Here is a 57,671-nt window from a genome sequence, read left to right on the forward strand (position 1 = left end):
CTATCAGCGGGCCGACGAAAATCAGTCCCCACATCAACCCTGCAAGCAGGGCATACAACACGCCGCTAATCATCTTTCCATCCACAGTAATACATGTTGTAGCCAGTGTAGGAGGCACAGATGCGTGCGTATTGTATGAGGTTGCGCATTAGCGCGGCGAAACCTGCTTCTGGTAACGCACGGGCGTAATGCCGTAGCGGCGGGTAAAGGCGCGGGTCAGGTGAGACTGATCGGTCAGCCCCGTTGCGGCGGCGACTTCGGCGGCAGGCATGCCGTGAGTGAGAAACGCCTTTGCGCGCCACAGGCGAATCGCCATCAGCATCTGGTGTGGCGTAACGTGGAAATGGGCTTTGAACTGGCGCTGGAAATGGTACGGACTGAGCGAAACGACGCTCGCCAGCTCGTCCAGGGTGAGCGCGCGCATATAGTTGTCGTGCAGATAGTCGCGAACGCGCTCGAAGCGGTGCGCGCCCTCCCGGGCTACCGGCGCATGACGGGCCAGCGGCTGGAACGTCTCAATCAGATCCAGCAGCAATCCTTTCTGCGCCAGCGGATCGTCCGTGTGCCACAGGCCATAAATCAACTGGCCTATCTGTTGCGAACGCAGCGGATCGTGACGCGTGACGTCGCTAAACCACCAGTGGCGCAGGCCGGTGACTTCTTCCAGCAGGTCGGGTTCGATATAGATCATCCGGTAGCGCCAGCCGCCTTCGGTGGCGGATTCTCCGGTGTGGATCTCGTCCGGGTTCATGGTCACGACGGATTTTTCCGCGGCAAGATGCTGGGTACCGCGATAGCGGAAGCGTTCGGCGCCGGTTTCAATGGTGCCGATGCCAAACGCTTCGTGAGTGTGCGGCTCGAAGGCGTAGTCAGAGATATGGGCGTGATAAAGCTCCAGACCCGGCAGCTGCGCCAGATGGCGAAAGCGCGCGCTGTCTCTCTCATCAGTAAACTGTTCCGGTACGCCTTGCACGGTGAGCCTCCTCGTGGGTCATCGCCTCATTATCAGAGATGACCCGAAGTGATGCCACCAAAAATAACCAATTCTTAACAATTACAGAATCGCTTTGATGCTCTCCGCCAGCGGCGTGGTCGGGCGACCGATCAGTTTGCTCAGGGTACGGCTGTCGTCAAACAGGCCGCCTTTGGACGCGCCGGTGTCGGAATCCGCCAGCATATCCGCCAGCCCGGCAGGCAGGCCAGCGCCCTTCAGCGCGGCGGCGAAGTCCGCTTCGCTCAGGTTCTGATACGCCACCGGCTTGCCGCTCAGTCTGCTCAGCTCCGCCGTCAGTTCGCTCAGCGTCCAGGCACTGTCGCCCGCCAGTTCATACACCTTGCCGGCATGACCCTCTTCAGAAACCACTTTTGCTGCCGCCGCCGCGTAATCCGCCCGGGTCGCCGAGGCAATTTTGCCTTCACCTGCGGCACCAATAAATACGCCGTGTTCCAGGGCAGGCGGCACGCTCGCAAGATAGTTTTCGGTATACCAGCCGTTGCGCAGCAGGGTGTAAGGTACGCCGGATTCAGCCAGCGCTTTCTCGGTTTCTACGTGTTCAACGTGCAGACCCAGCGGGGAGGTATCCGCATGCAGCAGGCTGGTGTAGGCGATAAGTTTCACCCCAGCGGCTTTGGCGGCGTTAATCACGTTCTGATGCTGTGCGGCGCGCTGGCCCACTTCGCTGGAGGAGATAAGCAGCAGCTTATCCACGCCGTTCAGGGCGGTGGTGAACGCGGCCTGGTCGGTATAGTCCGCCTGACGTACCACCATTCCCCGCTGGCTTAAGGCGTCGGCTTTTGCCGGGTTACGCACAATAGCCACGATCTGGCTGGCCGGAACGGTTTTCAGCAGTTCTTCAATAACGAGTTGGCCAAGCTGGCCGGTTGCGCCGGTAATCGCGATCATGATGAATCTCCTTCGTGTTTGTCTGGTGTTGTGGCACACTATCACCATCACTAACTTTTAGTAAGTACGTACAAAAAGGTAAGTATGAAAACAACGGTACCGACGCTCAGCGAGCAAATGCGCGATGGCAACCTCTTTGCGGAACAGTGTCCGTCAAGGGAGGTGCTCAAACACGTTACCAGCCGCTGGGGAGTGCTGATCCTGGTGGCATTGCGTCAGGGCACGCATCGCTTCAGCGACCTGCGCCGCAAGATGGGCGGCGTCAGCGAGAAAATGCTGGCCCAGTCGCTCCAGGCGCTGGAGCAGGACGGGTTTGTTAACCGCGTTTCTTATCCGGTTGTGCCGCCGCACGTGGAGTATAGTCTGACCCCGATGGGTATCGAGGTCAGCGAGAAAGTCGCCGCGCTGGCGGACTGGATTGAGGTGAAGACGCCGCAGGTGATGGCGAATCGGGATGAGCGTGCGGCGTAAAAGCCGGGAGGCGCGCAAACCCAGAGCCCGTAGGCCGGGTAAGGCGAAGCCGCCACCCGGCAATTACACTACTTGCTCAAATCCACCTGATAAATCGCGAACCCGATATCATCCGTCGCGACCTTTTTCATCGGATACTGCGCGTTATCCCTGATAAACGCGGCGGCTTTATCGGACGGCGATGTCTCAAAGCGAATATCCAGCGTCGTGTCGCTGTGGATTGGCGCCAGACGCCAGTTGTTGTCCACCGCCGGATGAATTTCACCCGCCTTTTTCGTCTCTGCGCTAATCCACGCCGCCAGCACCGAGCGGTTCTCGTCCGGCGAGGCAAAGGCGATGTGGCTGTCACCCGTACCGGCAAACTTACCGCCGTAAGCGCGGTAGTTGTTGGTCACCACCAGGAAGGTAGCATTCGGGTCAATGGCCTTGCCGTTGAAGGTCAGGTTTTTAATGCGCTCCGCCTGCGGATTAATGGCCTGGCATTCGCCGTCATATTTCGCGGGCTGGGTAACATCAATCTGATACTTCACGCCGTCGATCACGTCGAAGTTGTAGGTGCGAAAACCGTCCCAGTTAATCAGCGACTGCGGCTTGCTGCTGTGCGGATCGATCTGATTGAACTGCCCGGCAGAGCACTCCAGCCACTCCTTCACCTCTTTTCCCGTGGCTTTCACCACCACGAGGGTGTTGGGATAGAGGTAGAGATCCGCGGCATTACGGAAGGTCAGCTGGCCTTTTTCCACCTCAACGTAGCTGGCCGGATCGTTCTTACGTCCGCCCACTTTGAATGGCGCCGCGGCAGACAGTACCGGCAGATTGGCCAGGTCCGGATCGCCCTGAATATAGTCCTCGACGTAGGCTTTCTGGGCCATGTTGACTACCTGCACGGTCGGATCGTCCTGTACCAGCGCCAGGAAGCTATACATGTTGTCGGCGGATTTACCGATCGGCTTGCTGACAAATTCACGCGTGGCGTCGTGATCGTGCTTCAGGACGTCGACCAGCGCTTTGTCTTCATTCGCGAGTGATTTTTTGGCCACCGCGTCGTAGATCGGGCGCGCTTCCGCCTTCGACTGGGTGACTTTCCAGCTTCCGCTGTCGTTGTTCAACACCAGATCCACCACCCCGAGGTGATCGCCCCACATCCCCGGCATCACCGCTGGCACGCCGTTGAGCGTGCCTTTTTCAATATCTGCGCCTTTGATGCTGGCGAAGTCTTTACCCGGGAAGACGGCGTGGGCGTGGCCGAACAGGATCGCATCGACGCCCGGTACCTGGCTGAGGTAATACACCGAGTTCTCAGCCATCGCCCGATACGGATCTGCCGACAGGCCTGAGTGGGCCACCACCACCACCACGTCCGCGCCTTTCGCACGCATTTCCGGCACGTATTTGCGCGCCGTTTCGGTAATGTCGTTGACGGTCACTTTCCCGTCGAGGTTGGCTTTATCCCACGTCATGATTTGCGGCGGTACAAAGCCGATATAGCCGATTTTCAGCGTCTGTTTTTTACCGTCCTTGTCGACCACTTCGGTCTCTTTAATCACGTAAGGGGTAAAAAGCGGCTTCTCCGTCTTAGCGTCGATGATATTGGCGTTAACGTACGGGAACGTTGCCCCTGCCAGCGCGTCGTGCAGGTATTTCAGGCCGTAGTTAAATTCGTGATTACCGAGGTTGCCGACGGCATAGTCCAGCGTATTCATTGCCTTATAAACAGGATGGATCTCGCCTTTCTTCAGCCCCTTCGCCGCCATGTAGTCGCCGAGCGGGCTGCCCTGAATGAGATCGCCGTTGTCCACCAGCACGCTGTTTTTTACTTCACCGCGGGCGGCGTTGATTAAACTTGCCGTACGTACCAGTCCGAATTTTTCGACAGGCGTATCTTTGTAGTAATCGAAGTCCATCATGTTGCCGTGCAGATCGGTCGTTTCCAGAATACGGAGATCCACCGTCGCTGCCTGAACGCTGGCCGCAATCAGCGTTGCCAGGAGCGTTGCGCTAAACTTAATCATCTGAGGAGTCCTTTTTTCGATCCAAGCCACAAAAGAATATGTATGTAGTATTTGTTGCTTACAGAAGTGTGAATGCTGCCAGAAAAAAGAGCGCTGAAACCAGAATTGCTTCACAGATAGCGGAATTGTTCACATTACGATATAACTAAAACAATAAGTTATGCCCACTGCGTTAACGAAGAGGTGGAGAATGTTAGATAAAATTTGTCAGCTCGCACGGGATGCGGGTGATGCCATTATGCAGGTGTACGACGGTGCAAAACCGATGGACGTTGTCAGCAAAGCGGACGACTCCCCGGTGACGGCGGCGGATATCGCGGCGCATGCGGTGATCCTGAAAGGCTTGCAGGCCCTGACGCCGGATATTCCGGTCCTTTCTGAAGAAGCGCCCCAGAGCTGGGACGAACGTCAGCACTGGCAGCGTTACTGGCTGGTCGATCCGCTGGACGGTACGAAAGAGTTCATCAAGCGTAACGGTGAGTTCACCGTCAACATCGCCCTGATTGAAAAAGGAAAGGCGGTGCTCGGCGTGGTCTACGCCCCGGTGATGAAGGTGATGTACAGCGCGGCGGAAGGCAAAGCCTGGAAGGAAGAGTGCAGCGTACGTAAGCAGATCCAGGTGCGCGATGCCCGTCCTCCGCTGGTGGTGATCAGCCGCTCGCACAGCGACAGCGAGCTGGAAGAGTACCTGCAACAGCTGGGCGAACACCAGACGACGTCGATCGGATCGTCGCTGAAGTTCTGCCTGGTGGCAGAAGGGCAGGCGCAGCTGTACCCCCGTTTCGGGCCGACTAACGTCTGGGATACCGCCGCAGGCCACGCCGTTGCCGCAGCGGCGGGCGCGCATGTGCATGACTGGCAGGGTAAGCCGCTGGACTATACCCCGCGCGAGTCATTCCTGAACCCGGGCTTCCGGGTGTCACTCTACTGATCCAGCAGCTTGTGCAGCAGGGCAACCACCTGCTGCACCTCATCCTGCGTCAGCGCCCCGTCTTTAACCCACTGCACGCGGCCCGCTTTATCCAGCACGATAATCGCTGAGCTCTCCTCTTCCAGCTGCCACGCCTTACGCGTCACGCCGTTGCTGTCGACAATAAACTGCGACCACGGATAGAGCTTCTTATTGCTCTCGAGGCTTGAGCGCACAAACATCCCGGAGCCGGGAATCGCATCGTCGGTATTCACGATGGTGGTGGTCTGGTAGCGATCGTGCGGGAGTTTTGCGGTCTTGATCGCCTCCACAAGGGTCGCGTTTTTCTCTTTTGCGGATGTACGTCCGGCAATATGTTGTACAACTCTCACTTTGCCTGCGAGCTGCGCGCTATTCCAGGCTTTATAGCTAAACTTATCATTGTCGAGAATCAATTCTCCCCGGTCAGCAATACCGACTGGCGGAACGCGTTCTCCTTTTTCAATGTTGTGTGCGGAAGCCATCAGCGGCAGCAACAGGCAAGCTGCTGCCAGGAGGTTACGTAGGGTCATGGTGTTTCCTTATTGTGAGCAGGTGATCCGACCACTTGGTCATGCGCTTTTAATCATAAGTGCGATCAATGGGCTTTTCCCGCAATCCCGATGCCAGTTTGCGGGCGAACGCACATATCCACGCAAAAACGACGGCATATACTGCTCTGCATCACGCTTTGCAAAGATTATTCTGAATAATTGTAATCAAACGGTAAATAAACTTATGCACACTGGGTAAGTACGAGGTTCTGGTCTATAGTCATTGGGCATCAAAATTTGCGCTCAGGACAGTCGGGCCGATTGTGGCACCGCAAGGGCGTATGATTCGCAGGAGATACAAGAATGAAAATTTTCCAACGCTACAACCCGCTTCAGGTGGCGAAGTACGTGAAGATCCTGTTCCGTGGACGGTTGTATATCAAGGATGTTGGCGCTTTTGAGTTCGATAAGGGCAAAATCCTTATCCCAAAAGTGAAGGACAAACAGCACCTGTCTGTGATGTCCGAAGTCAACCGTCAGGTTATGCGTCTGCAAACTGAGATGGCTTAACCAACGTGCTATGCAGTAGTCGTTAAAAAGACGGCTCCCGATGGGAGCCGTTGATGTTTGTGGGGCAGGCGAAGGATTACGCCGACACCTTCTCTTCCGCATCTGGCAGTTTCGGCACCAGCACGGTCGGTTTACTATCAATGCGCGTCACCAGCAGCTGGTCGATGCGGTAGTTATCAATATCCACCACTTCAAACTTGAAGCCGGAGAACTTCACCGAGTCGGTACGTTTCGGGATCTTACGCAGCATAAACATCATAAAGCCGCCGATGGTCTCGTAGTTTCCGGACTGCGGGAACTCGTCGATATCCAGCACGCGCATCACGTCCTCAATCGGCGTACCGCCGTCAATCAGCCATGAGTTCTCGTCACGCTGCACAATTTGCTCTTCCAGCCCCTGGCCGACCAGGTCGCCCATCAGCGTCGTCATGACGTCGTTGAGGGTGATAATGCCCACCACCAGCGCATATTCGTTCATGATCACCGCGAAGTCTTCACCCGCAGTTTTGAAGCTTTCCAGCGCTTCGGAGAGCGTCAGGGTGTCCGGCACAATCAGGGTATTGCGGATCTGCACGCCGCTGTTCAGCGCCAGGCTCTGGTTTGCCAGCACGCGGTTCAGCAGGTCTTTGGAGTCCACATAGCCGATGATATGGTCGATATCTTCGTTACAGACCAGGAATTTGGAGTGCGGATGCTGCGCCACTTTGGTCTTCAGGCTCTGCTCATCTTCATGCAGATCGAACCAGATGATGTTCTCACGGCCGGTCATGGAAGAGGGAACGGTACGGGATTCCAGTTCGAAAACGTTCTCAATCAGCTCGTGTTCCTGCTTGCGCAGCACGCCTGCCAGCGCCCCGGCTTCAACCACGGCGTAAATATCATCGGATGTGATGTCGTCTTTACGCACCATCGGCAGCTTGAAGATGCGGAAAATGACGTTCGCCAGGCCGTTAAAGAACCACACCAGCGGGCGGAAGACGTACAGACAGAAGCGCATCGGGTTGATGATACGCAAAGCCACAGCTTCTGGCGCAATCATACCGATGCGTTTCGGGGTCAGGTCCGCGAATAGAATGAACAAACCGGTGACCAGCGAGAAGGAGAGGATGAAGCTCAACTGCTCGGCCAGCTCTACGGACATGTACTTTACAAAGAGGCTATAAAACGCCGGAGAAAATGCTGCATCGCCCACGATACCGCCAAGAATGGCGACCGCGTTCAGGCCAATCTGCACCACGGTAAAGAACATGCCGGGATTTTCCTGCATTTTCAAAATGCGTGATGCGTTGATGTTGCCCTCGTCGGCAAGCAGCTTCAGTTTGATTTTACGGGAGGCAGCCAGCGAGATCTCCGATATCGAGAAAAATGCACTGACGGCAATAAGACAAAGTATTACTAAAATACTGTTTAACATAGTTTATCTGGCTTCTCGCCAGATCCTCAGAAGGGGAGTTGATACCATTCGTGTGAAGACACATTGAAGTCAGCTCGTAGCGTTGAGCCGATTATTTCAGCGGTAGTATAGCGTAAAGGCGTGTAAATCTGCCAGAGGTCACGTTTTCGACAAATAAGGTGGGCCTGCGGCGGGGAGTGTGGTTGAGTTATGCGCCACGCGGCTCGCGTGGCGCTAGTGCAGTAATCAGGCGTGCTGTGGAGGCAGGCAAACGCCGATGCCGCCAATCCCGCAGTAGCCGTACGGATTTTTATGCAGATACTGCTGGTGATCGTCTTCGGCATAGTAGAACGGTTTCGCGGTAGCGATTTCGGTCGTCACCTGGCGTTTATCGCCAGCGGCCTGCATCGCTTCCTGGAAACGCGTCAGGCTGGCGTGGGCCGCAGCCTCCTGCTCTGGGGTGAGCGGATAAATAGCCGAACGGTATTGGGTGCCGTGATCGTTACCCTGACGCATGCCCTGCGCCGGATCATGGTTTTCCCAGAACACCTGGAGCAGCTGTTCATAGCTGATAACGCTCGGGTCATACACCACACGGACCGCCTCGGCATGCCCGGTTTCGCCGGAACAGACTTCGCGGTAGGTTGGGTTAGGCGTATACCCTCCGGTATAGCCCGCAGCGGTACTGTAAACGCCCGGCAGCTGCCAGAACAGGCGCTCTACGCCCCAGAAGCAGCCCATGGCAAACAGGGCGATCTCCATTCCATCAGGAACATTTGTCATTGAATGGTTGTTTACGGCGTGTAATGTCGCCACTGGCATAGGGGTGTTGCGTCCCGGTAACGCATCGGCTTGTGATACCAGATGCTTTTTATCGAATAAACTCACGGTGGGGCCTCCCGGGTAGCGTTGTTTCGGTTAAGGTTGTCACGAAGCGTTTAATTGAACACAATAAATGCGATGAATGAGTCTAGATTTAATCATAAGAAATATTTGGGTGTTGCACCCTTTTTCAACCCGTAATTTGGGTTTTTGGCCAGCAGGCCGTATTTTGCCGCGGAGCGGCACTGCATTTGCTTCCAGGGTGGAAACAGGGATATTCAGGAGAAAACGTGACAAAGATCCGCCAGTTATGTTTAGTCAGTTTAATGCTGACAAGCGGGATTGCCAGCGCGGCGAATGTCCGTTTGCAGGTTGAGGGGTTATCCGGGGCGCTGGAAAAAAACGTGCGTGCGCAGCTTTCTACCATCCAGAGCGATGAAGTGACGCCGGATCGGCGTTTTCGCGCGCGCGTGGATGACGCCATTCGCGAAGGCTTAAAGGCGTTGGGGTACTACGAACCCACCATCGATTTCGACTTACGCCCGCCGCCGGCGAAGGGGCGTCAGGTATTGATTGCCCGCGTTTCGCCGGGCGAACCCGTCCTGATTGGTGGCACGAACGTGGTGCTGCGCGGCGGTGCGCGCACGGATCGGGACTACCTGGATCTGCTTAGCAACCGCCCGAAAGTGGGCACCGTGCTCAATCACGGGGATTACGATCGCTTTAAAAAGTCGTTGACCAACGTTTCCCTGCGTAAAGGCTATTTCGACAGCAAATTCAACAAAAGCCAGCTGGGCGTTGCGCTTGAGCGACGTCAGGCATTCTGGGATATCGACTACGACAGCGGCGAACGCTATCGGTTTGGCGATGTAACCTTCGAAGGATCGCAGATCCGTGACGAGTATCTGCAAAACCTGGTGCCGTTCAAAAAGGGCGACTACTACCAGTCCAGCGACCTCGGCGAGCTGAACCGTCGTTTGTCCGCTACCGGCTGGTTTAACTCCGTGGTGGTGGCGCCTGAATTTGAAAAATCCCGTAAAACGAAGGTATTACCGCTGCATGGCGTGGTCTCTCCGCGCACCGAGAACACCATTGAGACCGGTGTCGGCTACTCCACGGACGTCGGCCCGCGCGTGAAGGCGTCGTGGAGAAAACCGTGGATGAACTCCTACGGCCACAGCCTGACTACCAGCGTCAGCCTCTCTGCGCCTGAACAGCAACTGGACTTCAGCTACAAAATGCCGCTGCTGAAAAACCCGCTTGAGCAATATTACCTGGTGCAGGGCGGCTTTAAGCGCACCGATTTGAACGATACCGAGCAGGACTCGACAACGCTTGCGGTCTCACGCTTCTGGGATCTCTCCAGCGGCTGGCAGCGCGCCATTAACCTGCGCTGGAGCCTCGATCACTTTACCCAGGCCAACGTCACCAACACCACCATGCTGCTTTATCCGGGTGTGATGATTAGCCGCACACGCTCGCGCGGCGGCCTGATGCCAACCTGGGGCGATTCCCAGCGCTACTCCATCGATTATTCCAACACCGCCTGGGGATCCGACGTGGACTTCTCCGTCTTTCAGGCGCAAAACGTCTGGATCCGCACGCTGTATGACAAACACCGCTTTGTGATGCGCGGCAATCTCGGCTGGATTGAGACGGGTGATTTCGAGCGCGTTCCGCCGGACCTGCGCTTCTTCGCCGGGGGCGACCGCAGCATTCGCGGGTATAAGTACAAATCGATCTCACCTGAAAACGAAAAAGGCCAGCTGACCGGGGCCTCTAAGCTGGCGACCGGCTCGCTGGAGTACCAGTACAACGTCAGCGGCAAATGGTGGGGCGCCATGTTTGTCGACAGCGGTGAAGCGGTAAACGACATCCGCCGCAGCGATTTCAAAACCGGCGCGGGCGTAGGCGTGCGCTGGCAGTCACCGGTCGGGCCGATCAAGCTCGATTTCGCCGTTCCGGTGGGTGACAAAGAAGAACACGGTTTACAGTTTTACATCGGTCTGGGGCCTGAATTATGAGTTTATGGAAGAAGATAAGCCTCGGAGTGCTGATTTTTATCGTATTGCTGCTGGGCACGGTGGCGTTTCTGGTGGGCACCACCACGGGCCTGCATCTGCTGTTTAACGCCGCGAACCGCTGGGTGCCGGGGCTGGAAATCGGCCAGGTGACGGGCGGCTGGCGCGATCTGCGCCTGAAAAATATCCGCTATGAACAGCCCGGCGTGGCGGTGAACGCGGGCGAGTTTCATCTGGCGGTGAAGCTGGGCTGCCTGCGGGACAGCAGGCTGTGCGTAAACGATCTGTCGTTAAAAGACGTAAACGTGGCGATAGATTCCAAAAAAATGCCGAAGTCTGAGCCCGTCGAGGAAGAGGATAGCGGCCCGCTTAACCTCTCCACGCCGTACCCGATTGCGCTCTACCGGGTTGCGCTGGATAACGTCAACGTCAAAATCGACGATACGACGGTATCGGTGATGGATTTCACCTCCGGTCTGCGCTGGCAGGAGAAAAACCTCACCCTGACCCCAACCTCCCTGCAAGGGCTGCTGATTGCGCTGCCGAAGGTGGCCGACGTGGCGCAGGAAGAGATCGTCGAGCCGAAGATCCAGAACCCGCAGCCGGAAGAAAAACCGCTGGGTGAAACGCTGAAAGATCTCTTCTCGAAACCGGTGCTGCCGGAGATGACCGACGTGCATCTGCCGCTGAACCTCAATATCGAAGAGTTTAAGGGCGAGCAGCTGCGTCTGACGGGTGACACCGATCTGACGGTCTACAACATGCTGCTTAAAGTCAGCAGCATCGACGGCAACATGAAGCTCGACGCGCTGGATATCGACTCCAGTCAGGGCTCGGTGAACGCCTCAGGCAACGCGCAGCTGCGCGACAACTGGCCGGTAGATATTACGCTGAACAGCGCCCTGAACATCGATCCGCTGAAGGGCGAAAAGGTGAAGGTGAAGGTCGGCGGTGCGTTACGCGAGAAGCTTGAGTTCGGCGTGAACCTGTCCGGCCCGGTGGATATGGTGCTGCGTGGGCAAACCCAGCTGGCAGAAGCCGGTTTACCGCTCAACCTTGAGATTGTCAGCAAGCAGCTTTACTGGCCATTCACCGGCGAAAAGCAGTTCCAGGCCGACGATCTGAAGCTGAAGCTGAGTGGCAAAATGACCGACTACACGCTGTCGTTCCGCACGGCAGTGAAGGGGCAGGGGGTACCGCCCGCCGATATCACCCTGGATGCGAAGGGTAACGAGTTGCAGGTAAACCTCGACAAGCTGACCGTGGCAGCGCTGGAAGGAAAAACCGAGCTGACCGCGCTGCTCGACTGGCAGCAGGCGATCAGCTGGCGCGGCGAGCTGAAGCTGACCGGGATCAACACCGCCAAAGAGGTACCGGACTGGCCGTCAAAACTCGACGGCCTGATCAAAACTCGCGGCAGCCTGTACGGCGGCACCTGGCAGATGGACGTGCCGGAAATCAAGCTGACCGGCAACGTGAAGCAGAACAAAGTCAACGTAGAGGGCTCGGTTAAGGGCAACAGCTATCTCCAGTGGGTGATCCCGGGCCTGCACGTGGCGCTGGGCCGCAACACGGCGGATATCAAAGGCGAGCTGGGGGTGAAAGACCTCGATCTGGATGCCACCATCGACGCGCCAAACCTTGATAACGCCCTGCCGGGCCTTGGCGGTACGGCGAAAGGGTTAGTGAAGGTTCGCGGTACGGTGGAAGCGCCGCAGCTGCTGGCCGACATTACCGCTAACAATCTGCGCTGGCAGGAACTCTCCATTGCCCGCGTGCGCGTCGAAGGGGACGTAAAATCCACCGATCAGATCGGCGGTAGCCTCGACCTGCGCGTGGAGCGTATTTCTCAGCCGGACGTGAACATCAGCCTGGTGACGCTGGCGGCGAAAGGTAACGAGAAGCAGCACGATCTCCAGCTGCGCGTGCAGGGCGAGCCGGTCTCCGGGCAGCTGCACCTGACCGGCAGCTTTGACCGCAACGCGACGCGCTGGAAAGGGCAGCTGGACAACACCCGCTTCAGCACGCCGGTTGGCCCGCTGGTGCTGTCCCGATCCATCGCGCTGGACTACCGCAACGCAGAGCAGAAAATCAGCATTGGGCCGCACTGCTGGACCAACCCGAACGCCGAGCTGTGCGTGCCGCAGACCATTGATGCGGGCGCGGAAGGACGCGCGCAGATCAACCTCAACCGTTTTGACCTGGCCATGCTGAAACCGTTTATGCCGGAAACCACCCAGGCGAGCGGGGTCTTTAGCGGTAAAGCGGACGTCGCGTGGGACACTACCAAAGAGGGCCTGCCGCAGGGCAGCGTGAGTCTCTCCGGGCGTAACGTGAAGGTCACGCAGGAGGTCAATGACGCGCCGCTGCCGGTGGCGTTCGACACCCTGAATCTGAATGCCGACCTGCGTAACAACCGCGCGGAGCTGGGGTGGCTTATTCGTCTGACCAACAACGGTCAGCTTGACGGTCAGGTACAAATTACCGATCCGCAAGGGCGGCGCAACCTCGGCGGCAACGTCAATATTCGCAACTTCAACCTGGCGATGGTGAATCCGATTTTCTCGCGAGGTGAAAAAGCGGCGGGTATGCTCAGCGCCAACCTGCGCCTGGCGGGAGATGCGCAAAGCCCGCAGCTGTTTGGCCAGATGCGGCTAAGCGGCGTGGACATCGACGGTAACTTTATGCCGTTCGATATGCAGCCAAGCCAGCTTGCGATGAACTTTAACGGCCAAAGCTCAACCCTCAGTGGTTCAGTGCTGACGCAGCAGGGACAAATCAACCTGAGCGGCGATGCAGACTGGAGCCAGCTTGATAACTGGCGCGCCCGTATTGCGGCCAAAGGCAGCAGGGTGCGTATCACGGTACCGCCGATGGTGCGGCTGGACGTATCGCCAGACGTGGTCTTTGAGGCAACGCCAAGCCTCTTCACGCTGGATGGCCGCGTCGATGTCCCGTGGGCGCGCATCGTGGTTCACGAGGTGCCGGAAAGCGCGGTTGGCGTCTCCAGTGATGAAGTTATGCTCAATGAAAATCTGAAACCTGTTGAACAGAAGAGCGCTGGCATACCGATCAATAGTAATCTTATCGTGCACGTGGGGAATAACGTGCGTTTGGACGCGTTTGGGCTGAAGGCGAGACTCACGGGTGACCTGAAAGTGGCGCAGGATCAGCAGGGGCTGGGCCTGAATGGACAAATCAATATTCCTGAAGGGCGCTTCCATGCCTACGGTCAGGATTTGATTGTGCGTAAAGGTGAGCTGCTGTTCTCCGGTCCACCGGATCAGCCGGTCCTGAATATCGAAGCGATCCGTAACCCGGAAGCCACCGAAGATGATGTGATTGCGGGCGTGCGCGTGACGGGCTCCGCCGACGAACCTAAGGCAGAGATCTTCTCTGACCCGGCCATGTCGCAACAGGAAGCGCTCTCTTACCTGCTGCGCGGACAGGGTCTGGATAGCCAGCAGGGCGATGGTGCGGCAATGACGTCAATGTTAGTCGGTCTGGGGGTTGCACAAAGTGGTCAGGTTGTGGGTAAAATCGGCGAGACGTTTGGCGTAAGCAATCTGGCGCTGGACACTCAGGGCGTGGGTGACTCTTCGCAGGTAGTGGTCAGCGGCTATGTACTGCCGGGTCTACAGGTAAAATATGGCGTGGGGATCTTTGACTCACTGGCTACACTCACGTTACGTTACCGCCTGATGCCTAAGCTATATCTGGAAGCAGTGTCCGGCGTAGACCAGGCACTAGATCTGCTCTATCAGTTTGAGTTTTAGCAATGCGAATATTTGTTTACGGCAGTTTACGAACCAAGCAAGGCAACAGCCACTGGATGACCAACGCCCAGTTGCTGGGAAATTACACAATCGAAAACTATCAGCTGTACAGTCTGGGCCACTATCCAGGCGCGGTTCCGGGGAACGGAACGGTACAGGGTGAAGTTTATCGTATTGATAATGCTACGCTGGCCGAACTTGATGCCTTGCGCACCAGGGGCGGTGAATACGCTCGCCAGTTGATCCAGACGCCTTACGGCAGTGCATGGATGTATGTGTACCAACGTTCGGTCGACGGGTTAACGCTGATTGAAAGCGGTAACTGGTTAGACAGAGACCAGTTCTGAAAAACGACAACGCCACCGTAAGGTGGCGTTGTTTTTTGTGGCTGTAATATCAATGACTTGCACTGTACAGTGTAGGCCCGTGCAAGCGTAGCGCCGCCGGGCGATACTTCCCAATCGCACGGGTTGCCGGAATCGAAAGGCACAAAAAAGCCCCGACGCGCGGGGCTTAGTATCAGCAGTAAGAATTACTTCTTAGCTGCACGTTCGAAAGAGGCGATGATTTCTGCTTTCGCCGCTTCTGCGTTATCCCAGCCTTCAACTTTAACCCATTTGCCTTTTTCGAGATCTTTGTAGTGCTCGAAGAAGTGGGCGATCTGCGCTTTCAGCAGCTCTGGCAGGTCGTTCACATCTTTAATGTGATCGTATTCTTTGCTCAGTTTGGTGTGCGGTACGGCAACCAGTTTCGCATCTTCACCCGCTTCGTCGGTCATTTTCAGCACGCCAACAGGACGGCAGCGAATGACGGAGCCTGGCTGCAATGGGTATGGCGTTGGGACCAGTACGTCAACCGGATCACCGTCCAGAGACAGGGTGTGGTTGATGTAGCCGTAGTTGCACGGATAGAACATGGCGGTGGACATGAAACGGTCAACGAACAGCGCGCCGGTGTCTTTGTCGATTTCGTATTTGATTGGATCTGCGTTGGCCGGGATTTCGATAACCACGTAGATGTCTTCTGGCAGTTCTTTACCCGCAGGGACGTTGAGTAAGCTCATGTCGGTGTCCTTCAAAATGGATGGTAAACAAGTGGCAAGTATTATAGCCAACTGGCGCTGAAAGTCTTCGCCTGTTTTCGTCTTATCTCTCCCGCGCCTTCACTTTTCAGACCGTTTCCATGACAGGATAATCCATAAACTCAGCCGCATTTTAAATGTGGAAATGAAAGCGATTACAAACTTGTGATTAACGTTTTATTCACTTTTCTGAAGTGTGACGTAACGCAATCCGTAACATATTCCATTGGCTATAGTTCATCCGCAGAACATCTTTTAACCAACAATAACCTACCCTACGAGGACGTTCATATGTGGAAGCGCTTACTTCTTGTTACAGCAGTTTCGGCAGCCATGTCGTCTATGGCGATGGCCGCACCGTTAACCGTTGGATTTTCGCAGGTCGGATCTGAATCCGGCTGGCGCGCCGCTGAAACGAACGTGGCGAAAAGTGAGGCTGAAAAGCGCGGTATTACGCTGAAAATCGCCGATGGTCAGCAAAAGCAAGAGAACCAGATTAAAGCGGTGCGTTCATTTATCGCCCAGGGCGTGGATGCCATCTTTATCGCCCCGGTTGTCGCGACGGGCTGGGAGCCGGTGCTGAAGGAAGCCAAAGATGCTGAAATTCCTGTCTTCCTGCTCGACCGTTCCATCGACGTAAAAGACAAATCTCTCTATATGACCACCGTCACCGCCGATAACGTGCTGGAAGGCAAACTGATTGGTGACTGGCTGGTGAAGCAGGTGGATGGCAAGCCGTGTAACGTGGTTGAGTTGCAGGGAACGGTTGGTGCGAGCGTCGCGATCGACCGCAAGAAAGGGTTCGCGCAGGCCATCGCCAGCGCGCCAAACATTAAGATCGTCCGTTCTCAGTCCGGCGACTTCACCCGCAGCAAGGGTAAAGAGGTCATGGAAAGCTTCATTAAGGCAGAAAATAACGGCAAAAATATCTGCATGGTTTACTCCCACAACGACGACATGGCGATCGGCGCCATTCAGGCCATCAAAGAAGCGGGCCTGAAGCCGGGCAAAGATATCCTTACCGGCTCGATCGACGGCGTGCCGGACATCTACAAAGCGATGATTGACGGCGAAGCGAACGCCAGCGTTGAGCTGACGCCAAACATGGCGGGCCCGGCATTCGACGCGCTGGAGAAATTCAAGAAAGACGGCACGGTGCCTGAAAAAGTAACGGTCACCAAATCCACGCTCTACCTGCCGGACACGGCGAAAGAAGAGTTAGAGAAGAAGAAAAATATGGGCTACTGATCAGTGACATTGCCGGGTGGCGCTGCGCTTACCCGGCCTGCGATACGCTCATTTGTAGGCCGGATAAGCGTAGCGTCATCCGGCTTAATGCAGGGGGAATCATGACCACCGAACAACACCAGGAAATCCTCCGCACCGAGGGCCTGAGTAAATTTTTCCCAGGCGTTAAGGCGCTGGATAACGTTGATTTCAGCCTGCGGCGAGGGGAGATCATGGCGTTGCTCGGCGAAAACGGCGCGGGGAAGTCGACGCTGATTAAAACCCTGACGGGGGTATATCACGCCGATCGCGGCACTATCTGGCTGGAAGGTAATGCGATTTCGCCAAAGAATACCGCGCATGCCCAGCAGCTGGGGATCGGCACGGTCTACCAGGAAGTGAACCTGCTGCCAAACATGTCGGTAGCGGACAACCTGTTTATAGGCCGCGAGCCCAGACGTTTTGGCCTGCTGCGCCGCAAAGAGATGGAAGCGCGCGCCACGAAGCTGATGGCATCTTATGGTTTCTCTCTCGACGTGCGCGAACCGCTGAACCGCTTTTCCGTGGCGATGCAGCAGATCGTCGCGATCTGTCGCGCTATCGATCTCTCGGCGAAAGTGCTGATCCTCGATGAACCCACCGCCAGCCTCGATACCCAGGAAGTGGAGATGCTTTTTACCCTGATGCGCCAGCTGCGCGATCAGGGCGTGAGCCTGATCTTTGTTACGCACTTCCTCGATCAGGTTTACGAGGTAAGCGATCGCATTACGGTGCTGCGCAACGGCGGCTTTGTCGGCTGCCGGGAAACCCGCGAGCTGCCGCAGATTGAGCTGGTCAAAATGATGCTGGGCCGCGAGCTGGAGACCAACGCACTCCAGCGCGCGGGCCGCACGCTGCTGAGCGAAAAACCGATCGCCGCCTTTCACGACTACGGCAAAAAAGGAACCATCGCGCCGTTTAACCTGGAGGTGCGCCCCGGCGAAATTGTGGGTCTGGCGGGTCTGTTAGGCTCCGGACGCACCGAAACCGCCGAAGTGATCTTCGGGATCAGGCCCGCCGACAGCGGAACGGCGCTGATCAAAGGCAAACCGCAAACGCTACGCTCGCCGCATCAGGCGTCGTGCCTCGGGGTGGGTTTCTGCCCGGAAGACAGGAAAACGGACGGAATTATTGCCGCCGCCTCGGTGCGGGAAAACATCATTCTGGCGCTACAGGCCCAGCGCGGCTGGCTGCGTCCGATACCGCGTAAAGAGCAAAACGCCATTGCCGAGCGCTTTATCCGCCAGCTCGGTATACGTACCCCGAGCGCCGAACAGCCCATTGAGTTTCTCTCCGGCGGCAACCAGCAGAAGGTGCTGCTCTCTCGCTGGCTGCTGACCAAACCGCAGTTCCTGATCCTCGACGAGCCCACGCGCGGCATCGACGTGGGCGCGCACGCCGAAATCATCCGGCTTATCGAAACGCTGTGTGCCGACGGTCTGGCGCTGCTGGTGATCTCGTCTGAGCTGGAGGAGCTGGTTGGCTATGCCGATCGCGTCATTATCATGCGCGATCGCAGGCAGGTGGCTGAGATCCCGCTGGATAAGCTGTCCGTTCCGGCGATCATGAATGCCATCGCGGCGTAAGGAGTCAAATGTGATGTCCCGTTCTCTTTCGCAAACTGGCGAAGCGAAGCGCTGCTTCAGCTGGCCGACCGGCACGCCGCAAATCGTGGCGCTGCTGCTGGTGCTGCTGGTGGATAGCCTGGTAGCCCCGCATTTTTTCCAGATCGTCGTGCAGGATGGCCGCCTGTTTGGAAGCCCGATCGACATCTTAAACCGTGCCGCGCCCGTAGCGCTGCTGGCGATTGGCATGACGCTGGTGATTGCCACCGGCGGGATCGACCTCTCCGTCGGTGCGGTAATGGCGATTGCGGGCGCCACCGCCGCCTCGATGACCGTTGCCGGGCACAGCCTGCCGGTGGTTCTGCTCGCCGCGCTGGGGTCCGGCGTATTAGCCGGGCTGTGGAACGGCATTCTGGTCGCGGTACTCAAGATCCAGCCGTTTGTCGCGACGTTGATTTTGATGGTGGCCGGGCGCGGCGTGGCGCAGCTTATTACCTCCGGTCAAATCGTCACCTTTAGCTCCCCGAGCCTGGCGTGGATCGGCAGCGGTAACGTCCTGTACTTCCCGACGCCGGTGATCGTTGCCCTCGTGACGCTGGTTATCTTTTGGCTTTTCACCCGCAAAACGGCGCTCGGGATGTTCATCGAAGCGGTGGGGATTAACATTCGGGCCGCGAAAAACGCCGGCGTGAATACCCGGCTGATGGTGATGCTGACCTACGTCCTGAGCGGCGTCTGCGCCGCGATTGCCGGGGTGATCGTGGCCGCCGATATTCGTGGGGCGGATGCCAACAACGCCGGACTCTGGCTGGAGCTGGACGCGATCCTCGCGGTGGTGATCGGCGGCGGATCGCTGATGGGCGGACGGTTTAACCTGCTGCTCTCGGTGGTGGGGGCGCTGATTATTCAGTGTATGAATACCGGTATTTTGCTCTCCGGCTTCCAGCCGGAGCTCAATCAGGTCGTCAAAGCGGTCGTGGTGCTTATCGTGCTTATCGTGCAGTCGCCGCGCTTTATCACTCTCATTAAGGGGATCCGCGGTCATGATAAAACGTAATTTGCCGTTAACGATCACGCTGGGCGTGTTCGTGCTGGGCTACCTCTACTGCCTGACCCAGTTCCCGGGGTTCGCCTCCACGCGGGTGATTTGCAACATTCTGACCGATAACGCGTTTCTCGGGATTATTGCCGTCGGCATGACCTTTGTGATCCTCTCCGGCGGGATCGACCTCTCCGTTGGGTCGGTGATCGCCTTTACCGGCGTGTTCCTTGCCAAGGCCATTGGCTACTGGGGCATTTCGCCGCTGCTGGCGTTCCCGCTGGTGCTGGCCATGGGCTGCGCGTTCGGCGCCTTTATGGGGCTTTTAATCGACGCGCTGAAAATCCCGGCGTTTATCATCACCCTTGCCGGGATGTTCTTCCTGCGCGGCGTGAGCTATCTGGTGTCGGAGGAGTCGATTCCGATTAACCATCCGATCTACGACACGCTCTCCAGCCTGGCGTGGAAAATTCCCGGCGGAGGGCGCCTGAGCGCGATGGGGCTGCTGATGCTGGGCGTGGTGGTGATCGGGATCTTCCTCGCCCACCGTACCCGGTTTGGTAATCAGGTGTATGCCATTGGCGGCAGCGCCACGTCCGCGAACCTGATGGGGATTTCCACGCGCAGCACCACTATCCGCATCTACATGCTTTCGACCGGCCTTGCCACGCTCGCGGGGATTGTGTTTTCGGTGTACACCCAGGCAGGTTATGCGCTGGCGGGGGTGGGGGTTGAGCTGGACGCCATTGCCTCGGTGGTCATCGGCGGCACGCTGCTCAGCGGCGGCGTGGGGACGGTGCTCGGCACGCTATTTGGCGTGGCGATCCAGGGGCTGATTCAGACCTACATCAACTTCGACGGCACGCTTAGCTCCTGGTGGACTAAAATCGCCATCGGCATTCTGCTGTTTATTTTTATCGCGCTCCAGCGCGGCCTGACGGTGCTGTGGGAGAACCGCCTAAGCTCGCCTGTTACCCGTGTAAATACCTCTGTAACAGGGCGATAACATGCTGAAATTGCTTAAAGTCTAAACATTTTCCGGTAGCGGCCGATACTCTTTTTTTATGCCCAGAAATATCTCGCTACCGGAAATAACATCATGCTTAAAACGCTATCGATTCGTACCGGCTTGCTCTCTTTACTGGCCGTTATGACCCTTCTGCTGCTGATTGTCAGCGGCATCGGCATTTATGCCCTTACACAAAGCTCCGCTTCTCTCCAGCGCATCAATCACCTTCAGGGTGAACAGATGGTGCAGCTGAATGCCGGCTACACGCTGATCCTGCGCGCGCGTAACGAGGCAGGTCAGGCCGTCCGCATGATGGAGGTCGGCCTGCTGGACGATGCGGCCAAGGCGGTCAAAACCATTAACCAGGAAGTGACGCTGGCACAGAAAACGCTGAAGGGCGTGATCGGCGGTGGCGTGGCGGATGAACAGGGACAAAAGCTGCTGGATAAGGTCGCCGCGAGCCTGGCGGTGTACAACCAGCAGGGCATCACCCCGATGCTGAACGCCCTGAACGAGCAAAGCGCGGACGGCTATTATGATCTGCTGGAAAGCAAGCTGGTGCCGGTGGCGAAGCAGTTTGATAATGATATGCAGGCGTTCCAGGCGTGGAGCGAGGCGCGCGGCAAAGCGGAAGTGAGCGCCGTGCAGGCGAGTAAAACCCGCGTGCTGATCCTGATTATCGTCGCGGCGCTGCTGACGGCAGGCATTATCGTGCTGGCCTGGCTGGTGCTGCGCCATATGCTGCTCAAGCCGCTTTCAGCCTCAATTGCCCAGCTGGAGCACGTGGCGGCAGGGGATTTAACCTACGCCCTGAACGCGCCTGCGAGCCAGGAATTTAACCGCCTCAACGCGGCCATCGAAGAGATGCGTCAGTCGCTGATGGGCTCCGTCCTGCGCGTGCGCGACGCCAGCTCGCAGATTGATACCGGCAGCCGCGAGCTGACGGCCGGGAACCTGAACCTTGCCCAGCGCACGGAATCCACCGCCACGTCGCTGGAGCAGACGGCCGCCAGTATGGAAGAGATCACCGCCACGGTGAAACGTAACGCCGAAAACGCCGGGCAGGCGCACCAGCTGGCGCAGTCGGTCTCCGACACCGCCGATCGCGGCAGCGAAATGGTGTGCTACGTCATTGAGAAGATGCGCGATATCTCCGGCAGCGCGGCGCGCATCGCCGATATCCTGAGCGTTATCGATGGGATCGCCTTCCAGACCAATATTCTGGCGCTGAACGCGTCCGTAGAAGCGGCGCGTGCGGGCGAGCAGGGACGGGGTTTTGCGGTCGTGGCGGGTGAGGTGCGCAATCTCGCCAGCCGCAGTGCCGATGCCGCGAAGGAGATCCGCTCGCTTATCAGCGATTCGCAAACCCACGTGAACGAGGGCAGCGAGCTGGCGCAACAGGCCGGTGAGACGATGGACGAGATCGCCACCGAAGTGCTGCGTATGACCAAACTGATGCGAGAAATTGCAACGGCGTCTCAGGAGCAGAGCCGCGGCATTGAGCAGGTGAATATCGCCGTTAATCAGATGGATGAAACGGCGCAACAAAACGCGGCGCTGGTTCAACAATCCTCTGCGGCAACACGTTCCCTGGAGGCGCAGTCGCGCGAGCTGATGGAGGCGATGGCCTCCTTCAGGCTGACGGCGCAAACGGCATGATAAAAAAAGGGGAGCCTGTCAGGCTCCCCTTTTTACGCCTTACGCGTCCGGGAATTCGCGGATCATGCGTTCAACGTCTTCCACCATATGGTTATTGCCGACGAAGAACGAACGGCGCTGGTGCAGGCTTTCCGGCACGATATCCAGGATACGCTCTTTACCGTCGCTCGCCTTGCCGCCCGCCTGCTCGGCCAGGAACGCCATCGGGTTGCACTCGTACAGCAGACGCAGCTTCCCGTCAGGGTGGCTTGCCGTGCTTGGATAAAGGTAAATCCCGCCCTTCAGCAGGTTGCGGTGGAAATCCGCCACCAGCGAGCCGATATAGCGCGAGGTGTACGGGCGCTGCGTGGCTTTATCCTCTTCCTGGCAGAACTTGATGTACTTCTTCACGCCGTTCGGGAATTTGATGTAGTTGCCTTCGTTGATGGAGTAGGTATTGCCCTTCTCCGGGAAGCGCATACGCTCCTGGCACAGGCAGAACACGCCCAGTGACGGATCGTAAGTAAAGGCGTGCACGCCGCAGCCGGTGGTGTACACCAGCATGGTGGACGAGCCATACACCACGTAGCCGGCAGCAACCTGATTGCTGCCCGGTTGCAGGAAGTCTTCTTCCGTCACCGGTGTGCCAACCGGCGTAACGCGACGGTAGATGGAGAAAATGGTACCAACAGAAACGTTAACGTCGATGTTGGAGGAGCCGTCGAGCGGATCCATCAGAACAACGTATTTCGCGTGTTCGCACCCTTCGAAGACGACGATCTCATCTTCTTCTTCAGAGGCGATACCCGCAACGATGTCGCGCGCGCGCAGTGCTGCTTTCAGTTTTTCATTGGCGAACAGGTCGAGTTTTTGCTGAACCTCACCCTGAACGTTCTCGGCACCGCTGGCACCCAGGATATCGACCAGACCGGCCTTGTTGATATCGCGGTGGATGATCTTAGCGCCCAGCTTTATTGCCGACAGCAAAGCAGTGAGCTCACCCGTAGCATGAGAGAACTCGTGCTGCTTTTCGACAATAAATTCACCTAACGTTTTCATAACACTTTCCCTGCATCTTATGTTGAGTAAAGCGGTTGATGTCCAACAATCTTAACAAACATTCAAATATTAGCGCAGAGGTGAATCGCGCCAGCAAAATACGGATTTACCTGAAATGCGTTTCACAGCCGCTGACATGTGGGTAAAATGTGCGCCACATTGAAGAAGGATAGTGACGTATGCGCATTCATATATTGGGGATTTGTGGCACTTTCATGGGCGGACTGGCAATGCTGGCGCGCTCGCTGGGCCATGAAGTGACAGGTTCGGACGCCAATGTGTATCCGCCGATGAGCACGCTGCTGGAGAAGCAGGGAATTTCTCTGATTCAGGGATACGACGCCAGCCAGCTGGAGCCGCAGCCGGATCTGGTGATCGTTGGCAACGCCATGACCCGTGGGAATCCATGCGTTGAAGCAGTGCTGGAACGCAATATCCCGTACATGTCTGGCCCGCAGTGGCTGCATGATTTTGTCCTGCGCGACCGCTGGGTGGTCGCCGTTGCCGGGACGCACGGCAAAACCACCACCGCCGGCATGGCGACCTGGATCCTCGAAGCCTGCGGTTACAAGCCGGGCTTCGTGATCGGCGGCGTGCCGGGGAATTTCGACGTTTCCGCGCGTCTGGGCGACAGCCCGTTCTTTGTGATTGAAGCGGATGAATACGACTGTGCATTCTTCGACAAGCGATCCAAATTCGTGCACTACTGCCCGCGCACGCTGATCCTCAACAACCTTGAGTTCGATCACGCGGATATCTTTGACGACCTGAAGGCGATCCAGAAACAGTTCCACCATCTGGTGCGCATCGTGCCGGGCCAGGGCCGTATCATCCTGCCGGAGAACGACATCAACCTGAAGCAGACCCTGGCGATGGGCTGCTGGAGCGAGCAGGAGCTGGTGGGCGAGCAGGGCCACTGGCAGGCGAAAAAACTGAACGCCGATGCCTCCGAGTGGGACGTGCTGCTCGACGGTGAGAAAGTCGGTGAAGTGAAGTGGGGCCTGGTGGGCGAACACAACATGCACAACGGCCTGATGGCGATAGCGGCGGCGCGTCATGTGGGGGTTCTGCCTGCGGATGCCGCCAGTGCGCTGGGCACATTTATCAATGCCCGTCGACGTCTGGAACTGCGCGGTGAAGCCCACGGCGTGACGGTGTACGACGATTTCGCGCACCACCCAACCGCCATTCTGGCGACGCTTGCCGCATTGCGTGGCAAAGTCGGCGGCACCGCGCGCATTCTGGCCGTACTGGAACCGCGTTCAAACACCATGAAAATGGGGATCTGCAAAGACGATCTCGCGCCGTCCTTAGGGCGTGCCGATGAGGTCTTCCTGCTGCAACCGCAGCATATTCCGTGGCAGGTGGCCGAAGTGGCCGATGCCTGCATTCAGCCGGCGCACTGGAGTGCGGACGTGGATGTCTTAGCGGATATGGTGGTGAAAGCCGCACAGCCTGGCGACCACATTCTGGTGATGAGCAACGGCGGGTTTGGTGGGATCCATCAGAAGCTGCTGGACTGTCTGGCGAAGAAAGCCGCGGCCGCAGCGTAAAAAAAAGCCCGGTGGCGCTAGCGCTTACCGGGCCTACATTTTTTCGCACGACCTTGTAGGCCGGATAAGGCATTTACGCCGCCATCCGGCGCAAACCCGCACAGATTACTCTTCGTTCTCAGACAGCTCGCGCAGATACTGGAAAATCAGGCGCGCTGACTTCGGCGGCTTATTCCCTTCTTTCTCTTTCTTCGCGTTGCGGATAAGCGATCGCAGCTGCTGGCGGTCGGCATTCGGCCACAGGTTCAGCACTTCTGGTACCGCGTCATCACCTTGCTCGATCAAACGATCGCGGATCTGCTCCAGCTTATGGAACAGCGCAACCTGCTGGTTATGGCGGTTTTTCAGCTTATCCAGCGCCTGACGGATCGGCTCCACGTCACGCTGACGCAGCAGTTTACCGATAAGCTGAAGCTGGCGGCGACGCCCTTCTTTCTTGATTTTCTGTGCCAGTTCAATGGCATCACGCAGATCCTGGTCGAGCGGGAGCTTATCCAGCGCGTTTTTACCCAGTTCTACCATTTCTGCGCCAAGCTGTTTTAACTCTTCGGCGTCACGTTTAATTTCACTTTTACTGACCCAGATGATCTCATCATCTTCGTCTTCGATGTCATCACCGGGAACGTCGTCGAGCCAGTCTTCGGGCTGCTTAGTCATGTCAGGCTCCTTAAAAAAAGAGGCTAATGTTACCAGTTAAGACGCGCACTGAAAAACGGTTCTCTGTTAGACTTCACTTAACTCTCTCTTACAGTATGGCATTTGCGATGAAAGTAACCTCACAAGTTGAAGCGCAGCGTAAGATCCTGGAAGAAGCCGTCTCCACCGCGCTGACGCTCGCTTCAGGCAAATCAGATGGCGCCGAAGTGGCGGTCAGCAAAACCACCGGCATTAGCGTGAGCACCCGCTATGGCGAAGTGGAGAACGTAGAATTTAACAGCGATGGCGCGCTGGGGATCACCGTGTATCACCAGAATCGCAAAGGCAGCGCGTCGTCTACCGATCTCAGCCCGGATGCCATCGCCCGGACGGTGCAGGCGGCATTGGATATCGCCCGCTACACCTCGCCGGATCCTTACGCTGGCGTGGCCGATAAAGAGCTGCTGGCGTTTGACGCGCCGGATCTCGATCTGTTCCATCCGGCGGAAGTGACCCCGGACGAAGCCATTGAGCTGGCCTCGCGCGCCGAGCAGGCGTCTTTGCAGGCCGACAAACGCATCACCAACACCGAAGGCGGCAGCTTTAACAGCCACTACGGCATCAAAGTGTTCGGTAACTCGCACGGCATGTTGCAGGGGTACTGCTCAACCCGTCACTCGCTGTCCAGCTGCGTGATCGCCGAAGAGAACGGCGATATGGAGCGCGATTACGCGTATACCATTGGCCGCGCGCTGGGGGATTTGCAGTCTCCCGAGTGGGTGGGCAAAGAGTGTGCCGAACGCACGCTGTCACGCCTCTCACCGCGTAAGCTCTCCACCATGAAAGCCCCGGTCATTTTTGCCAATGAAGTGGCGACCGGCCTGTTTGGTCATCTGGTGGGGGCGATTGCGGGCGGTTCGGTGTACCGTAAATCGACCTTCCTGCTCGACTCGCTGGGCAAGCAGATCCTGCCGGAATGGCTGACCATCGAAGAGCATCCGCACCTGCTGAAAGGGCTGGCGTCTACGCCGTTCGACAGCGAAGGCGTGCGCACGGAACGCCGGGATATCGTTAAAGACGGCGTGCTGACCCAGTGGCTGCTGACCAACTACTCCGCGCGCAAGCTGGGGCTGAAAAGCACCGGGCACGCGGGTGGGATCCACAACTGGCGCATTGCCGGACAGGGCCTGAACTTTGAGCAGATGCTGAAAGAGATGGGCACCGGCCTGGTGGTGACCGAGCTGATGGGGCAGGGCGTGAGCGGCATCACCGGAGACTATTCTCGCGGTGCGGCGGGCTTCTGGGTCGAAAACGGTGAAATTCAGTATCCGGTGAGCGAAATCACCATCGCCGGCAACCTCAAGGACATGTGGCGCAATATTGTTACGGTCGGTAACGATATTGAAACACGCAGCAATATTCAGTGTGGTTCTGTATTGCTGCCGGAGATGAAAATCGCCGGTCAGTAATACCCGTAAAAGCGTGTTTAATAATAAAAAAGGAAGTGAGCAATGCGTAAACACCTGTTAGCGATCGTCGCGGCTTCAACGCTGGTTCTTGGCTCGTCCGCGTTTGCTGCCGATCTCGAAGACAACATGGACACCCTCAGTGAAAATCTGAAGGTGGTGCAGAAAACCGACAATGCCGCCGAGATGAAGGACGCGCTGACCAAAATGCGTGAAGCGGCGCTGGACGCGCAAAAAGCGACGCCGCCGAAGCTGGAAAGCAAAGCAGCAGACAGCGCTGAGATGAAAGACTATCGTCACGGCTTTGACGTGCTGGTCAGCCAGATCGACGGTGCGCTGAAGCTGGCTAACGAAGGCAAAGTCAAAGAAGCCCAGGCGGCGGCCGACCAGTTTGCGGCGACCCGCAACGCGTATCACAAAAAGTATCGTTAATTGGGTGCCTGAGCTGTACGTCCTTTCTCCGTATGCGGAGGCGCATTACGCGCCCCCGCATCCTTGCTCCTTTCCGTCCCATGCCTGAGACGGTCAGTCTCAAGCACCCGCAGCCACTCTACCCAACCCCCATAATAAAACCTTATCCACGTCACATTTCTACGAGCCCGCTCGTAATCTTTTCCGCTTTGCATACCCCTTATTTGCCGCCAGATAGCGTGATATTCATCACGCAAATACAGCGATTTATCCAGATTCACCGCATTTATGTGGCACAGATCACTGCCGCGGCTCGCCTTTCCACTTCGAAGTGGAAAACAACTCGCTACAAACCCTGCACCTGCAACGTTAGTTTTATTCCAGAGCCATTAACGGGGTAAGACGAGTGAGTAACGGAGCGGTAATGAACGACGTTGGGGAACAGGCGGTGCAGACTGAGCAGCTCGCGAACACCATGCTTCAGCAGGTTTATGCTCTGCTGGCCCGGCACAATATCATCCCCAACGCGGTACAGGAGCAGATGCTGACCTCCCACGTTCGCGCAATGGCGCACCGGTCCGTGACCGGCGAGCCGCTGCCGGAGGTTGAAGCAGAGCTTTTCGACGAAATTTCACCAGATTCAATGCAACTTGCCCGTGAAGTGGTAGCGCAGTTTGGCAACCTTCCTGATGAAGAGGCCTGGCTGCTCTCCGTTCACTTCGAAGTCGCGAAAGACAACCTTTAAGGAGCAACACATGGAACAGATTACAGTCGTGATTGGCGATCGCCTGGGTAAAGGTCAGAAAGTGGCTGCGGGTGTGGAAAAAGCCGGTGGACGCGCGGTTGTCGTGCCGGGCATGGCGGCAGACATGAAGCTCGGTGACGTGATGAAAGCGGAAAATGCCACCTTCGGCATCTCCTTCTGTGGCAGCGGCGGCGCGGGCGCCATCACCGCACAAACCAAATATGGCTACAAGGCCAAATACGGCATGCGCTCCGTGGATGAGGGCGTGACCGCCATCAACGAAGGCTGCAACGTGCTGGGCTTTGGCTTTATGGATAAAGAAGAGCTGGGCGAGCGTCTGGTACAGGCGTGGCAGAAGAAGCACGGCGCATAAGCATGAAAGAACAGTTCACAACCACGGTGAGAGTGAAGGGGAAGGGCGACGCCAAAGCGCGCGCCTTTGCCGACGCGCTCAACCACGTTCAGGCCGCGGTGATGAAAGCCTCACCGCATATCTTACTGCGTATTGAGCCACAGGATGTGCAGGTTGTTCAGGCGCAAGAAGCGGTGCGAAAAGAAGCGTTTCTGTTCTTCTTTCTGCGCCGGGAAAGACGCACCTACAGCGTGGAGCTGGATGTGACCGTCAACGTGACCGCCATCAATCTCGACCAGGTGGATTTCGTCACGCAACGCTGATTATTCATAAAAGGGCAGACTGATGTTCTTAATTATATTAATAAAATCGCTCATCATTGGCGGCCTGGTTGGCGTCGGTGTGGGAGCCGGGGCTGCACGCATGTTTCATGCGCCTACCACTCAGGGTATGGGCGCGTTTCGTACGTTGGGGGAGCTGAACTCCTGCGAAGGGGATCCGGCCTCCCACTTCTCCTTTGGATTAGGCTTCTTCTTTAACGCCTGGGCCTCTTCCGTGGCCGCAGGTGCCTTCACACAGGACGTTGACCACCGCATCATCCCGAACTGGGGTGCTGCCGCGCTGATGATCAAAAACCGTAACGTCGGCGAAACGCTGCACGATCCCCGCAAAATGGCGATTGCCTGCGGCATCATCGGCATGATCGTCGTGACCTTCCTTAACCTGACCGCTTCCTCCGTGCCGGCCGCACTTCAGGTCACCGCCGTGAAGGTGCTAGTGCCTGCCGCGAACCTGCTGGTCAACACCGTAATGCCGGTGATCTTCTGGCTGGCGGCCATCGACGCGGGTAAAAAATCGGGCTTCTGGGCCACCATCTTTGGCGGCGCGGCGCAGCTGATCATGGGGAACGCCGTACCGGGTCTGGTTCTCGGCATTCTGATCGGTAAAGGCGTTGAGGAGAGCGGCTGGAACCACGTCACCAAAGTGATGATGGCGGCGATCGTCCTGCTGTTCGTGCTGAGCGGCTTCTTCCGCGGCTTCGACATGAAGATGATTGAATCCTTCCATCTGACCGTGCCGAACTGGCTCGACATGATCCACAACTCGCTCAGCGGTAAATAACAGGAGCCTCTAAATGGAACAGAATAAAGGTTTTTGGTATGCCGACTGGTCGTTCCCGATCTTCGTTGGCCTGCTCTCCTCCGGCGTCTTCGCCGGGACGCACATGTACTACCTCTACGGCATCGGCGCGTTTAACGAAGTGGCCTTCGTGGCGATGCTGAAAGCGGGAATCGATACCGGCGTCTACGGCGCGGTGGCGGCGTTCGGCGCGAGCTTCCTGTTCGCCCGCATTATTGAAGGATCGCTGGTCGGTATTCTTGATATCGGCGGCGCTATCCAGACCGGCGTGGGCCTCGGCGTACCGGCGCTGCTGCTGGGCGCGGGGATCATGTTCCCGGTGACCAACTTCATTGCCTCGCTGATCACCGGCCTGGTGATTGGTCTGGCGATTGGCTACGTCATCATCCTGGCGCGTAAGTTCACCATCAACCAGAGTAACTCCACCTACGGGGCAGACGTGATGATGGGCGCGGGTAACGCCTCCGGCCGCTTCCTCGGGCCGCTGATTATCCTCAGCGCGATGACCGCCTCCATTCCTATCGGCGTCGGTTCGCTGGTGGGCGCGCTGCTGTTCTACATCTGGCAGAAGCCGATTACCGGTGGTGCCATCCTCGGCGCAATGATTTTGGGCTGGCTGTTCCCGGTCGCCCTTTAATACCCGCGGGTGCATCTGCGCCCGCCCTATCAGGAGAACCCCATGTTTGATTTACTCCTGCGCCGTGCGCGCCTCGCCGACGATACCCTGACCGATATCGCCATTCAGGACGGGAAGATCGCCGCGACGGGCGAAATTGACGCTCCCGCCCGTAAAACGGTTGAGCTTAACGGTGACGTGTACGTCAGCGCGGGCTGGATTGACTCCCACGTTCACTGCTACCCGAACTCCCCGATCTATCACGACGAGCCGGACAGCGTGGGCATTGCCACCGGCGTCACCACCGTGGTGGACGCGGGCAGTACCGGTGCCGACGACGTGGACGATTTTTACGAAATTACCCGCAAAGCCTCCACCGACGTCTTTGCCCTGCTGAACATCTCCCGCGTGGGGCTGATTGCCCAGAACGAGCTGGCCAACATGGCGAACATTGACGCCGATGCGGTGAAGCAGGCGGTGAAGCGCCACCCGGATTTTATCGTCGGCCTGAAGGCGCGCATGAGCAGCAGCGTGGTCGGCGAGAATGGCATCACGCCCCTGGAGCGCGCAAAAGCGATCCAGAAAGAGAACGGCGACCTGCCGCTGATGGTGCACATCGGCAACAACCCGCCGAATCTCGACGAAATCGCTGAACTCTTGAGTTCGGGCGACATCATTACCCACTGCTACAACGGCAAGCCTAACCGCATTCTGACGCCGTCCGGCGAGCTGCGCGCCTCCATCACCTCCGCCCTGAAGCGCGGCGTGCGTCTGGACGTCGGCCACGGCACGGCGAGCTTCAGCTTTGAGGTGGCGAAACGCGCCATCGCGATGGGTATTCTGCCGCACACCATCAGCTCGGATATCTACTGCCGCAACCGCATCAACGGCCCGGTCGGCTCGCTGGCAAGCGTGATGTCGAAATTCCTCGCCATCGGCATGTCATTGCCGCAGGTGATTGACTGCGTCACCGCGAACGCCGCAGACGGCCTGCGCCTGACGCGCAAGGGCCGCATTCAGCCTGGCCTCGACGCCGACCTGACGCTATTCATGATTAAACGCCAGCCGACGGTGCTGACGGACGCTGAAAACGACACTCTGCAAGCTGAACACATTCTGGTGCCGCTTGCCGCGATCCGCGCGGGCAAGGGCTACATGACCGAACAAGGGAGCACGGAACATGCCTTCGATTTATGAGAAGTATAATTTAAAGCAGGTTATCAACACCTCTGGCCGCATGACGGCGCTGGGCGTTTCCACGCCGCGCCCGGAGGTGGTGCAGGCGGCGATGGACGGCATGAATCACTATTTCGAGATGAAGGATCTGGTTAACAAAACCGGGGAATACATCGCGAAGCTGCTGGATGTGGAAGGCGCGACGGTGGTCTCCTGCGCGTCGGCGGGCATAGCCCAGTCCGTAGCGGCGGTGCTGGTGAAAGACAGCGACTGGCTGCTGGAAAACCTGCACGTCACGCCAATCGAGAACAATGAAATCGTCCTGCCGAAAGGCCACAACGTTAACTTTGGCGCGCCGGTCGGCACCATGGTGGCGCTGGGCGGCGGCAAGCTGGTGGAAGCGGGCTACGCCAACGAATGCTCCGCCGACCAACTGGCGGCGGCCATCACCCCGCGCACCGCGGCGATCCTCTACATCAAGTCCCACCACTGCGTGCAGAAAAGCATGCTCAGCGTCGAGCAGGCCGCGGTCGTGGCGCGTAAACACTCCCTGCCGCTGATCGTTGATGCCGCGGCGGAAGAAGATCTGCACGCGTACTACCGTTCCGGCGCGGATCTGGTGATTTACAGCGGCGCGAAGGCGATCGAGGGGCCAACCAGCGGCCTGGTGATCGGCAAAACCCAGTACGTTGAGTGGGTGAAGCGCCAGACGGCGGGCATTGGCCGCGCTATGAAGGTGGGTAAAGAGGGGATCCTCGGCCTGACCTGCGCCATCGAACACTACCTGACGGCTACCAAAGAGAGCGGTGCTGAGATGGTGGCGAAGATGACGCCGTTTATCGACGCGCTCAACACCCTGAACGGCGTCACCGCGCGCGTGGTCTGGGACAGCGCCGGTCGCGACATCGCCCGCACCGAGATTAAGTTTGACGAAGCCACCACCGGCGTTGGCACCGGCGACCTTGTCGCCCAGCTGAAGCAGGGGGAATACGCCATTTACTTCCGTGGCTACAAGGCCAACGAAGGGATTATCGAAGCGGACGTGCGCAGCGTGAGCGCTGACCAGCTGAACATCGTGTACCGCCGCATTAGCGAAGTGTTAGGACAGGAGAAAAACGCATGAAACTGACCCCCAATTTTTACCGTGACCGCGTCTGCCTGAACGTGCTGGCCGGCTCAAAGGCCAACGCCAGCGCCATTTACGAGGCGGCGGAAGGTCATGTGCTGGTGGGCGTGCTCTCCAAAAATTACCCGGACGTGGCGAGCGCGGTCGCGGATATGCGTGAATACGCGGCGCTGATTGATAACGCGCTCTCCGTGGGGCTGGGCGCGGGCGATCCGAACCAGTCGGCGATGGTGAGTGAAATCTCCCGCCAGGTGCAGCCGCAGCACGTCAACCAGGTCTTTACCGGTGTGGCCGCCAGCCGCGCGCTGCTGGGGCAGAATGAATCGGTGGTCAACGGCCTGGTCTCTCCGACCGGGACCGTCGGCATGGTGAAAATCTCCACCGGCCCGCTGAGCAGCAAAGCGCCGGACGGCATCGTGCCGGTTGAAACGGCGATTGCCCTGCTGAAAGACTTCGGCGGCAGCTCGATCAAGTACTTCCCAATGGGCGGCCTCAAGTGCCGTGACGAATACCAGGCGGTGGCGGAAGCCTGCGCCCGTCACGACTTCTGGCTGGAGCCAACCGGGGGGATCGATCTGGAGAACTTTGAGGCGATCATGCAGATTGCCCTCGACGCGGGCGTGAGCAAAATCATCCCGCACATCTACAGTTCAATTATCGACAAAGCCAGCGGTGATACGCGTCCGGAAGATGTGCGTACGCTGCTGGAAATGACGAAGAAGCTGGTGAAGTAGAATAAAACCTTACCCCTTACCCTAACCCTCATCCCTTTGGGGAGAGGGCCGGGGTGAGGGGTGAAACACCGCACACACCCAAAGGAGCCACCATGCACACCCGTAACCTGCTCGTCGCTTCACTCTCAATGCTCGCCACCGCCGCTGTCGCCCAGACGCAATACGCCTGGGTGGGTACCTATAATCCGAACGGTGAAGGGCTGTACCGTTTTACCGTTGACCCGCAAACCGGCGCGCTCGATAACAAAACGCTGGTGAGCAAACTGCCGAATGCGGCGCAGTTAACCCTTTCGCAAGACGGTAAAACGCTGTATCTGGCAAGCGAAGTGGAGCAGGGCGTGGTGCAGGCGCTGCGCATCGGCGATGACGGCGCGCTAAGCGAACTGAATCAGGTGGCCTCCGGCGGCGCCGGGCCGGTGTATCTCTCCCTGACGCCGAACGGCAGGCATCTGCTGGTAGCGAACTACGTCAGCGGAACCGTCGCGGTGCTCCCCATTAACGCAAACGGCAGCCTGGGCGACGCCACGGACACGCATCAGGATCGAGGCGAACCGGGCGCGGCGAAGCCGGAAGCTGCCGTTGAGGGCAGTTTCGCGATCAGCGATCATAATGGCCCGCATGCGCACATGATCGCCGCCGATCCGAGCGGGAAATACGTTTTTTCCACCGATCTTGGTCTGGATCGTATCTATCAGTACCGTTTTGACGATCGAGCAGGAAAGCTGATCCCGAACGATCCGCCGTTTATCAGCGCCTCTTCGAAAGGCGCTGGCCCGCGCCACTTCGTCTTTACGCCGAAAGGCGATGCCCTGTGGCTGATTAACGAAGAGGCCTCTACGCTCACCCATTATGCCCTGGACAGCAACGGCAGGCTAAAAGAGGGTAAAACCGTTTCAGCCCTGCCGGACGGTTACAAAGGCACCAGTTTTGCTGCCGGGCTGGCGCTAAGCGCCGATGGTAAACAGCTGTATGTCGCTAACCGTTTGCATAACAGCATCGGGCACTTTACCGTAACGGCAGAGGGGACGCTGACGCATCAGGACGATGTCTGGACGCGGGGTGACTATCCGCGCACCCTGACGCTCGATAAGCAGGGGCGCTGGCTGTACGTCATGAACCAGCGCAGCGACAACATTACCCGTTTCCGCGTGGCGCCGGACGGCAAGCTGAGCGCCGAGCCAGACTATACCCCGGTCGGCAGCCCATCCCAGATGGTCATTTCACCCTGAGCAGTAAGAGGACAACGACGTGCGATTTCCGAACCAACGTTTAGCGCAACTTTTCGATCTGTTGCAAAACGAGACGCTGCCGCAGGACGAGCTGGCGCAGCGGCTGTCGGTCTCCACGCGAACCGTCCGGGCGGACATCACCGCCCTCAACGCGCTGCTGTCAGGCCACGGGGCGCAGTTTATCCTGAGCCGCGGCAGCGGCTATCAGCTTAAAATTGATGACGCCCAGCGCTACCAACAATTGCAGGCCTCCCACCCGCGCGCGCTGCGCATTCCGCGAACCGGGCCGGAGCGCGTGCACTATCTGGTGGTGCGTTTTCTCACCTCGGCATTTTCCCTTAAGCTGGAGGATCTGGCCGACGAGTGGTTCGTCAGCCGCGCCACCTTGCAGAGCGACATGGTGGAAGTGCGCGAGTGGTTCCATCGCTACAACCTGACGCTGGAAACCCGCCCGCGCCACGGCATGAAGCTGTTTGGCAGCGAGATGGCGATCCGCGCCTGCCTGACCGACCTCCTGTGGGAGCTGGCGCAGCAGGACAGCCTGAACCCGCTGGTGACCGACGTGGCGCTGAATGCGGGCGTGGCGGAAAAGATGGTGCCGGTGCTGCATGATGCGCTGACGCGCCATCACATTCGTTTGACCGACGAAGGCGAGCTGTTCCTGCGCCTGTACTGCGCGGTGTCGGTGCGGCGCATCAGCGAGGGGTATCCGCTGCCGGAATTCCACGCGGAAGACGTGGAAGAGAACGTGCGCGAGGCGGCGAAGGATATCGCGGTAGCCATCCAGGAGCTGGCGGGCAAGGCGCTTGCGCCATCGGAAGAGAGCTGGCTGTGCGTGCACATCGCGGCGCGGCAGATCCAGGAGATTGCCCCGAGCGCGATTAACGCCGACGACGACGAAGCGCTGGTCAACTATATCCTGCGCTACATCAACACCCACTATAACTACAACCTGCTCAGCGATGCGCAGTTGCACGCCGATCTGCTCACGCACATCAAAACCATGATCACCCGCGTGCGCTATCAAATCATGATCCCCAATCCGCTGCTGGACAACATCAAGCAGCACTACCCGATGGCGTGGGATATGACCCTCGCGGCGGTGTCGAGCTGGGGGAAATACACGCCGTATGCGATCAGCGAGAACGAGATTGGTTTTCTGGTGCTGCACATCGGCGTGGGGCTGGAGCGCCACTACAACATTGGCTACCAGCGCCAGCCGCGCGTGCTGCTGGTGTGCGACGCCGGTAACGCGATGGTGCGCATGATCGAGGCGGTACTTCAGCGTAAATACCCGCAGATTGAGGTGACGCGCACGCTCACTCTGCGCGAGTACGAGCTTGCGGATGCCATCGGTGAAGACTTTGTGATCTCCACCGCTCGCGTGAGCGAAAAGTCCAAGCCGGTGGTGATAATCGCCCCGTTCCCGACCGATTATCAGCTGGAGCAGATCGGCAAGCTGGTGCTGGTGGACCGCACCCGCCCGTGGATGCTGGAGAAATACTTCGACGCGACCCATTTCCGCATTCTCGACAAGCCCGTTGATCGGCAAACGCTGTTCCGCGAACTGTGCGGGCAGCTTGAAAGCGAAGGCTTTGTCGGCGCGGAGTTTCTGGATTCGGTCATCGAGCGTGAAGCGATTGTCAGCACCATGCTCGGGGACGGCATCGCGCTGCCGCACTCCCTCGGCCTGCTGGCGCAAAAAACGGTGGTCTACACCGTGCTCGCCCCGCAGGGCATTCAGTGGGGAGATGAAACGGCGCACGTTATTTTCCTGCTCGCCATCAGCAAAAGCGAATACGAAGAGGCAATGGCGATTTACGACATCTTCGTCACCTTCCTGCGCGAGCGCGCGATGGCGCGCCTGTGCCAGTGCGAGGATTTTGCGGCGTTTAAGGCTGAGGCGATGGAGAGTTTGAGCCGGTTTTGAAGCCAGGCGGATAGAGGATATCCGCCTTCATTTACCGCAAATGATGCACAACCTGGTTGCTGCTGCCGCGCCAGATCAGCATAGGGTCTTTTAAATCCTGCACGAACTTGCCGTCCACCAGCACGTTAATCAGATCCACCACTTCCTTCTGCTGCGCATTGAGCTGATCCAGCTTATAGCCCGTCCAGACCCAGATATCTTTTCCCGCGCACTCGCGGCGGATGCGCTTCACCAGCTTCAGTATATCCGGCACGTTTTGCGGATGGAGCGGATCGCCGCCGGAGAGCGAGATCCCCTGACGTTTAATGCGCGTGTCGTTCAGGTCGTCGATGATGCGGTCTTCCATTTCAGCGGTAAACGGCCTACCCGAGTTCAGGCGCCAGGTGCTTTTGTTGTAGCAGCCGGGGCACTCGTGAACGCAGCCTGAAACGAACAGGGTGCAGCGGGTGCCGGGGCCGTTGACGATATCGACGGGGTAGTACTGATGGTAGTTCATAGCGGTTAACCAAGCCGGGTACAGTGTGAGTGCGGATTGTAGGCCCGGTAAGCGTAGCGCCACCGGGCATAAATGCGGCAGTGGCTCAACCGATCTGCCCATTCCCCAGATGTTTCACCCGGCGCTTCACCTCTTCCTGCTTGCCGGCGTTAAACGGACGGGCATCCGGGCTGCCGAGATAGCCGCACACGCGGCGGGTCACGGAGACGCGGGCCGCATCGTGGTTACCGCATTTCGGGCAGGTGAAGCCCTTACTGGTGCACTCAAACTCACCGGTAAAGCCGCACTCGTAGCACTCGTCGATTGGGGTGTTAGTCCCGTAGTACGGTACGTGCTGGTAGCTATAGTCCCACACGTCTTCCAGCGCCTTCAGGTTGTGCTGGATGTTTGGGTACTCGCCGTAGCAGATAAAACCGCCGTTCGCGATGGGCGGATAGGCCGCCTCGAAGTCGATCTTGTCGTACGGGTTCACCTTCTTCTCCACGTCGAGGTGGAAGCTGTTGGTGTAGTAACCTTTATCTGTCACCCCTTCAACAATGCCAAATTCGGCGGTATCCAGGCGGCAGAAGCGGTCGCAGAGGTTTTCGCTTGGCGTGCTGTACAGGCTGAAACCGTAGCCGGTTTCATCTTTCCACTGGTCTACCGCATCGCGCAGGCGCTGCACAATCGCGATGCCTTTCTCGCGCAGGGCCTCGCTGTCATAGATGTGCTTGTCGCCGAACAGCGCGTTGATGGTTTCGTGAATGCCAATATAGCCGAGAGAGATCGACGCGCGTCCGTTTTTGAAGATCTCAGACACGTCATCGTCCGCTTTCAGGCGCACGCCGCAGGCACCTTCCATATAGAGGATGGGCGCAACGCGGGCTTTGACCCCTTCAAGGCGGGCGATGCGCGTCATCAGCGCCTTACGTGCCAGCTGCAAGCGCTCGTCCAGCAGCGTCCAGAAGGCCTCTTCATTACCTTTGGCTTCCAGGGCGATGCGCGGCAGGTTAAGGCTGATCACGCCCAGGTTGTTGCGCCCGTCGTGGATCTGCTCGCCGTTTTCATCCTCGTACACGCCGAGGAAGCTGCGGCAGCCCATTGGCGTTTTAAACGAACCGGTGACTTTTACCACCTGGTCGTAGTTCAGGATGTCCGGGTACATGCGCTTGCTTGCGCACTCCAGTGCCAGCTGTTTGATGTCGTAATTCGGATCGCCAAACTTGTGGTTCAGGCCGTCGCGGATGGCGAACACCAGCTTCGGGAACACCGCAGTTTTACGGTTTTTGCCGAGGCCAGAGATGCGGTTGCGCAGGATAGACTGCTGAATCAGGCGCGATTCCCAGCTGGTACCCAGGCCAAACCCGAAGGTGACAAACGGCGTCTGCCCGTTGGCGGTGTGCAGCGTATTCACTTCATATTCCAGCGACTGGAACGCGTCGTAGCACTCTTTCTCGGTGCGGGAACGCGCATAGCCGTCCGCGTCCGGGATCTGCCACTCTTCTGCCGTCTTACGGTGCTTGTTGAAGCTCTCGGTCACGAACGGGGCCAGCACTTCATCGATGCGGTTGATGGTGGTCCCACCATAAATATGGCTGGCTACCTGGGCGATGATCTGCGCCGTAACCGCCGTCGCGGTAGAGATGGACTTCGGCGGTTCAATCTCGGCGTTACCCATCTTAAAGCCGTGGGTCAGCATGCCTTTCAGGTCAATCAGCATGCAGTTGAACATCGGGAAGAACGGCGAATAGTCGAGATCGTGGTAGTGGATCTCACCGCGCTCGTGCGCCGAGACCACGTCGCGCGGCAGCAGATGCTGACGGGCATAGTGCTTGGCGACGATACCGGCCAGCAGGTCGCGCTGGGTCGGGATCACTTTACTGTCTTTATTGGCATTTTCATTGAGCAGCGAAGAGTTGGTCTGCTCCACCAGGCCGCGGATCTCCTGGTTCAGGCGACCGCGTTTCTCACGCTGGACGTCACGATCGTGGCGGTACTCAATGTAGGCGCGCGCCAGCTGCTTGTATGGCCCCGCCATCAGCTGGTTCTCAACCGCGGTCTGGATCTCGTTGATATCGACCTGGCTGCGTTCATGCATCTGGCTGCTAACGACTTCTGCGACGGTGGCGCAGTAATCTGCGTCATCGACTCCCGCTGCTTTAGCTGCACGCAGGATGGCTTCCTGAATGCGCTCTGATTTAAACGGCACTTTACAGCCATCACGTTTCATCACATGCGGTGTCATGATCACTCCATTTTAAAAACAGGTTATCCACAAAGGTGGGGAAGTATTCACCGGGCGTATTTCCCGCCGCGCCAAAGGCTTCCCGCGTTCCCAGCGTGTGTTATCCACAATTCCGGCCAGCGTAAGCGCCGTCTTGTTGTTGGAATTGTAGACGATAGATACAATATGTTGGGTTGGGACGCATTTTAAGTGCTACATATAGTGATTTGCATCAAACATGTTTGCGATTTTTTTGATTCAGAACAAAGTAAAAAGACGAGAGTACAAACGGCGGGCGCTGGAGCAATTGTAAATACGTGCAGGAAAAATCTGATTAATTATTCAACAAAAACAAGCGCTCAGCACGGCGTGTGCTGAGCGCTTCACGTTTAACTCGCCCCGCAGATCCAGCTCAACCCTGCCTGTAAAAAGGCTGCGGTAGCGATACTGCCCAGCACCACGGGGATGAGAAAGGAGCGATCGGGGCCATCGTCCTGTTCTGGCGGTGCTTCAGCATTCAGGACGGACAATGCCTCTTCCCGGGTGCGCGCCGCCAGAAGCTGCTCCCGCACCCTGTCTTCCGCCAGCAGGCTGGTGAGCGACGTCAGCAGCTGCATATGGGTACTGCCTGCTTCCGCTGGCGGAATGGCGAGCAGAAAGACCATTCTCACCGCTTCATCACCGTCCAGGCCCGGCCAGCTTATCGGGTCGTCAAAGAGCGCCAGACAAAATGCCGCCTGCTGCACCGTCTCGGCTTTTCCGTGAGGGACCGCGAGCGCCTCGCCCAGCGCGGTAGGGCCTTCACTTTCGCGTTGTAAAACGCTCTGGATAAATGCCGCTTCATCGTTAATGATTTTTCGCCTGGCGAGCGGCTCGGCCAGCCAGCGGATCAGCGCTTCAGGCGTACGGTGCGGCGGATTGATAAAAACCAGATCGGGGTGCGTCAATGCAAGCAAGTTCATATTAAGCCTCAATCAAAAAATCGCATGTCGCGGAAGGAGAGATCGCCGTTACCGGTTGCACGGGCTCTTCCAGATAGTTGATCTGACGAAGCCCCGCCAGACTTGTCGGGACGGGAACCGGCTGCGTGCCGGCGTTAAACACCCGGACGACCGTGCCAGAGGCCTGCTGCGCATGGGGCAGGGCAGAGAGAATGAGCGGCTCCGGCAGGCTCAATAATGAGAATTCTGCCGGAAGCCTGCGGTCGGGCAGACGCAACGAAAAGCGCTCAAGGCGGTGATCGAGCGTATGCAGCGTTTGCCGCTGATAGGTGAAAGGCTGTCCCGCTGCCTGGTTTTCCAGCTGACGAAGCGTGAGATGATCGGCGCTGTCGGCCAGCGCGACGGTGAACGAGAAGCACAACGGTTTCAGCAACTGCGCATCGGGGGTCTCGACCACCGTATTATTGATGCCGGACGCCCGGCCCGGCCGCCATTCGAGATCGTTGCGCCCGAGCACGCCCGTGGATTTAAACAACGTCAGGGCAATGGCAGCCGGCGCGCTGCCGATTATCTGAAATTCCTTCATGCCGCGGCTATTCACCACCAGCGCTTTGCCCGCTTCCGCGACTGCAATGATTCCCTCGCTGGTTTCGATATCCACGGGCATTTCGCGATAGTGTTCTCGCCAGTTTTCTTCGTCATACCCCGTTTCGCGCTGGATTATCGCGAAGGGCTGCGAGGCGATAGCGTGCCGGGTGTGAATATCGCTGCCGATCAGTAAACGTAGCCGGTGATCGCAGTGGCTGTTTTCCAGCGAAGCTTCGACGTACAGGTTCGGATCGTCTTCGCGTAATGTGCACTCCAGACGAAGGGATAGCGGCGTTCGGGCAGTACCCTGGCGTCCGGCGAGATCCAGCGGAAGAAACAGGGTGGCTTCAACGATCAGCTTTTCGATAAGCGGCGTTTTCAGACAGTCGACAAGCGTGAAATGGTCGCATCGCGTCGGCGTATCGCCTGCGAGCGGTGAGAAATCGTAGCTGTCGCCCGCATCCGCACAGTCTTCAAGGGTAAAGAACGAGGGGATGCATCTGCCGCTGCGTTTGTCGTGCAGGGTGAGCGTTCCGTCGGCCAGCGTTAATCGATAATGCGCATTCTCTATCTCGCTGCCGGTTGTCTGTTCAGGCTGCCGGAAAGGCGCCGGGTCATCTTCAACGTTAATGCTGAGATAGCCGACCGGCGGCAGAACCGGTGTTTTCACAGCAACGTGCCAGCGATAATAAGGGGGAAGGGGCGTTTCACATTCGCCTTCGGCGTTAAGGGAGACTGCCGTTCCGCCTGGCAGAACGTCTCTTTTCAGGACGTCGAAGGGGATAGACTGCCCCTGATATTTCAGGGCGATATTTTCAGCCTGGCTATAGAGTGTGGATATCACCACGCGTCGCGTTGGGGTGCCCAGCGGGTTGAAAATCAGCAGGTCGCCTTCCCGAGCGCAGGTGACGCTCAGGGTTTTTACCACCAGGTTCCACAGGCTGTGGCACAGCTGTTCGGTTTGCTCCAGCCGATGCAGAATATCGCGGTTGGTGGTATCGCTATTACAGCCACCGATAGAGTCGTGGGCATGGCTTCGCAACAGCTTCTTCCAGAGCGTATCGACCACCGAGAGGTTCACCGGGAGCCCCTGATGACGCGCCATGGCGATTGTCGGCTCCAGCTGTCGCAGGATGAACTGCTCAACATCATCATTTTTCTTTTTGATGTCGTAGCGTACGGATCCGATCGTTTTATGGATGCGGGTATAGCGCGGCGATTTCAGCTCTCCTTCCCAGCGTTCAAACTGTTCACGCTGCGCGCGCAGAATGTCGACGTAGCGCTCCAGCGAACTGATAACGTACCGGTCTTCATTGGGGGAGTGTGCGCTGGCGATCTGTAAAATTTTCGGCAGCCCCGGGTCGATACTGACCTGATCGCCGCCGCAGGGCAGCAGCAGGTCATTTATTCCGGCCCGCGAGCGCAGGAGATTGACCATCGGGAAGATTTTTCCCTGCAAATGGCCCGCGTCTGAAGAGATGTTTTTAGCCGCGCCGTAACCGAATGCCATCGCGCAGGCGATAACGGTCGCACCTGACGGCGCCCGCCACAGGAACTGGCTGCTTTTCGCCTGTCTGTCGTGATCGATGCCGCGCCAGAAGACGATGTTGTCGATATTGCAGCCCTGCAAAATCGTGGGCATTTGCGCATTGTGGCCGAAGGTGTCCGGAAGATACCCAACCTGCATGGCGTGCCCCAGCTTACGGGCGGCGAAGATGCCGTACTTAAGATTGCGAATAATGGATTCGCCATGCACGTTGTAGGTGTCCGTCTGGGTATACCACGGTCCTACAAAGATCCTTTTTTCTTTGACCAGTTTTTCCAGCCTGGCGCGATAATCGGGATTGATGGCGAGAAAATCCTCCACTACCGCCATCTGCCCATCAAGGTGGTAGCAGCTGTAAGCGGGGTCCTGCTCCAACGTGTCGATGACGTCCGCAAAGTTATATGACGCCAGCACCATGCTGTCCTGACGGGTGAAATACCACTCCTGATCCCAGTGCGTATGGGCAATGACGTGGATCTGATTCATGACCTTCCCCTTAGCTGGCGTTCTTTGGGCTGACATAGAGCACACCCAGGGCGCAAATCAGTGCGCCAGTAAAGACGCTCGCCAGGTAGCCCGCCACATTAGTCGCCAGCGGCCAGCCCCAGATGGCCGGCAGCGGCAGCGTCTGCTTCACGCCAAGGGTGATGGCGACCAGCGCGCCGGCGACGGCACCGGTCATGAACACCGGGATCAGGCGTGGGTTTTTCAGGATGAACGGGATAGCGCCTTCCGAGATCCCAATCACGCCCAGCAATAACGAGGTGCTGCCAACGGTTTTCTCTTCCTGGCTAAAGACATCCGGTAGCCCAAAGCGGCCGTTAAGAAAAGCGGCAAAGCCGACGCCAATGGAGGGGATCACGATGGAGAGTTCGCGGGCGGTTAAATCAAACGTCTCGCTCATGCCATTCAGGCCGAGCGCGACTGAACCCGCCGCCTTATTGACCGGGCCGCCCAGGTCGAACGCGGTGCCTGCGGCGATCATCGCGGAATAGAATCCGCGCCCGGTGTCACCTGCCGAGGTAAAAAAGACCACCATCAGCTGGTTAAGCGAGCCAAAAATCGGGTTAATCAAATATTCCATGACCATCACCAGCGTAATGCCGGTGATCAGCGGGACGACCAGCATAGTCTTGATGGTGGTGAGCTGCTGGCGGACGTGAATGGAATCATTCAGCCAGCGCACCAGATAGCCGACGAAAAAGCCGATGCCAATCGCGCCGAAAAAGCCGGACGGCATAAAGCCTTCAATATCAAAGAAGCGTTTGTAGACCTCGTCTGACATGATGCCGCCGATAAGTCCGGGGATCAGCGCCGGTTTTCCGGCAATGGAAAATGCCAGGTACATGGCGAAAACCGGATACATGAACTTAATGGTCATAAAGCCCACTTTATCCAGCACGCTGAACGGCGAATGGTCGATGTTGATAAACTGGCCGGTGATTTTGGCCGTCGCCATCATCAGCCCGCCCATGACCACAACCGGCAGCATATAGCTGATGGCCGCCATAATATGGCCGATAAAAATCTGGTAAGCCGAATGCTGGCGCTCGTCGTCGTCTGCTACGGAGGAGGCGGTGACGTTTTTTTCCATGGCCAGCGCCTGACGCAGATAGCGATCGGTATGCTTGATCAGCGCTTGCGTGCGGGTCTGAAGATGGGGAATGTTTTCAAAACGCTCGGCATCCTGAATGGGAACGTCGGTGGCCAGAATAATGGCCGTGGCGGAGGCGATATCCTGTTTTGTTAAGCGATTTTTTACGCCGTCGCTGCCCTGCGTTTCGACCTTAACCTCAATATTGTGCTCTTTAGCCCATGCAATAATTTTATTCGCCGCCATGAAGGTGTGTGCGATACCTGTCGGGCAGGCCGTCACCGCGACAACTTTTTGTTTCGTCATTGTCATGATTCCCTGGATGTGAAAACCGGGAAAGTATAAAGAGAACCTAAAACAGTTTTTAATGTTTGCTAATACTAATTACGTATCGTGATACGCGGCGCTGCATTATGTGAAGCGTCTTCCAGAGGCTATTTTTCTGTTATGTTAATATCATGCCGGGATTAAACAGGGTGTAATATATGAATTCATTTCAGGGAAGTGAACGTTTGATATTTGAATACATTCAGTATCATGCGTCTAATATTTCTAATATATCGGCAAAAGAGATTGCCCGGGATACCTTTACAACGACAACATCCGTTAATCGAGTGTGTAAAAAAATGGGCTATAAAAGCTATACCGAGCTTCGGTATCGTTTTTTACGCGATCATTTTACCGCAGCGCCTGCCGCCCCCGACGCTGGGCCGCAGGCGGACGATATTGTGGCGGAGGTGTCCAGGCTGCTTACCCATTCCAGCCATATTTATCTGTACGCGCGCGGTGCTTCACTCACCAGCCTCAACTATCTGTCGCGTTTTTTATCCCTGGCGAGTCTGCCGCACCTCATTTTGAATGATATGCACCAGCTGACACGGGTATCGAAGGGGACGCTGGTACTGATCAGTAAATCCGGGGAGACGCAGTCGCTGATTGAAATGGCGCGTAACGCGCTACGAAAAGGGTTAAAGATTATTGCGATTACCCGTGAGGGGTCGACGCTGGCGGCGATCTCATCGCTATGCTGGCCGCTAGTGATCGACATTAACGCGGTATCGCTGTATCAGCGGGAAGGACAGCTTGAACTGTTAAGCGCCGTGGACCGTATCGGCTGTAGGTTGCTACAGCACGATACGGTGTAGCCAGGCCGTCAGAGTTGCTTCACTATCCCCAGACGTACGGCATAATCATTTTCATGGTTGCCGTCATTGTTGATATAGGTTTTATCCAGTGACACCAGCTCAACGTAAGGCGTCCAGCCGTCGTCAAGGCTGTAGTTGAACGCGACGGTATGCTCCCAGTAGGTGTCATCCCCGGTTCCCTGATCGACGTTATCCTGCCAGCGGAAGCGTGGGTTATAGGACATACCGAATTTGCCAATGTTATAGGCGAACCAAATGTCGAACTGGTGTGACTGACGGCGGGTATAGCCGCTGCCGTCGAGTTCTTTGTCGCTGTGCGCGTCATTGATGGTGTTATAACGATAGCGGGCAGAGAGGTTCAGACCGTTATCGAACGCTTTCCAGCCCTGAATGAAGGGACGATAGTGGGTATTACTGGGGGTGAAAACCGTCACCATGCCAGGCGCAACGGCAAAGCCATTGCCCAGATTGAAGCGCCAGCGCGTTTCAATCTCCTGTGCCGCCTCCGTTAATCCTTTGTCATCAGGGTTATTTCGGTCGGTATCACCAAAAAAGGTATCGTTGTGGTTTTGTGCAGCTTCAACGGAAAAGTAAAAACCGTTATCCGCCTGATGCATAACCTTAATACGTGAATCATTTACGTCAGAGCGCGTATTATGGCCAAAGCGAAGGTCGACGGACGTATTTCCGCACCATCCCTGTGTGCTCAATAATAATGCGCTAATACACGTTACTTTAATAATTGTCTTTTTCATCATGTCCTGCCGAGGTTATTAATTAGCAGGGCTATTTTTATTTTTGGCACGCCATGATGTAAAAGCTATCGTCGTACATTTAGCGTATCGCTAAACATAAAAAAAGAGAGACAGCATGCTGTCCCTCCTGATATTTATTCCTGCACCCACCAGATGGCTTCAAACGGGCGCAGTTGCAGCGTATCGGGTCGGGAGGGAACCTCTTCATAGTTACTGAGCGCCACCCGCCATGCTCCCTCTACCGGGGCCGGCTGCCACTGCTGGCGCTCGCGGCTCAGGTTCGCTACCACCATCAGCGTTTGCCCCTGCCACTGGCGGCGATAGTACCACAGGGAAGGGTGCTCAGGCAGGAGATCCTCATAATCCCCCCACGTCAGCACCGACAGAGATTTGCGCAGGCGAATCAGCGACTGATAGGTGTAGAACACCGAACCGGGGTCGTCCAGCGCCGCGCGGGCGTTCACCGTTTCGTAATTATCACAGACGCCAATCCACGGTTCGCCCGCGGTAAAGCCCGCGCTGTGCGAGGCATCCCACTGCATCGGCGTACGGCCATTATCCCGGGATTTACTCGCCAGAATCGCCAGGAGTTCATCGGTATCGCGGCCGTTAGCCCGCTGTTCGGCGAACATGTTCAGGCTCTCCACGTCGCGGTAGTCGGTGATGCGGCTGAAGTGCGGGTTGGTCATACCCAGCTCTTCACCCTGATAGATGTACGGCGTGCCCTGCATGCCGTGCAGCACCATGCCGAGCATTTTCGCCGCCGCCACGCGGTGTTCACCTTCGTCGCCAAAACGCGACACGATGCGCGGCTGATCGTGGTTACACCAGAACAGCGCGTTCCACGCTTTGTTGTGCATTCCCTGCTGCCAGTGGTGGAAGAGGGTTTTCAGCGCCACGAAGTCCGGCTTCGCCAGCGTCCACTTTTCGCCGCCGGGATAGTCCACCTTCAGGTGGTGGAAGTTAAAGGTCATCGACAGCTCGCGCCCGTCGAGCGCCGCGTACTGCTGGCAGTTCTCCAGCGAGGTGGAAGACATCTCGCCTACCGTCATCAGGTTGCGCGGGGTAAAGACGTCGCGGCTCATCTCCTGAAGATATTCGTGAATGCGCGGCCCGTCGGTGTAGAAGCGACGACCATCGCCGAAGGGATCGTCCGGGAAGGTTTGATCTTTCGAAATCAGGTTGATGACGTCGAGACGCAAACCGTCCACGCCGCGATCGGCCCAGAACTCGCACACTTTTTTCAGCTCGGCACGCACCGCCGGGTTTTCCCAGTTGAGATCCGCCTGCTCCGGCGCGAAGAGATGCAGATAATACTGCTCGCTTTCGGCGTGCCAGCGCCAGGCGTTGCCGCCAAATTTCGAGCGCCAGTTGTTGGGAAGCACGTCCGGCGTACCGTCGCGCCAGATGTAAAACTGGCGGTACGGACTCTCTTTGTTCAGCGATTCGCGGAACCAGGCGTGCTGCGTGGAGGTATGGTTAAAGACCATATCCAGTACGATGCGGATGCCGCGACCGTGCGCCTCGGCAACCAGCTCGTCAAAGTCGTCCAGCGTGCCGTAGGTCGGGTCGATGGCGGTGTAGTTCGCCACGTCGTAACCGTTATCCACCTGCGGGGAGATGTAGAACGGCGTCAGCCAGATGGCGTCAATGCCGAGGGTTTTCAGGTAGTCCAGGCGCTGCGTCACGCCGCGCAGATCGCCCGTGCCGCTGCCGGTCGTGTCCTGGAAACTCTTTGGGTAAATCTGATAGATAACGCCGTTCTGCCACCAGTGAGGAAGGGTATTCATAGTGCTTTCCTGCAAATGCGAAGGGGCGCAACTGCGCCCCGAAAGAGGGAATTAAACAATCTGCAACGTGCCCTGACGGAACTTACGCTGGTAAACCACGGTGGTCAGCACCATTGGGATGATAATCGCCACCGCCATGGCCAGCGCAAATACCTGCCAGAAAGCGGGCTGAATGGAGAGGATACCCGGCAGGCCGCCGACGCCAATTCCGTTCGCCATCACGCTATTCAGGCCGCACAGCAGGCCCGCCAGACCAGAGCCGATCATCGCGCAGAGCATCGGGAAGCGGTACTTCAGGTTGATGCCGTACATCGCCGGTTCAGTGACGCCGAGGTAGGCGGAAATAGCCGCCGGAACGGAGATCTCACGCTCGTTGTGCTTACGGCTGACGATGATGATGCCGGTGACCGCAGACGCCTGCGCGATATTAGACAGGGCGATAATCGGCCAGACCGGCGTACCGCCGAGGCTTTGAATCATCTGCATATCGATGGCCAGCGTGGTCTGGTGTACACCGGTGATCACCAGCGGAGCGTACAGGAAGCCGAACAGCGCGGCACCGATTGGCGCGAAGCTGCCGGTCATCAGGTGACGGACCGCGAAGGCCACGCCGTCGCCAATCATGCGGCCAAACGGACCGATAAAGGCATGCGCCAGGAACACCGCCAGGATCAGCGAGCAGACCGGGACCACCACCAGATAGAGGTAATCCGGCACGATGCGCTTCAGGCGCGTTTCAATAAAGCCCAGCGCCAGACCCGCCAGCAGGGCCGGGATCACCTGCGCCTGATAGCCCACCTTGGCGATGGTAAACAGGCCAAAGTTCCACACCTCCGGCACCTGCTGACCAAGTAAGTAAGCGTTCATTAACTGTGGAGAGACCAGCGTAACGCCCAGCACGATGCCCAGAATCGGCGTGCCGCCCATCTTGCGCACCGCCGACCAGCAAATCCCGACCGGCAGATAGAAGAAGATCGCCTCGCCAATCAGCCACAGGAAGTCATAGATGCTTTGCAGCGCCGGGTACATCTGCGCCAGGGTTTTGCCGTCGCTCATCGGCACGTCGCCGATAACGTTACGGAAGCCCAGAATTAAGCCCCCGCTGATCAGCGCCGGCAGCAGTGGGAAAAAGATCTCCGCGAAGTGGGAAATCAACTGCTCGTGCCATTTCATATTCTGGCGCGCCGCCTTCTTCGCCTGCTCTTTATCGGCGGAAGAGTGCCCGGTAGTCGCCAGCAGAGCCTGATAGTAATCGCCCACTTCGGTACCAATCACCACCTGGAATTGTCCGGCGTTGGTGAAGCAGCCTTTAACCATCTTGAGCTCTTCAATGGCCTTCGGATCGGCCTTGGCCGGATCGTTCAGCACGAAGCGCAGGCGGGTAATGCAGTGGCTGACGGTGGCGATGTTTTCGCGTCCGCCGACCAGGACGATAAGCCGATCGATATCTGCTTGTTTGACTTTACTCATCATGAAACCTCATGACCGGTTGATAGGGGTAATGACCTGAGCGCAAGCCTACTCTTTCAGCGTGACGGCGAAAATGGGAACGTTCCCGAAATCGGGCGGAGATCACAATAATCCATTCAAGAAGGTTATGAGAGGTGGGCAGGAATAACGATCTGACGCGGCTCTGCACGACCGTTGATCTGCTCGATCAGCTGCGCGGCAGCCTGACGGCCAGACTCGCCGTAGCCGGGGTCAACGCTGATAATCTCCGGGTGTAAGAACTTCATCAGCGGCGTGTTTCCCACGCTCGCTAATTGCAGCTCCCCGATGCGCTGCTCCTGCAAATATTTGCTCGCGCCTAATGCAAGGGTATCCGTGGCGCACACCAGGGCGGTGGTGTGTGGGGTTAGCACGCTGGCGACCTGCTCATATCCCTGCTTCATGCCCAGCCCCGGCAGCGCGGCCACGGCAGGGAGGTTGTTTTTTTTACAAAACGCCAGATACGCTTCATGGCGACGCTTGCCGGTGGTGACGTCGGCATGCGGCACGCCGAGATAGCTGATATGCCGATGGCCCTGTTCATACAGGCGCTGCATCAGGATCACTATCGCCCCTTCGTCATCATAACAAACGGAGGCAAACCCGCTGGCGTCGCGCGCCAGCAGCACCAGCGACGGCTGCCAGGGCTTCAGCACGTCCTCTTTCAGGCCGGTAAACCCGAACAGCACCACGCCGTCAATGTTGCGGCGCTGAAGCATACCCAGATGCTCCTCCACCATTTGCGCGGAGAACTGGCTTTCCATCATGATTGGATCGTAGCCCTGCTCGTAAAAGGCGGGAAGCATGGTCTGCACGGCGAGGTTTTCGGAGAGGGAATCCAGACGCGAGACAATAATGGCGACCACTTTATCGCTCTGCCCGCGCATGGCGCGCGCGGAGCGGGAAGGGGAAAAACCGTGCTGATTCATCACCGCCTCGACGCGCTCGCGGGTGCGCTCGCTGACACCGCTTTCGTTGTTCAGCACGCGTGAGACGGTCGATTTCCCCACGCCGCTTAAACGCGCGATATCTTTAATCGTAAGGCGGTTCTGCATGCTGTATTCCCTGTAACAACGATAAAATAGTCAATTGAGCCTAATGCTATCCTGCGAATTCGCTATGGGCAAAGTCTGGTTTACGTTTGGTTTATTTGCAGGGCGTTATAATACCGCCCGATTAGCCACAAACGGTATGGATAAATCTCTATACTGCGTGCCGACACTCTTCTTTTTACTTACCGGAGGCCACATGGATCCCGATCCCGTACCTCTCCTGACCAGGAGAAAACCTTCTTTCCGGTAAGCCAGCCTTTTGCTGTCTCACCGGCGTGAGGCAGCAACGTTCATACGTTCCTGCTTGTTAAATTAAGTGCCTGACAGGTAAGGCTTTGCCACGCCTGCGGGAAAGACTGCGTCCGCCTTTGCGGATGCGGGGGAATGACTATGCTGAAAAATATCACCCGGCAGCTGTTTACGCAGCTGAGCCGCCATCTGCCACGCCGCCTGATTGCGCGCGATCCGCTGCCAAATGCCAACACCATGGCGGGAGCGGCGATTCCCGCTTCCCTGACCGAGCGCTGCCTGAACGTGGCGGCGATGGATGAAAACGAAGTCTGGCGCGCCTTTGGCGGCCACCCGGAAGGGCTGAACGCGCAAGAAGTGTTAAAAAGCCGCGCGGAACATGGCGACAACCAAATCCCGGCGCAGAAACCCTCTCCCTGGTGGGTCCACCTGTGGCTCTGCTATCGCAACCCGTTCAACCTGCTGCTGACGGTGCTCGGGATTATCTCTTACGCCACTGAAGATCTGTTTGCCGCAGGCGTGATCGCCCTGATGGTGGGCATCTCCACGCTGCTTAACTTTATTCAGGAAGCGCGCTCCACCAAAGCGGCAGACGCCCTGAAGGCGATGGTCAGCAACACCGCGACCGTCTCGCGCGTGATTAACGATCTCGGCGAAAACGCCTGGGTTGAGCTGCCCATTGACCAGCTGGTGCCGGGCGATCTGGTGAAGCTGGCGGCGGGAGACATGATCCCGGCGGATTTGCGCATCATCCAGGCGCGGGATCTGTTCGTCGCTCAGGCCTCACTGACCGGTGAATCCCTGCCCGTGGAGAAGGTCGCGCGGACCCGCGACCCGCAGCAGATGAACCCGCTCGAGTGCGACACCCTGTGCTTTATGGGCACCACGGTGGTCAGCGGCACGGCGCAGGCAATTGTCACCGCCACCGGCGGTAACACCTGGTTTGGGCAGCTGGCCGGGCGCGTCAGCGAGCAGGAGAGCGAGCCGAATGCGTTCCAGAAAGGCATTGGCCGCGTCAGCATGCTGCTTATCCGCTTTATGATGGTCATGACGCCGATTGTCCTGCTGATCAACGGCTACACCAAAGGCGACTGGTGGGAAGCGGCGCTGTTCGCGCTCTCCGTGGCCGTCGGCCTGACGCCGGAAATGCTGCCGATGATCGTTACCTCCACGCTGGCGCGCGGGGCGGTCAAACTCTCTAAACAAAAGGTGATCGTCAAACACCTCGACGCCATCCAGAACTTTGGCGCGATGGACATTCTCTGCACCGATAAAACCGGCACCCTGACCCAGGACAAAATTGTGCTGGAGAATCATACCGATATTGCCGGGAAGACCAGCGAGCGCGTGCTGTACAGCGCGTGGCTGAACAGCCATTACCAGACCGGGCTGAAAAACCTGCTCGACGTGGCGGTGCTGGAAGGCGTGGATGAAGAATCTGCCCGCATGCTCTCTGGGCGCTGGCAGAAGGTGGACGAAATCCCGTTCGACTTTGAGCGCCGCCGCATGTCGGTGGTGGTGAGCGAGCAGCCGGACGTGCATCAGCTGATCTGCAAGGGGGCGTTGCAGGAGATCCTGAACGTTTCAACGCAGGTGCGCCATAACGGAGAGATCGTGCCGCTGGACGACACCATGCTGCGCCGCATCAAGCGCGTCACCGATAGCCTGAACCGTCAGGGGCTGCGCGTGGTGGCGGTGGCGAGCAAATTCCTGCCCGCGCGCGAGGGTGACTATCAGCGTATCGACGAATCCGACCTGATCCTCGAAGGTTACATCGCCTTCCTCGATCCGCCGAAAGAGACCACCGCCCCCGCGCTGAAGGCGCTGAAGGCGAGCGGTATTACCGTCAAAATCCTGACCGGCGACAGCGAGCTGGTGGCGGCCAAAGTGTGCTCCGAGGTGGGGCTGGACGCGGGCGACGTGGTGGTGGGGAGCGACATTGAGCACCTCTCCGACGACGAACTGGCGCAGCTTGCCCAGCGCACCACGCTGTTTGCCCGCCTGACGCCGATGCACAAAGAGCGCATTGTGACGCTGCTGCGTCGTGAAGGGCACGTGGTGGGCTTTATGGGCGACGGCATCAACGATGCGCCAGCCCTGCGTGCGGCGGATATCGGCATCTCCGTGGACGGCGCGGTGGATATTGCCCGCGAGGCGGCGGATATCATCCTGCTGGAAAAGAGCCTGATGGTGCTTGAGGAGGGCGTCATCGAAGGGCGTCGCACCTTCGCCAACATGCTGAAGTACATCAAAATGACCGCCAGCTCCAACTTCGGTAACGTCTTCAGCGTGCTGGTGGCGAGCGCGTTTCTGCCGTTCCTGCCGATGCTGCCGCTGCACCTGCTGATCCAGAACCTGATGTACGATGTCTCTCAGGTAGCGATCCCGTTTGATAACGTGGACGACGAGCAGATCCAGAAGCCGCAGCGCTGGAACCCCGCCGATCTGGGGCGCTTTATGCTGTTCTTTGGGCCGATCAGCTCCATCTTCGACATTCTGACCTTCTGCCTGATGTGGTTTGTGTTCCACGCCAACACGCCGGAACACCAGACGCTGTTCCAGTCCGGCTGGTTCGTGGTAGGGCTGCTGTCCCAGACGCTGATTGTGCACATGATCCGCACCCGCCGCATTCCGTTTATCCAGAGCCGTGCCGCGTGGCCGCTGATTGTAATGACGGGCATTGTGATGGCGCTCGGGATCGCGCTGCCGTTCTCGCCTCTTGCAGGTTACCTGCAACTTCAGGCGCTGCCGCTGAGCTACTTCCCGTGGCTGGTGGCGATCCTCGCGGGCTATATGGTGCTGACGCAGATGGTGAAAGGATTCTATGCGCGTCGATATGGGTGGCAGTAAGCTCATTTTGCCACAATCCAGACGTAGGCCGGGTAAGGCGAAGCCGCCACCCGGCATCTGGCTTTCCTCCCAAATTCAACAACCTGTGATCTCCGTCGGCGCATTCGCTTGACGACAATTTGTACGCATGTTAACAGAATGTTTTGCCTGTATTTGGCCCGTCAGATAAGGAACATTCATGTTACGGTACAGTCTCTTAACCGCCGGGCTTATGCTCGGCGCCTCCGCTTTTGCCGCGCCGGCAGGCGACCTTCCCCTGATGCCCTGGCCTGCGAAGGTGGAACGCCCGACGACGCAGGGCGCGCTGGTGCTTAACAATCAACTCTCCGTGAGCGTCAGCGGCGACGATCTGGGGAATGCGGTCAACCGCCTGCGCCAGCGCATTGCCCTGCAAACCGGCTGGACGCTACAGCCGCAGGCCGAAAAACCTGACAAGCCGACCATCCGCATCGCCATCGCTAAAAAGGTGAAGCCGCAGCCGCTGCCGGACAGCGATGAAAGCTATACCCTGAAGGTCGATGCCAACGGCGTGAACATCTCCGCCAACACCCGCTTTGGCGCATTGCGCGCAATGGAAACTTTGCTCCAGCTGATGCAGAACGGTGCCGAAAACACCTCGATTCCGTGGGTTACCATCGAAGATTCGCCGCGCTTCCCGTGGCGCGGGCTGCTGCTCGATTCGGCGCGCCATTTCATCCCCTTACCCGATATCAAGCGCCAGATCGACGGTATGGCCGCGGCTAAGCTCAACGTTCTGCACTGGCATCTGACTGACGATCAGGGCTGGCGCTTTACCTCGAAGCGTTATCCAAAATTAACCCAGCTTGCCAGCGACGGGCTGTTCTACACCCCTGAGCAGATGCGCGAGATTGTGCGTTACGCTGCCGAACGCGGCATACGCGTGGTGCCGGAGATCGATATGCCGGGCCACGCCTCAGCGATTGCCGTCGCCTATCCGGAACTGATGAGCGCGCCGGGGCCGTACGCCATGGAGCGCCACTGGGGCGTGCTGAAGCCGGTGCTGGACCCCACCAAAGAGGCGACTTACACCTTTGCCGACGCGATGGTCAGCGAACTGGCGGCGATCTTCCCCGATCCGTATCTGCATATCGGCGGCGATGAAGTGGACGACAGCCAGTGGAAGGCGAACGCGGCGATCCAGCGATTTATGCGCGACAACAAACTGGCGGACAGCCACGCGTTGCAGGCGTATTTCAACCGCAAGCTGGAGACGATCCTCGAGAAGCACCACCGGCAGATGGTCGGCTGGGATGAGATCTACCATCCCGATCTGCCGAAAAGCATTCTGATCCAGTCCTGGCAGGGGCAGGACGCGCTGGGGCAGGTAGCGCAGAACGGCTATAAGGGCATTCTCTCAACCGGCTTCTACCTCGACCAGCCCCAGTCCACCGCCTATCACTACCGCAACGAAATCGTGCCGCAGGGGCTCAATGGCGTGGATGTGATAGCGGACACTGACAGCGCTCAGAGCTGGGCTTTCTCCATGCCGCGCCTGAAGGGCAAGCCGGTGGAAGGCAGCTTTACGCTGGTGAAAGGCGACGCCGGATGGCGCGGATTTATTGATTTTGCCGGGAAATCGCGTCGGGCGGTGAATAACATTCAGTGGCGAGGCGACAACCAGGTGACGTTTACCGTTGACACCTGGATGGGTGAAACGCGCCCGGTCGTTTCAGTTGCGAACGATAAGCTCAGCGGTTATTTCCTGGTGGGCAACGCCCGCTACCCGATTGACGGAACGCGTCTGGACGAGGTGCCAAAAGGCATACCGCCCGTGGTGCCGGACCCGGCGAACGAGGCCAATCTGCTCGGCGGTGAAGCCGCGCTGTGGGCGGAAAACGTGGTCGCGCCGGTGCTGGACATCCGCCTGTGGCCGCGCGCCTTTGCGGTGGCGGAGCGGCTGTGGTCGGCGAAGGACGTGAACGACGTCGACAACATGTATACCCGGCTACAGGCGATGGACAGCTGGTCCACGGTGTCGGTTGGGCTACAGCAGCATACCCAGCAGCAGGTACAGTTCACGCGGCTGGCAAATAATGCGGATACCTTGCCGTTGCAAATCCTCGCCCAAGCGCTCGAGCCGGCGCAGTATTACACCCGCCAGCATCTCAAGTTCCAGGCCGGAAACTATCATCAGTTCGAGCCGCTCAACCGGCTCGCGGACGCGCTAAACGCTGAAAGTGCTACCGTGCGTCAGATGAATAAATGGGCCGACCGTCTGGTCAGCGACGCGGAAGACACGGAAAGCGCCGAGGCGCTGCGCCACGTCTTTAACCGCTGGCAGAACAACACCAGCGACGTGCTGGCCTTGAGCGAAAACAGCTATCAGCTGAAGGCCATCAAACCGGTGATTCAGGAGGTGGATAAGCTGGCCTCGATTGGCCTGAGGCTGACGGATCTGGTGGCGCGTCAGGGGACGCTGGACGACAAAGAGATCGCCTCGATCCAGAGCGAGCTGGACAGCGCGGCGAAGATTCAGGACGAAGTGGTGATTGCAGCGGTCTATCCGCTGGAGACGCTGCTACGCGCCACGCGGAATCAGTAACACACATGCCCGGTGGCGTGTAGGCCCGGCAAACGAAGTGCCGCCGGGCGTAAAGGCTACTCAGTTCTTCAGAACCCATGCCTCTTTCCAGTGTGCGCCAACGCCTGGCTCATACTGGTTTGCGGTTGGGCTGTACTGTACGCAGTAGCCGCTGTACGGGAAAGGCTTACATTCGTAGGTCTTACCGTCTTTAGGCTGAAGTACCACGGTACCTGCCTTGTAAGACGCGATATTGTCCGGGAAGGTAAAGTCGTGGTGACCGGTGCTGTCCGCGGCTGCATCGCTTTCCAGCATCAGGTTCAGCACGTCCTGCGCGAACATCGTGCCGTCTTTATTGGTCGCGTAGTATTTCAGCATGTGGTGGCCGGCGGTCACGTCGGTCAGGGTCATGGTGACGTCCTGATTGCTATTGTTCATGTCCTGCTTCAGGTAGCCTTTTTCCGCACCGTGGTGGTTCATCACGTGTGCTTCAAAATTCACGTCGCCCTGCGTATTCACGTGGAAGGTCACGGTCGCGTTGCCATGTTCGATTTTGCTGTATTGCAGATCGGTAACGGCGATGCTCTCGCTCACCTGCGCTTTCTGCTCTTCATAAGAGATAGCAACGGACTGTAAGGTGCTGCCGTCTTTCACGAAGACGCTGTTAGCGCCGTGAACCGGGCTGATGTCACCGGCTTCATCCTTCACGCCGACGCGCACGTCGTGCTGCGCGGTGTTGATCTTCTGCGCCAGATCGTAGGACCACTGGTTAGCGTCGCCCTGCTCAGCAGAGCCGATGGTCATCTCGGTGCGCATGGCGGTCACTTCGCCGTGGGCGTCGAAGAAGCGTGCGATAACTTTATCGCCCACGTTCAGGTTATTACCGGCAATCTGGCCGCTCAGGGTTTTGCTCCACTCGGATACGATCGCAGGCGTTTCGTCCGGGGTCACGTTGCCGCCATTGCCGAAATCAACTTCGATAGCCTGATAGAAGCTGTTTGAGGTATCTGCAATTTCCCATACGCCGTAAATGACCTGATAGCCCGTGCGCTCAGGAACATTACAGGTCATGGATTTAGTTACGGCTGGCGCCTGGCTATTTCCGTTAATTGTACAGAACGGGGTTAATTCAAACTGATCGCGAGTGAGCGGCTTATTTGGGTCCCAGTTTTGTTTGGTAATGTAATAACGCCAGTTGGTGGTTTTGTGCGGCGCAGTATGGTGCCAGACAAATTCATGCGGGCCCGCGGTCATTGGGTTTTTAGTCCACGCATTCAGGCTCTGCTTATCCAGCTGAGAGTATTGAGAGATACCCGCGCTGGCGAGGTGTCCGTCTGCTGGCTCTGCCCCGGTCGGGAAGCCGGAGGTTTTCTCTACGCTCTGCGGTTCATACTGTACGGAGCCGCAATCAATATTTTGACCCAGCTTACACATATAGGCGCGGCTGGCAGGAGATTCAATATATCCGTGGGCAAATGCGGAAGACGCAACGGTCAGTGTTGCGAGCGCAAGTGCGATTTTTGAAAGTTTCATTACTCATCCATAAAAAGAGAATATTACTAGGCGGGGGGATTCTAATAATCGGACAAGTAATATGTCATTTCGTACAGAGAGTAAAAATGGTCGCAATAATAAAGGCAGCGTGCGCTGCCTTTTATTTATTGAAATAAATTAGCGACGTACGGCGATCGCTTCAATTTCAATTTTCACGTCTTTTGGCAGACGCGCTACTTCCACGCAGGAGCGCGCCGGGAAGGTGGCGTTGTGCTCGGTGAAGAACGCTTCGTACGTGGCGTTAACGGTGGCGAAGTCGTTCAGATCTTTCACGAACACCGTCGTTTTGACGATATCACCCACTTTCAGGCCCGCAGATTCAATGATAGCCTGCACGTTTTCCAGCGACTGACGCGCCTGCGCCGCCACGTCGGCCGGTACTTCACCGGTTTTCGGGTTTACCGGGATCTGGCCAGAGGTGATGATCATGCTGCCCAGATCAACGCCCTGAACGTATGGGCCAATGGCCGCTGGTGCATTTTCCGTCGCGAGTACTTTGCTCATTTTTTCTCCAGAATTACAGCGTTAAGAATGTTCCCGGCCATTATAACAGCCGGGATTTCATTACCAACCTCAATTAGTTGGCCAGCACCACATAATGGGAAAACTCTTTTTCGCAGTATTTGCATTTGAGCGCGATGTCATTGGCGCGCTTTTTCACTGCAAAGCTGGAGGAGACCGGCTCGGCGTGGCTGA

The 57,671-nt window shown here is 57.6% G+C and carries 49 protein-coding genes (2 of these 49 cut by a window edge); 27 read left to right on the plus strand and 22 right to left on the minus strand.

What is annotated here, in order from left to right; all coding sequences use genetic code 11:
* The 3 genes from DBR02_RS12840 to DBR02_RS12850 form a co-directional block, all read right to left on the minus strand.
* Positions 1 to 73, minus strand: the start of a protein-coding gene (locus tag DBR02_RS12840) for a DMT family transporter (RefSeq protein WP_107534519.1). 893 nt of this gene lie to the left of the window's left edge; only the first 73 of its 966 coding nucleotides appear in the window; it begins with the start codon at positions 71 to 73; its stop codon lies off the left edge, out of view.
* Between the two features lie 75 nt (positions 74 to 148).
* Positions 149 to 973, minus strand: coding sequence for an AraC family transcriptional regulator (locus tag DBR02_RS12845; RefSeq protein WP_107534520.1), 825 nt, complete (start codon positions 971 to 973; stop codon positions 149 to 151).
* An 81-nt stretch (positions 974 to 1,054) separates the two neighbouring features.
* Positions 1,055 to 1,903, minus strand: coding sequence for an SDR family oxidoreductase (locus DBR02_RS12850; protein WP_107534521.1), 849 nt, complete (start codon positions 1,901 to 1,903; stop codon positions 1,055 to 1,057).
* A gap of 84 nt (positions 1,904 to 1,987) precedes the next feature.
* Here DBR02_RS12850 and DBR02_RS12855 point away from each other — a divergent pair, with 84 nt between their 5' ends.
* Positions 1,988 to 2,374: a winged helix-turn-helix transcriptional regulator gene (locus DBR02_RS12855; RefSeq protein ID WP_173937194.1), complete on the plus strand. Its 387-nt coding sequence runs from the start codon at positions 1,988 to 1,990 to the stop codon at positions 2,372 to 2,374.
* Between the two features lie 68 nt (positions 2,375 to 2,442).
* Here the strand turns inward: DBR02_RS12855 and DBR02_RS12860 are convergent, their stop codons facing one another.
* On the minus strand, positions 2,443 to 4,386 hold the full coding sequence (locus DBR02_RS12860; protein ID WP_107534522.1) for a bifunctional 2',3'-cyclic-nucleotide 2'-phosphodiesterase/3'-nucleotidase: 1,944 nt from the start codon (positions 4,384 to 4,386) through the stop codon (positions 2,443 to 2,445).
* Between the two features lie 190 nt (positions 4,387 to 4,576).
* Between DBR02_RS12860 and cysQ the strand changes: the two genes are divergently transcribed.
* Positions 4,577 to 5,317, plus strand: a complete 741-nt coding sequence (gene cysQ, locus DBR02_RS12865) for a 3'(2'),5'-bisphosphate nucleotidase CysQ (RefSeq protein WP_107534523.1) — start codon at positions 4,577 to 4,579, stop codon at positions 5,315 to 5,317.
* On the opposite strand, the gene DBR02_RS12870 is transcribed toward cysQ, so the two are convergent.
* Positions 5,311 to 5,868, minus strand: a complete 558-nt coding sequence (locus DBR02_RS12870; RefSeq protein ID WP_063867176.1) for a YtfJ family protein — start codon at positions 5,866 to 5,868, stop codon at positions 5,311 to 5,313. The genes cysQ and DBR02_RS12870 overlap by 7 nt on opposite strands.
* A gap of 324 nt (positions 5,869 to 6,192) precedes the next feature.
* Between DBR02_RS12870 and DBR02_RS12875 the strand changes: the two genes are divergently transcribed.
* The gene (locus DBR02_RS12875) at positions 6,193 to 6,399 is read left to right on the plus strand and encodes a DUF1107 domain-containing protein (RefSeq protein ID WP_003856054.1); all 207 of its coding nucleotides are present in this window, start codon (positions 6,193 to 6,195) and stop codon (positions 6,397 to 6,399) included.
* Between the two features lie 76 nt (positions 6,400 to 6,475).
* Here DBR02_RS12875 and DBR02_RS12880 read toward each other — a convergent pair whose 3' ends face one another.
* Positions 6,476 to 7,813, minus strand: coding sequence for a hemolysin family protein (locus DBR02_RS12880; protein ID WP_006810357.1), 1,338 nt, complete (start codon positions 7,811 to 7,813; stop codon positions 6,476 to 6,478).
* 225 nt (positions 7,814 to 8,038) lie between these two features.
* Complete coding sequence (gene msrA / locus DBR02_RS12885) at positions 8,039 to 8,680, minus strand: peptide-methionine (S)-S-oxide reductase MsrA (protein WP_063867179.1); 642 nt, start codon at positions 8,678 to 8,680, stop codon at positions 8,039 to 8,041.
* A gap of 224 nt (positions 8,681 to 8,904) precedes the next feature.
* On the opposite strand from msrA, the gene tamA reads away from it, so the two are divergent.
* The 3 genes from tamA to DBR02_RS12900 are packed head-to-tail and all read left to right on the plus strand — an operon-like array spanning position 8,905 to position 14,758.
* Complete coding sequence (gene tamA / locus DBR02_RS12890) at positions 8,905 to 10,638, plus strand: autotransporter assembly complex protein TamA (protein ID WP_064910242.1); 1,734 nt, start codon at positions 8,905 to 8,907, stop codon at positions 10,636 to 10,638.
* Positions 10,635 to 14,411 (plus strand): autotransporter assembly complex protein TamB, encoded by a 3,777-nt coding sequence (tamB, locus tag DBR02_RS12895; protein ID WP_107534524.1) that lies wholly within the window; start codon positions 10,635 to 10,637, stop codon positions 14,409 to 14,411. Before tamA ends, tamB begins: the two co-directional genes overlap by 4 nt.
* Positions 14,412 to 14,413: 2 nt before the next feature.
* On the plus strand, positions 14,414 to 14,758 hold the full coding sequence (locus DBR02_RS12900; protein WP_045307822.1) for a gamma-glutamylcyclotransferase family protein: 345 nt from the start codon (positions 14,414 to 14,416) through the stop codon (positions 14,756 to 14,758).
* Between the two features lie 185 nt (positions 14,759 to 14,943).
* On the opposite strand, the gene ppa is transcribed toward DBR02_RS12900, so the two are convergent.
* A complete protein-coding gene (gene ppa / locus DBR02_RS12905) occupies positions 14,944 to 15,474 on the minus strand; it encodes an inorganic diphosphatase (RefSeq protein WP_006810347.1) in 531 nt (176 codons plus the stop codon).
* Between the two features lie 309 nt (positions 15,475 to 15,783).
* On the opposite strand from ppa, the gene ytfQ reads away from it, so the two are divergent.
* The 5 genes from ytfQ (at position 15,784) to DBR02_RS12930 (ending at position 22,030) form a co-directional block, all read left to right on the plus strand.
* Complete coding sequence (gene ytfQ / locus DBR02_RS12910) at positions 15,784 to 16,740, plus strand: galactofuranose ABC transporter substrate-binding protein YtfQ (RefSeq protein WP_107534525.1); 957 nt, start codon at positions 15,784 to 15,786, stop codon at positions 16,738 to 16,740.
* 101 nt (positions 16,741 to 16,841) lie between these two features.
* Entirely contained in the window at positions 16,842 to 18,344 is a 1,503-nt protein-coding gene (gene ytfR, locus DBR02_RS12915; RefSeq protein ID WP_107534526.1) for a galactofuranose ABC transporter, ATP-binding protein YtfR, read from the plus strand.
* Positions 18,345 to 18,354: 10 nt separating this feature from the next.
* Positions 18,355 to 19,380 carry a galactofuranose ABC transporter, ATP-binding protein YtfT gene (gene ytfT, locus DBR02_RS12920; protein ID WP_162301179.1) on the plus strand — a complete coding sequence of 342 codons (1,026 nt, stop codon included), beginning with the start codon at positions 18,355 to 18,357 and terminating at the stop codon, positions 19,378 to 19,380.
* Complete coding sequence (gene yjfF, locus DBR02_RS12925) at positions 19,367 to 20,368, plus strand: galactofuranose ABC transporter, permease protein YjfF (protein WP_107534528.1); 1,002 nt, start codon at positions 19,367 to 19,369, stop codon at positions 20,366 to 20,368. Before ytfT ends, yjfF begins: the two co-directional genes overlap by 14 nt.
* A 93-nt stretch (positions 20,369 to 20,461) precedes the next feature.
* On the plus strand, positions 20,462 to 22,030 hold the full coding sequence (locus tag DBR02_RS12930; RefSeq protein WP_107534529.1) for a methyl-accepting chemotaxis protein: 1,569 nt from the start codon (positions 20,462 to 20,464) through the stop codon (positions 22,028 to 22,030).
* A gap of 39 nt (positions 22,031 to 22,069) precedes the next feature.
* On the opposite strand, the gene fbp is transcribed toward DBR02_RS12930, so the two are convergent.
* Positions 22,070 to 23,068, minus strand: a complete 999-nt coding sequence (gene fbp / locus DBR02_RS12935) for a class 1 fructose-bisphosphatase (RefSeq protein ID WP_063450890.1) — start codon at positions 23,066 to 23,068, stop codon at positions 22,070 to 22,072.
* A gap of 179 nt (positions 23,069 to 23,247) precedes the next feature.
* Between fbp and mpl the strand changes: the two genes are divergently transcribed.
* The gene (gene mpl / locus DBR02_RS12940; RefSeq protein WP_107534530.1) at positions 23,248 to 24,621 is read left to right on the plus strand and encodes a UDP-N-acetylmuramate:L-alanyl-gamma-D-glutamyl-meso-diaminopimelate ligase; all 1,374 of its coding nucleotides are present in this window, start codon (positions 23,248 to 23,250) and stop codon (positions 24,619 to 24,621) included.
* A gap of 105 nt (positions 24,622 to 24,726) precedes the next feature.
* Here mpl and yjgA read toward each other — a convergent pair whose 3' ends face one another.
* Positions 24,727 to 25,278 (minus strand): ribosome biogenesis factor YjgA, encoded by a 552-nt coding sequence (gene yjgA, locus DBR02_RS12945; RefSeq protein WP_063450888.1) that lies wholly within the window; start codon positions 25,276 to 25,278, stop codon positions 24,727 to 24,729.
* A gap of 95 nt (positions 25,279 to 25,373) precedes the next feature.
* Here yjgA and pmbA point away from each other — a divergent pair, with 95 nt between their 5' ends.
* The 12 genes from pmbA to DBR02_RS13005 all read left to right on the plus strand — a co-directional run bounded on the left by pmbA (position 25,374) and on the right by DBR02_RS13005 (position 36,182).
* The gene (gene pmbA, locus DBR02_RS12950) at positions 25,374 to 26,726 is read left to right on the plus strand and encodes a metalloprotease PmbA (protein ID WP_107534531.1); all 1,353 of its coding nucleotides are present in this window, start codon (positions 25,374 to 25,376) and stop codon (positions 26,724 to 26,726) included.
* 42 nt (positions 26,727 to 26,768) lie between these two features.
* Complete coding sequence (cybC, locus tag DBR02_RS12955) at positions 26,769 to 27,155, plus strand: cytochrome b562 (RefSeq protein ID WP_107534532.1); 387 nt, start codon at positions 26,769 to 26,771, stop codon at positions 27,153 to 27,155.
* 385 nt (positions 27,156 to 27,540) lie between these two features.
* Positions 27,541 to 27,879 carry a PRD domain-containing protein gene (locus tag DBR02_RS12960; RefSeq protein ID WP_102750472.1) on the plus strand — a complete coding sequence of 113 codons (339 nt, stop codon included), beginning with the start codon at positions 27,541 to 27,543 and terminating at the stop codon, positions 27,877 to 27,879.
* A 10-nt stretch (positions 27,880 to 27,889) separates the two neighbouring features.
* Complete coding sequence (locus DBR02_RS12965) at positions 27,890 to 28,252, plus strand: SFCGS family glycine-rich protein (RefSeq protein WP_006179053.1); 363 nt, start codon at positions 27,890 to 27,892, stop codon at positions 28,250 to 28,252.
* A gap of 2 nt (positions 28,253 to 28,254) precedes the next feature.
* Complete coding sequence (locus DBR02_RS12970) at positions 28,255 to 28,554, plus strand: DUF4312 family protein (protein ID WP_006810338.1); 300 nt, start codon at positions 28,255 to 28,257, stop codon at positions 28,552 to 28,554.
* 22 nt (positions 28,555 to 28,576) lie between these two features.
* A complete protein-coding gene (locus DBR02_RS12975; RefSeq protein WP_006810337.1) occupies positions 28,577 to 29,353 on the plus strand; it encodes a DUF4311 domain-containing protein in 777 nt (258 codons plus the stop codon).
* 13 nt (positions 29,354 to 29,366) lie between these two features.
* Positions 29,367 to 30,008, plus strand: a complete 642-nt coding sequence (locus tag DBR02_RS12980) for a DUF4310 family protein (RefSeq protein ID WP_003856081.1) — start codon at positions 29,367 to 29,369, stop codon at positions 30,006 to 30,008.
* Between the two features lie 42 nt (positions 30,009 to 30,050).
* Entirely contained in the window at positions 30,051 to 31,184 is a 1,134-nt protein-coding gene (locus DBR02_RS12985) for an amidohydrolase/deacetylase family metallohydrolase (protein WP_107534533.1), read from the plus strand.
* The gene (locus tag DBR02_RS12990; RefSeq protein ID WP_107534534.1) at positions 31,168 to 32,286 is read left to right on the plus strand and encodes a DgaE family pyridoxal phosphate-dependent ammonia lyase; all 1,119 of its coding nucleotides are present in this window, start codon (positions 31,168 to 31,170) and stop codon (positions 32,284 to 32,286) included. The genes DBR02_RS12985 and DBR02_RS12990 overlap by 17 nt, the downstream gene beginning before the upstream one ends.
* Positions 32,283 to 33,023: a 2-dehydro-3-deoxy-phosphogluconate aldolase gene (gene dagF / locus DBR02_RS12995; RefSeq protein ID WP_064910241.1), complete on the plus strand. Its 741-nt coding sequence runs from the start codon at positions 32,283 to 32,285 to the stop codon at positions 33,021 to 33,023. The genes DBR02_RS12990 and dagF overlap by 4 nt, the downstream gene beginning before the upstream one ends.
* Before the next feature lie 92 nt (positions 33,024 to 33,115).
* Complete coding sequence (locus tag DBR02_RS13000) at positions 33,116 to 34,252, plus strand: lactonase family protein (RefSeq protein WP_107534535.1); 1,137 nt, start codon at positions 33,116 to 33,118, stop codon at positions 34,250 to 34,252.
* Between the two features lie 19 nt (positions 34,253 to 34,271).
* Positions 34,272 to 36,182 carry a BglG family transcription antiterminator gene (locus tag DBR02_RS13005; RefSeq protein WP_107534536.1) on the plus strand — a complete coding sequence of 637 codons (1,911 nt, stop codon included), beginning with the start codon at positions 34,272 to 34,274 and terminating at the stop codon, positions 36,180 to 36,182.
* A gap of 31 nt (positions 36,183 to 36,213) precedes the next feature.
* On the opposite strand, the gene nrdG is transcribed toward DBR02_RS13005, so the two are convergent.
* The 5 genes from nrdG to DBR02_RS13030 all read right to left on the minus strand — a co-directional run bounded on the left by nrdG (position 36,214) and on the right by DBR02_RS13030 (position 43,856).
* Positions 36,214 to 36,678 (minus strand): anaerobic ribonucleoside-triphosphate reductase-activating protein, encoded by a 465-nt coding sequence (gene nrdG / locus DBR02_RS13010; protein ID WP_107534537.1) that lies wholly within the window; start codon positions 36,676 to 36,678, stop codon positions 36,214 to 36,216.
* A gap of 85 nt (positions 36,679 to 36,763) precedes the next feature.
* On the minus strand, positions 36,764 to 38,902 hold the full coding sequence (gene nrdD / locus DBR02_RS13015) for an anaerobic ribonucleoside-triphosphate reductase (protein ID WP_107534538.1): 2,139 nt from the start codon (positions 38,900 to 38,902) through the stop codon (positions 36,764 to 36,766).
* Positions 38,903 to 39,270: 368 nt separating this feature from the next.
* Positions 39,271 to 39,843, minus strand: a complete 573-nt coding sequence (locus tag DBR02_RS13020; protein WP_107534539.1) for a fructose PTS transporter subunit IIA — start codon at positions 39,841 to 39,843, stop codon at positions 39,271 to 39,273.
* Between the two features lies 1 nt (position 39,844).
* Positions 39,845 to 42,442: a glycoside hydrolase family 38 C-terminal domain-containing protein gene (locus DBR02_RS13025; protein WP_107534540.1), complete on the minus strand. Its 2,598-nt coding sequence runs from the start codon at positions 42,440 to 42,442 to the stop codon at positions 39,845 to 39,847.
* Positions 42,443 to 42,452: 10 nt separating this feature from the next.
* A complete protein-coding gene (locus DBR02_RS13030) occupies positions 42,453 to 43,856 on the minus strand; it encodes a PTS fructose transporter subunit IIC (RefSeq protein ID WP_107534541.1) in 1,404 nt (467 codons plus the stop codon).
* Positions 43,857 to 44,035: 179 nt separating this feature from the next.
* Between DBR02_RS13030 and DBR02_RS13035 the strand changes: the two genes are divergently transcribed.
* Complete coding sequence (locus DBR02_RS13035) at positions 44,036 to 44,695, plus strand: MurR/RpiR family transcriptional regulator (RefSeq protein WP_063867218.1); 660 nt, start codon at positions 44,036 to 44,038, stop codon at positions 44,693 to 44,695.
* Between the two features lie 8 nt (positions 44,696 to 44,703).
* Here DBR02_RS13035 and DBR02_RS13040 read toward each other — a convergent pair whose 3' ends face one another.
* The 4 genes from DBR02_RS13040 to treR form a co-directional block, all read right to left on the minus strand.
* Positions 44,704 to 45,450, minus strand: coding sequence for an oligogalacturonate-specific porin KdgM family protein (locus DBR02_RS13040; RefSeq protein ID WP_063450980.1), 747 nt, complete (start codon positions 45,448 to 45,450; stop codon positions 44,704 to 44,706).
* 134 nt (positions 45,451 to 45,584) lie between these two features.
* Positions 45,585 to 47,240, minus strand: coding sequence for an alpha,alpha-phosphotrehalase (gene treC, locus DBR02_RS13045; RefSeq protein ID WP_107534542.1), 1,656 nt, complete (start codon positions 47,238 to 47,240; stop codon positions 45,585 to 45,587).
* Positions 47,241 to 47,291: 51 nt separating this feature from the next.
* Positions 47,292 to 48,710: a PTS trehalose transporter subunit IIBC gene (gene treB, locus DBR02_RS13050; RefSeq protein WP_173937207.1), complete on the minus strand. Its 1,419-nt coding sequence runs from the start codon at positions 48,708 to 48,710 to the stop codon at positions 47,292 to 47,294.
* Between the two features lie 125 nt (positions 48,711 to 48,835).
* Positions 48,836 to 49,783 carry a trehalose operon repressor TreR gene (treR, locus tag DBR02_RS13055; protein ID WP_063867230.1) on the minus strand — a complete coding sequence of 316 codons (948 nt, stop codon included), beginning with the start codon at positions 49,781 to 49,783 and terminating at the stop codon, positions 48,836 to 48,838.
* A 387-nt stretch (positions 49,784 to 50,170) separates the two neighbouring features.
* Between treR and mgtA the strand changes: the two genes are divergently transcribed.
* A complete protein-coding gene (gene mgtA, locus DBR02_RS13060; RefSeq protein ID WP_107534544.1) occupies positions 50,171 to 52,879 on the plus strand; it encodes a magnesium-translocating P-type ATPase in 2,709 nt (902 codons plus the stop codon).
* A gap of 178 nt (positions 52,880 to 53,057) precedes the next feature.
* Positions 53,058 to 55,442, plus strand: a complete 2,385-nt coding sequence (locus DBR02_RS13065; RefSeq protein WP_107534545.1) for a beta-N-acetylhexosaminidase — start codon at positions 53,058 to 53,060, stop codon at positions 55,440 to 55,442.
* A gap of 60 nt (positions 55,443 to 55,502) precedes the next feature.
* Here DBR02_RS13065 and gbpA read toward each other — a convergent pair whose 3' ends face one another.
* From gbpA to pyrI, 3 genes are all read right to left on the minus strand, one after another.
* Positions 55,503 to 56,954 (minus strand): N-acetylglucosamine-binding protein GbpA, encoded by a 1,452-nt coding sequence (gene gbpA, locus DBR02_RS13070; protein ID WP_107534546.1) that lies wholly within the window; start codon positions 56,952 to 56,954, stop codon positions 55,503 to 55,505.
* Between the two features lie 138 nt (positions 56,955 to 57,092).
* Positions 57,093 to 57,479 carry a 2-iminobutanoate/2-iminopropanoate deaminase gene (ridA, locus tag DBR02_RS13075; RefSeq protein WP_107534547.1) on the minus strand — a complete coding sequence of 129 codons (387 nt, stop codon included), beginning with the start codon at positions 57,477 to 57,479 and terminating at the stop codon, positions 57,093 to 57,095.
* A gap of 73 nt (positions 57,480 to 57,552) precedes the next feature.
* Positions 57,553 to 57,671, minus strand: the end of a protein-coding gene (pyrI, locus tag DBR02_RS13080; protein WP_010427352.1) for an aspartate carbamoyltransferase regulatory subunit. It continues 343 nt past the right edge of the window; the window shows 119 of its 462 coding nt (coding positions 344-462); the start codon falls outside the window, past its right edge — the gene reads right to left on this strand; the stop codon is at positions 57,553 to 57,555.

Source organism: Enterobacter cloacae complex sp., assembly GCF_900322725.1.
Lineage (GTDB): Bacteria > Pseudomonadota > Gammaproteobacteria > Enterobacterales > Enterobacteriaceae > Enterobacter > Enterobacter quasihormaechei.

Excerpts from the sequence above, each read along its gene's own strand:
- mpl (WP_107534530.1), top strand. The coding sequence starts at position 23,248 with ATGCGCATTCATATATTGGGGATTTGTGGCACTTTCATGGGCGGACTG.
- DBR02_RS13025 (WP_107534540.1), bottom strand. The coding sequence starts at position 42,442 with ATGAATCAGATCCACGTCATTGCCCATACGCACTGGGATCAGGAGTGG.
- DBR02_RS12875 (WP_003856054.1), top strand. The coding sequence starts at position 6,193 with ATGAAAATTTTCCAACGCTACAACCCGCTTCAGGTGGCGAAGTACGTG.
- DBR02_RS12900 (WP_045307822.1), top strand. The coding sequence starts at position 14,414 with ATGCGAATATTTGTTTACGGCAGTTTACGAACCAAGCAAGGCAACAGC.
- nrdD (WP_107534538.1), bottom strand. The coding sequence starts at position 38,902 with ATGACACCGCATGTGATGAAACGTGATGGCTGTAAAGTGCCGTTTAAA.
- yjfF (WP_107534528.1), top strand. The coding sequence starts at position 19,367 with ATGATAAAACGTAATTTGCCGTTAACGATCACGCTGGGCGTGTTCGTG.
- DBR02_RS12975 (WP_006810337.1), top strand. The coding sequence starts at position 28,577 with ATGTTCTTAATTATATTAATAAAATCGCTCATCATTGGCGGCCTGGTT.
- DBR02_RS13065 (WP_107534545.1), top strand. The coding sequence starts at position 53,058 with ATGTTACGGTACAGTCTCTTAACCGCCGGGCTTATGCTCGGCGCCTCC.
- DBR02_RS12985 (WP_107534533.1), top strand. The coding sequence starts at position 30,051 with ATGTTTGATTTACTCCTGCGCCGTGCGCGCCTCGCCGACGATACCCTG.
- DBR02_RS12850 (WP_107534521.1), bottom strand. The coding sequence starts at position 1,903 with ATGATCGCGATTACCGGCGCAACCGGCCAGCTTGGCCAACTCGTTATT.
- cybC (WP_107534532.1), top strand. The coding sequence starts at position 26,769 with ATGCGTAAACACCTGTTAGCGATCGTCGCGGCTTCAACGCTGGTTCTT.
- DBR02_RS13035 (WP_063867218.1), top strand. The coding sequence starts at position 44,036 with ATGAATTCATTTCAGGGAAGTGAACGTTTGATATTTGAATACATTCAG.
- DBR02_RS12860 (WP_107534522.1), bottom strand. The coding sequence starts at position 4,386 with ATGATTAAGTTTAGCGCAACGCTCCTGGCAACGCTGATTGCGGCCAGC.
- dagF (WP_064910241.1), top strand. The coding sequence starts at position 32,283 with ATGAAACTGACCCCCAATTTTTACCGTGACCGCGTCTGCCTGAACGTG.
- DBR02_RS12990 (WP_107534534.1), top strand. The coding sequence starts at position 31,168 with ATGCCTTCGATTTATGAGAAGTATAATTTAAAGCAGGTTATCAACACC.
- DBR02_RS13030 (WP_107534541.1), bottom strand. The coding sequence starts at position 43,856 with ATGACGAAACAAAAAGTTGTCGCGGTGACGGCCTGCCCGACAGGTATC.
- nrdG (WP_107534537.1), bottom strand. The coding sequence starts at position 36,678 with ATGAACTACCATCAGTACTACCCCGTCGATATCGTCAACGGCCCCGGC.
- treR (WP_063867230.1), bottom strand. The coding sequence starts at position 49,783 with ATGCAGAACCGCCTTACGATTAAAGATATCGCGCGTTTAAGCGGCGTG.
- DBR02_RS12930 (WP_107534529.1), top strand. The coding sequence starts at position 20,462 with ATGCTTAAAACGCTATCGATTCGTACCGGCTTGCTCTCTTTACTGGCC.
- ridA (WP_107534547.1), bottom strand. The coding sequence starts at position 57,479 with ATGAGCAAAGTACTCGCGACGGAAAATGCACCAGCGGCCATTGGCCCA.
- DBR02_RS12980 (WP_003856081.1), top strand. The coding sequence starts at position 29,367 with ATGGAACAGAATAAAGGTTTTTGGTATGCCGACTGGTCGTTCCCGATC.
- ytfQ (WP_107534525.1), top strand. The coding sequence starts at position 15,784 with ATGTGGAAGCGCTTACTTCTTGTTACAGCAGTTTCGGCAGCCATGTCG.
- treC (WP_107534542.1), bottom strand. The coding sequence starts at position 47,240 with ATGAATACCCTTCCTCACTGGTGGCAGAACGGCGTTATCTATCAGATT.
- tamB (WP_107534524.1), top strand. The coding sequence starts at position 10,635 with ATGAGTTTATGGAAGAAGATAAGCCTCGGAGTGCTGATTTTTATCGTA.
- DBR02_RS12855 (WP_173937194.1), top strand. The coding sequence starts at position 1,988 with ATGAAAACAACGGTACCGACGCTCAGCGAGCAAATGCGCGATGGCAAC.
- treB (WP_173937207.1), bottom strand. The coding sequence starts at position 48,710 with ATGAGTAAAGTCAAACAAGCAGATATCGATCGGCTTATCGTCCTGGTC.
- DBR02_RS13000 (WP_107534535.1), top strand. The coding sequence starts at position 33,116 with ATGCACACCCGTAACCTGCTCGTCGCTTCACTCTCAATGCTCGCCACC.
- DBR02_RS13020 (WP_107534539.1), bottom strand. The coding sequence starts at position 39,843 with ATGAACTTGCTTGCATTGACGCACCCCGATCTGGTTTTTATCAATCCG.
- yjgA (WP_063450888.1), bottom strand. The coding sequence starts at position 25,278 with ATGACTAAGCAGCCCGAAGACTGGCTCGACGACGTTCCCGGTGATGAC.
- DBR02_RS13040 (WP_063450980.1), bottom strand. The coding sequence starts at position 45,450 with ATGAAAAAGACAATTATTAAAGTAACGTGTATTAGCGCATTATTATTG.
- DBR02_RS12880 (WP_006810357.1), bottom strand. The coding sequence starts at position 7,813 with ATGTTAAACAGTATTTTAGTAATACTTTGTCTTATTGCCGTCAGTGCA.
- DBR02_RS12870 (WP_063867176.1), bottom strand. The coding sequence starts at position 5,868 with ATGACCCTACGTAACCTCCTGGCAGCAGCTTGCCTGTTGCTGCCGCTG.
- pmbA (WP_107534531.1), top strand. The coding sequence starts at position 25,374 with ATGGCATTTGCGATGAAAGTAACCTCACAAGTTGAAGCGCAGCGTAAG.
- DBR02_RS12965 (WP_006179053.1), top strand. The coding sequence starts at position 27,890 with ATGGAACAGATTACAGTCGTGATTGGCGATCGCCTGGGTAAAGGTCAG.
- ppa (WP_006810347.1), bottom strand. The coding sequence starts at position 15,474 with ATGAGCTTACTCAACGTCCCTGCGGGTAAAGAACTGCCAGAAGACATC.
- fbp (WP_063450890.1), bottom strand. The coding sequence starts at position 23,068 with ATGAAAACGTTAGGTGAATTTATTGTCGAAAAGCAGCACGAGTTCTCT.
- gbpA (WP_107534546.1), bottom strand. The coding sequence starts at position 56,954 with ATGAAACTTTCAAAAATCGCACTTGCGCTCGCAACACTGACCGTTGCG.
- DBR02_RS12970 (WP_006810338.1), top strand. The coding sequence starts at position 28,255 with ATGAAAGAACAGTTCACAACCACGGTGAGAGTGAAGGGGAAGGGCGAC.
- cysQ (WP_107534523.1), top strand. The coding sequence starts at position 4,577 with ATGTTAGATAAAATTTGTCAGCTCGCACGGGATGCGGGTGATGCCATT.
- ytfR (WP_107534526.1), top strand. The coding sequence starts at position 16,842 with ATGACCACCGAACAACACCAGGAAATCCTCCGCACCGAGGGCCTGAGT.
- mgtA (WP_107534544.1), top strand. The coding sequence starts at position 50,171 with ATGCTGAAAAATATCACCCGGCAGCTGTTTACGCAGCTGAGCCGCCAT.